Genomic DNA, 57,671 nt, shown 5'->3' on the forward strand with positions numbered 1-57,671 from the left:
GAGGTCGGTCCACCGAGGAATTTGTGACCACTATAAATGACGATGTCGGCACCCTGCTCAAGGAAAGTTTTGAAGTCATACTCGGAGGCTGCATCGACAATAACTGGGATGCCTCGTTGACGGCAAATTTCAGCGAACTGCGGCAGCGGGATCATCCCGTACTGAACCGTGTGATGAGAAATTACATATAGCGCCGCTGCTGTATGTTCATTTATCGCGTTGGCTATATGATAATCATGCGTACTGCTGACGGTACCAGCTTGGATGACTTTTCCCCCGCTCATCCGTATCAATTGTTCGACGTTTCCGCCAAAACTGACTAGATGACCTTGTTGAACGATGACTTCGGTCTTTTTCAAACGGCCATTATCCGGTAATGCCTCAACAGCGAGCAGGTCATCACCAGTTATCGCACCAGCTATTGCCAATGCCATCCCACTCGCGCAGCACGCAGTGATGAAACCAGCCTCTCCCCCGGTCGATCTGGCTATGATGGCACTCGCTTTTCGTTGAAGATCATCCATCTCCACAAATTCTGGCGCAATCTCCTGCATTGCCCGGATTGCCTCTGGAACAACGATCGAAGCGCCGAGAGCTGTCATGGTACCGGATACGTTGATGATTGGACGAAGGCCCAGTCTTTCCCTGATTGGCAAATTGGAGCGCATATTTCTCAGATCCAGTTCAGTCATGGACACCCTCACCCTCGTAAATTTCGATAATTGCTTCTATTTCCACGGTAATATTATTCGGAAGCGATCCAACCCCAATCGACGAGCGCGCATGGACACCACGTTCTCCCAGAATTTCCACGAGCAGATCTGAACATCCGTTGATTACTTCCGGGTGCCTTTCGAAGTCAGAAACTGCGTTCACAAATCCAACGATTTTGACCACTCTTTTCACACGATCGAGGCTTCCGATCGAAAACTGGAGTACCGAAAGAAGATTAATCGCGACTAACCGCGCATGCTCATAAGCCGTTTCAACATCGACGTTAGACCCGACTTTCCCTTTTTGCAGTTGCCCATGAGCATCAACGGGCCCCTGTCCTGAGATAAAAATGAGATTTCCTGTTGTGCCGAAGTTAGAAAAATTGCCGATAGGGGTCTGAGGTGAAGAAAGCTCGATACCGAGATTCTTCAACCGAACTGCAGCCGTCATCGATTGTCTCCGCTCTAGAACAGGGGCTTTGCATTAAAGCGCGCGAGGAAGTTTCGGAGCCGCTCGCTATCTGCCATCATCGAGGGCAAATCACTCGGCGGGCCTTCGGCAGCGACTACGCCTTCTGCCATAAAGACAATCCGGTCACTCGCATCGCGGGCGAATGCAATTTCATGGGTGACCATCAACATAGTCATGCCTTCCTCAGCAAGCTGATGAACCACGTCAAGCACTTCATTTACAAGTTGGGGATCGAGTGCCGAAGTAATTTCATCAAGTAGAAGGATCTTCGGATCCATTGCGACCGCTCGTGCTATCCCAACACGTTGTTGTTGCCCTCCGGACAATTCGCCAGGCAAGTTATCGATTCTATGTCCCAATCCCACCCGCTTTAACCAATGCTCTGCTTTAGCACGAGCATCGTTCTTCGACATACCACGCACTTTGATAAGGCCGAGCATAACGTTCTGCACAGCCGTCAGATGTGGAAATAAATTAAAGCTCTGAAACACCATACCGGTCTCTGCGCGGATGCGTGCTAGATCCGTTTCAGTTCGTCTTTGGCGATTATTCCCATCGCGGAAGCCAACTTCCTGCCCGTCGATCTGGATAGAGCCTTTTTCGTAGCTTTCCAAGAAATTGACACATCGTAAGAGCGTGGTCTTTCCACTCCCGGAGGGGCCGATCACGGAGACGACCTCACCTTTTCTCACGTTAAGATCGACAGAATTCAGCACATTTACTGATCCAAATGATTTCCCAAGGCTTCTAATTTGAAGAAGTGATTTGTCCGATGTTTCGACCATGTTCCTAATCCCGGATGAACGAATAGCGACGCTCAACTGCCTTACTGAGTGAAGACAGACTGAAATTGATCGCGAAATACATGAATGCTCCAAGGATATAGAGCGGCATTGCCTCGTAAGTACGCCCTATTACCTCGTTGATGGACTGCATCAGGTCGACCACCCCGAGCAACGAAATGAGGGCGCTCCCCTTGACGGCGTCGGTAACACCGTTGATCCAAGGCGGCAGAAATCGACGAAGCGCTTGAGGAAAAATGACGTAGGCGAGCCGTTGAGGAAACGTCAGGCCGATCGCTTTGCCCGCCTCCATCTGGCCTTTCGGTATAGATCCGATAGCACCACGCACGTACTCAATAACTTGAGCAGTTTTGAATAGCGTGAGAGCCAACACGCCGGCCCAGAAAGCATTAAGATCGAGCCCCAGCGGAGGCAGGCCGTAATACACTGCAAAGATGAGCACCAGTATCGGTATGCCCCGAACGCAATCGCTAAACAGGCGCACCACCCATCGCACAGGTTTTGGGCCGTAGACGATGCCGACACCCAAAACCAAACCCAATGCAAGCGAAAATGCGACAACCAGTAAAGAAACCCAGAGCGTAATCAGGAGGCCCTTTCCAAGAAATGGAAGAGCGTAAAATATTGTGGCCATACTAACGTTCCACCTTAAATCTTCGCTCAAGGGCGCGCAGACCGAACAAAATTGTGTACCCTGTTACGAGATACATCGCCGTAACAACCAGGTAGACCTCAACAATCCGAAATGTATTAAAGTTGATCCACTGGGCGCCGTAGGCAAGTTCCGGTACTGAGATTACTGACGCAACTGATGTGTCCTTGAACAGTGAAATAAAGGTATTTGATAAAGCAGGCAGCGTTATGCGTGTCATCGTAGGAAGGCGGACGTAGAGCAACCGCTGTATCGGCGTGAGTCCGATCGCTTTGCCTGCATCAATATGCCCGCGTGGAACAGCTTCAAGCCCGGAGCGGAAAACCTCGACGAGATACGCTCCTGAATAAAGCGACAGGGTGATAACGAACGAGATTGTTGGGCTGTATGCGATGTTAACAACTGTGGGCAGGCCATAAAATACCAGATAGACCAGTAGAATAAGAGGAACGTTACGAATGAATTCGACGTATGCTGATATTGCAGTGCGGACGGTCCTGCCCCCTGAAACGTACCAGATGGCCAGACCAAGTCCGATGACCGAGCCAATCGCAATAGACACCACCGCAAGTTCTAGACTTAGAACAAGTCCTTCCCACAAGCGTTCGAAATGTCGCCAAATCAAATTAAAATTGAGATGATAGTTCACAATACTGTCTCGCTCATTACGCGAACCGCAGAAGCGCCACGGGTCTTCCCACGGCGCTTTATGGTATCAGATCATCGGGAAACCGGGCTTTCGTGCTGGAGCATCCAGCCCAAAAAACTCTTTGAACCCAGCATCATAGAGAGCGGTTTGATGCCCGAACATCGCGACAGTGAATGTGGCATTGACGAAAGTAAGCCAGTCGAGATCGCTCTGACGAACTGCGGCACCATAAAGCATGCTGTTCCATTGCTTGCCTGCGTCGAAATATTTATCCGGGTTCTTGGAGGCCAGCCAGCGAACAGTCGATAGATCTACCGCTGCTGCGTCAACGCGCTTCGCTTCCAAAGCCTGAAGAACGTTAGCCTGCGTGTCGATCTGCATGACCTGCGCGTCCGGCAGTGCGGCGTGTACCGTTTGCTCCGCATCCACATTCTGGAGAATAGAGACCCGGGTGGAGTTTCCATTGGATAGAAGCTGATCAAAGGTCTTTAACGCTGAATCCGGCTTCGTTAACAACGCCACGCCCTCTACATAATAAGGGCGCGAGTAATTTATGAGCTGCGCACGTTGCGGCGAAATGGTCATGAACTGGATCGTCGCATCGACCTTACCTGTCATAATGTTCGGGATACGTTGCTGTGCGTCCTGCTTTACAAACTCAACCTTGGTTTCATCATCGAAAAGCCCTTTCGCAAGAATTCGGCCCATCGTGATATCCATGCCTACGAGTTCGCCTTTATCATTCTCAAAATGCCAAGGAGCATTGGTGCTACCGGTGCCGATGATTAAGTGCCCGCGATCGATAACCGTTCGCAAAACACTGTCACTACTTGCTTGCGCGGCAGCCTCTTCGCCGCTCGCAAGGGTTGCACCCAATGCCGTTCCGACCGCAACGCCACCAAGTCCAAGTTTTAGAAAATTACGTCGCTGCGAAATATCGCCCATTATGTCCTCCAATGATATATCATTCGCCCTCGAAAGCTACTTATGTAGTCTTGTATATAAGACATTTATCTTATATTTGATACGATAGGCCATATGGCCAAGTTTGGCAAGGCCATCATACAGCTGGAGATTTGAACTAAGTGGATCCTGAAGTTAAACCGACCAAACCTAAGACAAGACAGGCTCAAGCTCCTCGGGAGCGCGGCCTAGACAGGGTCATTAAACTGTTTTCATACTTACACAGTATGCGCCGGCCAGTTAGACTCGCGGAAATCCCTAAAGGCATCGACGCGCCTCGCTCAACTATTTATAGTTTGGTTGGAATTCTCGCTGAGGCAGGCATTCTTGAGGTGAATGGCGACGATAATAGAGTTAGCTTCGGCAAGCTCATGTACATCTATGGCTCTAGCTACCTTCGGGAGAATAGCACACTTGAGCGGGGCAAAAACGCCGTCGATAGGCTCGCGGAACAGACAGGGGAAACATGCGAGCTTTGCGTTCGCCACAACAACCGCCAGCTGATTGTTCATACAGCACTCGGATCGCGTCCGCTACGGATCAGTTCAGAGGCTGGATCGGAAATTCCTCTGCCATGGACAGCCTCAGGTCGGGTGCTGCTTTCATCCTGGTCAGAACGCGAGATTAAAGAGCTGTTTGAAGCCAATGATTACATCCTCCCAAATCAGAGGGCTATCGATCCTGACTCATTTGTGACTGAATGTCACTCTGCTAAATCGATGAGTACTTTCACGACCGTTGGACTGATTAACAGTTTCTCACAATGCATAGCAGCACCCGTGACAGATGCCTCTGGAAACATTGAAGCAACGATTTGTTTCGTGCTTCCCTTAGATATACCTTCAAGCCGTAAATCGGAACTAGAGGACGAGCTGATAGCAACAGCCCACAAGATATCGATTTAGTAGATCAAATATCAAAAAGCCTTGCCCCGAAGGAGATGTGGCTCGACAACCATTGTACCCGAACCGATGTCAGTACAGGAAAAGCCGTCCAATAGCGGACGGCTTTCTTTTTGCAAGAGATGCTGACTAGCAGCATTCCATGTCAGACAAGGTGAATAACCGATTGCTACTCGCGGGTGGCTTGTGACGGGCGGACGGTACCGCTCGGGCTCCCATCACCGCCCAACGTGGTTCGAATATTTTTTTCAGCGTTAAACTTGAGCCGGTCGAATCCGTAACCACCTCATTACCATCAACCAAATCGAAGACAGTCAAGTTGGCAACGCTGCCGACTTTGAGAAAATCGTCCGACTTCTGCCCGATTGCTCTTAGCGGCGCTAGCGTGGAGCCCACAACAACATCTTGCAGGGTCATGCCAAGATTCAGCATCTTTGACATTGTCGTCGCCATATCCCGTACTGCCCCATTCACATTGCGGGCATGTATATCGGTGGATATCGAATATGGCTTTAACCCTTTGTCCAACGCGAACTTGAATACATCGAAGGAGAAGGATGCAGCGCCATGGCCGATATCCAGGTAGACTCCACGAGCGGCTGCTTCCTGTAAAGCCTTCAGCAAATGCGGGTCTTCTTTTAATGATCCGCCGACTTTGCCGTTATACGTGTGAGTGATGATGTCGCCCTTCTCCAGCAGATCAGCCACTTCATCAACGGTTGGCGGCGCTTCACCAACGTGACACATGAGAGGAAGGCCAACTATCCTACTGATCTTTTTCGCGTCCTTGACCGGCGTCACTCCCCAAGAGTTAAGGATGACACCGCTCGCCCGCAATTTGATGCCGACAATGACGTCCTTGTTATTCTGAATAACTTCGACCATACGGTCTGGGTCGATTGAGCGAGCATCAATCAATTCAGTAACGTGTTTCGAAGCAACAAGCCCTGGCGATCCAAGATTGAGTAATGCGAAGACAATCTGGTTCTGTTGTTGATTGGGTTTCCAGATAAACTCCCGGAAGCCGTGAAAATTGGCTTCTCCGGCAGATCCAGCGTCAACGACCGTTGTCACTCCTCTTGCAGCTCCCGCCTGGTTCATCATTACGCCCAGATCAGTACCTCCGTACCAAACATGGGCGTGCAGGTCCGTCCAACCAGGCGATAGATAGGCTCCTTTGCCATCAACTACAGTTGCACCTGCCGGCGGTTGACCATTCGTTGCTGAGATTTTTCCGTCGTCCCCTATTAAAACGGAGGTAACGGATGAATCAGAAGAACCAAAACCAATAGGTTTTATATTGGATATATATTTGGGCCACGCAATATTCTCCTCAGTCTGATTTTGGTAATTCTGGTAGAGGAATTGACATTTGATGGTGGAATATGTTGTTAGGGTCCCAAAGCCCCTTCGCCTTGATCAGGTCCTTGTAGATTCCTGGATAATAGAGTTCCATCCAGTTGTATTTTGGTGCGTTTGGCTGTTGCCCCTTGATCATGTCGACGTCTGGATAGTTGATATAACAACCTTCATAACGACTGCTAACGTCTGGATATGGCGTTCCGTTTACACCGTCCTTTGCGTGAACAGCGTAGAACAGCTCGCGCATCCATTCGGTATGGACTTTGTCATCACTTTGCTCGCTCCAGTAGGTCTGATACCGAAGCTTCAGAATAGAGTTTCGCTGTGGTGTCGACGTATTGTTTTTTAGGGATCAAAGCCATTGTTTGTATCGCATTTGTTATTGATAGCGCCACCATAAGAATCTATAGCAATGCGGGTATCGGAAAAAGAAGGGCTTTGCGCGCGGTCGTCCTGAATTAAGTATTTAAAAAACGCGTTAGCTTCGTCTGGCGTAAATAGCTTTTTCGGTATTGTCACGTTAACTGGGCTGCATTTGCCTGCCTGACGGGTTGGTGTAAATTTTGGCGATGCAGACATCAGATATCAGCTTCAAGCGTCACCGTTTTCCGCCACAGATCGTTGCTCATGCGGTGTGGCTTTATCTGCGGTTCAACCTTAGTCTGCGTGAAGTTGAGGAAATGCTGCTTGAGCGTGGGATCGACGTGTCATACGAGACAGTTCGTCGTTGGATCGCCAAGTTCGGACCCCAGATCGCACGCAACTTGCGGCGGCGTCAGGCGCGCCCCGGCGATATTTGGTATCTGGACGAAGTGGTCGTCAAATGCGCTGGAGAGAAATTTTGGTTCTGGCGTGCGGTGGATCAAAACGGCACCGTTCTCGAAGAAATCTTGCAGAAGCAGCGTGATAAAGGGGCGGCAAAGCGACTGCTCGTGGCGTTAATGAAGCGCTATGGCTTTGCTCCCAAACGGATCATCACCGATAAGCTCCGCTCGTACGGTGCCCCAAAGGCAGATGTGACACCCGGCCTTGACCATTGGTCGCACAAGGGCCTCAATAATCGGGCCGAGAATAGCCATCTGCCGTTTCGAAAACGGGAACGAACCATGCAAGGCCACCGATCACCAGGCATGTTGCAACGGTTCGTCTCTATGCACTCAGCTACCCGCAATTGCTTTTCAGTTCCGTCCAGCCGCCGAGCCGCACAAACAATTCGATACCATCGCCTCGAAGCTTTCGATGCATGGAAAATTGCGGCCGGTGTCGCCTGAATATCTACGAGCCGCTGACCTTTCCGGCCAGAGAAGCTTAACGTGACAACACCCTGCAAAGTCACCTTATGGCCGAGGGGATTATTATGCTGAAAGCCAAAACCGTACTTGTCAGGATGGAAAATCGCGCCTAAGACCGAAAATGCAGAGCCCGAATTTGAGTGCACGAAATATTCAAGCACTGGCGCATCTGCGACAATCGCATCAACTTCTCCATTATCAATAGCGTCTTGTGTCGCCGCGAAGCTTCTAACATCAAGCCGTAATCCACGGCCATAAATCTCCGCTACGCTTTCACCAAGCACACCAACTGTTCATCCGGGTAGATCTGCAATGGAGTTGATCTGGTGCGCGAGCGAAAGAGCCGTCATCACACTGGTAGCGGACGATGTTACGTAGGCATTGACCGCCACCCCACACACCAACCAATGATCACCTGAAATACGATCTAGCCAGCCAGGCACATTTGGCCGGCCTTTTCAAGGTCGCTGATCATCTGCCAAAAACCACCGCTCTTCTCATTGGCGACGATTAGCATTGATCACGATGTCCGGTGCGCATCGGCGCTGCCTAGTATCGATAACAATATGAATAAATGACAACCAGAGTTTTATGTAAAATAACCGTCTTTATTCATTCTTACCATATAAATTCGGTTTCTAGGAAATAGAGTTGCAGACTGCTTCTCATTTAGAGCAAGATCGTCAGAAATAAACGATTTATGAGGATCGGGTGCAACTTCGTCATCGCAGGACGCTGCAAACTTATATTCTGACCAGCGAACCTAAAGGTGGGCCTGGTTGGGCGATGGCCACGCAGATGTGGTCTATCACCGATGTGCCGTATCGCTTCGTTAGCGGATACTTGCCATTGTGTGCCGCAACTAACTTATTATGCGCGGCGCATTACCCTGCCATACGAGCGTCTGACGTTCAAAAATTGCCGTTTATTGGGGCATCGGAAAATCTGGCAATAATTGAATGCGACGGTGCCTATCCCGGACTCCCTCTCAAGGAATGACGCCGCTATTGCTGAAACTGTTAGGCTATTAGTGTTTCTAACCGATGTTCTACGTCGCCTGACTAACGGAGATCGAGCAAATCAAACCGTCTACGGCCAAACCTCATCGCAAAAGCGGAGTAAACGGTCGAGTGCTTTTGAAATACAGTTGATTAAATCGTCACACTATTCGAGCTACCGGAACACACTAACTACATGAAATCGGACTAATACGACTCGAGTAAAGTGCCTCGCTTTTTTCCCGTTCTGCGCGCTACACTGCAGAACATAAATGATGATCGATGCCCTCGCGCGATTTTCTCCAAAATTGTATTATGATCGTGGACAAAGGAGTTAATGTGTCGAAATGCTCAAGATATATATACGATACAAGTCGAGAAAATAAACTTAGATATACGGCTGCTATTGCTTGTTCTTATGCTATATACAATAGGGTTAACCGATTTGAACTTCCGGCAGTGATTTGTATGATACATGAAGCTTTGGTTTGCATCTCCGATAACAAAGAGACGCCATCTTGAGAGTCCTTTCCACGTTGAACTGAGTGGTTTCAGCCCGTTGGCGGCCTTGATTTCGCTGTGTTTTTGCCCAAGCCTTCGAGGATGGCCCATCACGTTGAACGTCAGGCCATGGCAAATGTCATTCGCCGTTTACCGTTGTGACAAATGCCACCACCAAGGCGAGGCACACGCCGACAGATCGTGTATTGTCGGCACTGCACTTTCACGTTATTTGCGGGCCGTCTTTTGGGTAAGACAATCGGTGTTCTAAACCAACATGTCCCCAGCCATGCGAACGTTCAATCGAATGCTCGTTTGCGCAGGACAGAATTGCGTTCACATCCGAGCACAACCGGACAAAACGCTTAGCAAAGAAAGGAATTCCTGTTCAAGGAGATCACACGTCGAAAACGTCTGGTATGTTACCCAGTGAATTTGCGTATATATCTTTGAAGAAATCGGATAGACACAACGACAAGCGGTGACCCGGCATGATAGTCAGAACATGCGAGAAGCCGACTTCACCTTCTATTGATTATGTGTTGCTGCAGCCTTCCGCATGCTAACTCGGAACTATAAACACTTCTAATCCAACATTCAGCGTTTTCGTATTATGATCCGACTCCTGTTTCTCCTGCTTGGCGCGCGCGCATCAAAACCCATGTGGCGATTGCTTATGGTGGCAGGCGTTGGTTGGATGCTCCTTGGTATAGTTATTCTATTCGACCTCGCGGATGGGAAGCTTTCGGTTTTCCTGGATACACTTGCAATTTTTCTCATAGTCGAAGGCGTGGTTGAGATCATTGCAGCCGCTTCGCTTGGAGTGCGTCGACATTGGATCGACATCCTGCGAGGAATGGCATTCCTTTTTGCAGCTTTTCTGGTTTTCAATATTCCTTGGGACAACAATATAGGAGCCGCAATTATCTTCGGGACTTCTTTCCTTTTAGATGGATTGTTCCGTATTGGGACGGCCTATGTTGTGCACAGTCCTCGCTGGAAGGCGGGCGTTGCGACAGGCCTGATTGAAATTTGTCTCGCACTAATGATACTTTGTGCTTGGCCATTCCCCCATGGGTTGACGGTGCCGTTTTGTTTCGCACTGCTGTTGCTAACTTCTGGTTACGCTCTTTTGCGTTTGGCTTTGCCGTTGCGCCAATTACCGGACAGTGCTTCGATAAGATCGCTTCCGCTTTATGCTGCCAGCAATTGGCAGGGCGGCAAGGCCTTTTCCACGGTTGGAGATGGCACAGTTTCTGATCGTCACAAGATTCTCAACGTTTATGTGTGGACTGCGATCGGCTCAGTAAAGGATCCAGCGCGACGGCTCCTCGTTGATCGATATGTGGCTGCGGTGGATAAGAACGGAGTTATATCCACCGGCCATTCTGCACTGGAAATGCCAACCGATCTATACATCAGCCACTATCCTGCAGAAGATATTGATCACAATCCTGATGATTTTCGGTCTCTGCTATCGGCCGGCCATGAGAACGACGTACCGGGCCGTTTCAATGAATCGATGGAGGCGGAAGCCGCCGCTTGGTGCATGCCTGATCAGAAGATCACCTTCAGACGGTTCAATGAGCAAGCGCTACGAGCCTTCTGGGAAATCTATAGCCAAGATACGACCTATAATCTTACCGCGCGGAATTGTTCCACGACAGTCATTCAGGCCCTTGACGCTGCGGTTGAAGGGGCAGGTTATACAGGGAAGGCGTGGCGCGATCTTTTTCGGATCGTCAGCGATCCGCACTTTTGGTTGTTGCGAGTTATTCGCGGCAGAGCCGAAGCAATGACCTGGACCCCCGGACTTGTCCTGGACTATACACGGTTACTCCATCAAGTCATTGAGCATAGTGAGCGCCGCTGGAGAAACCGGATTTACAAATCCGTTCGCTCTAAGAGGGAGTTAATCAGCAGGGACGAGCGCTCTTAGAACCCCAATGCTAAGAAGGGGTGCATCCAAAGAAAAAACGGCAGTCACGATCCGCGCCGATAGAACCCTTGTCTGGTTCCTGAAACGGCCCATCAGAAGACTGATAGCGGTACGAGCTCAATGTCACGACGATTCCGGCTAACGATCAGCTATGATCTACAATGAGTCTCTCGAAGAGAATCCATAACGCATAATTCTCTATTCCAGTACATTGTTACAATATAACCAAATTTATGAAATCCGCTCAAATTCGGTAGGATTATTAAACAAGTATCTATCAAGTATGATCAAAGTTTATATAATTTTCTGAATAATTAGCTTGATTTCTGTTTCTGCTCGAAGGGTAAACGCTGCAGGGATCTAAATGGGTTGTGCAAGACGAACTTGACTGGACATCACAGCGTTTATAGTTTCTATAAATCCTCTTTAATGGAGAGAATTATATATACGAAAATGATGTTGCGATAATATTTTATTAATACATCCGAACAAAGTTTCTAATTTAGTGGAAAGGTTGTTCCAAATCTGTGCCGAGGGGCTTGTAGCTTAATGGTTCGTCATATCTGTATTTCTGTTGTCACGCGCAATCGACCTATAATGCTTCAGAAGCTTTTCAAGTCATTCCGACATATGCACAGACCTCTTGGTGAACGGATTTCTTTTCTTATTGTCGAAAATGATCCTAAACAAAATCTGAGGGAAGAAATCGAAGATTTCCGAGAGGCAATGCCATCCGATCAGATCATCTATCGAAATGAAACTGTTCTCGGAATATCGTCGGCCCGAAACCATGCATTGGAATATGCCCTCGAACATCGTTTTGATTTTCTGGTTTTCGTCGATGATGATGAATTTGTTGAGTGTGATTGGCTTGTTAATCTGCTTGCTGCCAGAGACCGTCGTGATCTCGATATTGTTGGATCGCCTGTTCGCCCCACGCCGGTTGAAGGCCGACTTACACTGGAACAGCAATTAGTATGGTCAGGAATTCGTCGCGGAGGACTTAAGTCAGAGCAGAAATGCAGGCGCAGATGCGATGCAGGTCGGGGGCACTTGATCAAAGTTGCCACCGGTAGTTGGATTGGGCGGGTCGAGTTTTTTCGCAACACCGGCTTGCGATTTGAAACTGATCTTGGACTTACGGGAGGCGAAGACTGGCACCTGTGGTCTAAGGCGAAAGTTGCAGGAGCAAAAAGTGGATGGGCTGTTGATGCCATTGTTTACGAGACGGTTCCCCACGCGCGTCTGACATTTTCCTACCATTTTAGGCGAAGCCGGGATCACAATATAACCGAATACATGGCTCGTTATAGTTGTAATCCCCGCAGAACTTTGAAAAATCTACCGTGGAGAATCGCCGGCCGTTTTATTAAGTGTGTGGCGGTAACGAGCGTTATTCCTTTGCGGGGGGCCGAGGGTCTTGTATCTTTTGTGTCGGCCCTCGGAGGTGTTGTCGGTTTAGTACAGGGAGCATTTGGCGCGCGTTCTTCTCATTATAGCCAAACTACAGGATTTTAAGCCTTTGTAATGTCCAAAATCTTTAGTTGGTCTTTCTCAGAAGGCTCCGTTTTCTAGTATCAGTGCTATTTTTTAAATTTAAAAGGTGAATTATCGCGGCGTAGAATTCGTGGTGTGGTCGCCTTTACTCTCGCCATTGTCGCAGTCATGTGACTATGATTTGCAAATCCCGTAAGACGAGCGATCTCTCCAAAAGAATAATTTGTCGTGACTATTAAGTGTTCCGCCGCTTCTAGACGTATGGCGAGAATATACTGGTGAGGTGCTTGCCCCGTTGATTGTCTAAATGCGCGTAAAAAGTGACTAGTCGACAGACTGGCAACAGCTGCCAAGTGTTCGAGTGACATTTGTTCAGCAATATTCACCCTGATGTATTCTAGCATATCACGGAGGGTTTTCGGTGCCAGTCCACCACGACGTGTCTCGTAAGTCTTATCTTGAAACCCTGAATAGTTTCGAAGAACGTGAGTTGAGAAGACGGTTAGGAGGGAATCGAGATACAGAGGATTTTGAGCTGAATCCATATTGAATTCATCTCGTATCAGACCCGCCAGCGCAAGTGCCTTTCGATCGACAATCCCCGGAGTCTTGGATTGAAGCTCGAAATATTCGTTCCCAAATTCGAAACCTGCGAGGGCTCTAAGCTTTTCAGGCGATAGCGCTACCAGAACGTTTTCTTTTGACATTTTCCAACGCGCATATAAATCAGCGCCGGCAGGAATAAGTTCCATTGCGCCCACTGGCGCCAAAAACTGAGACTTCCGATCTGAATTAAGAGAAACCTCCCGAGCGGGTTGAGGCGTCAGCATAATTAACGCCATGTGGCACGGCGCTTGGAATCGAATTGAATTTGGCCCGGTCTGTGTCCGACTAAGACCACCACTGGGCCCTAGGAATTTAGGTCCCCATTCATCGGGTATGCATTCTAGGAGCCTACCGACTGAGATATCCATTTTTCACCTTTCGCTCCAGGTTGGTATCGGACCAATCAGTAGTTTCTAAGCTCACAAACTGGAAGCCCGCAGTTCCTACAGTTCGTTTATCATTCGGGACATAAAAGCTCTCTTGATCCGAATCTAGCTGTTTGGTTGCAGAACATCATTGGGATGCGGTTCTGGTCATTGATGAGACGGGCTTCCTCAAGCAGGGCAAGACATCGTGCGGTGTTGCACGTCAATATACAGGTTCGGCTGGCAAGATAACGAACTGCCAGATCGGTGTGTTCGCCACCTATGTCTCCGTTCGCGGTCATGCCTTCATCGATCGAGCGCTGTACTTGCCCAAGAGCTGGACTGGCGATCCGGCAAGGCTTGCAGCAACCCATGTTCCTGAGGATGTAGCCTTCACTACCAAACCAGGGCTGGCTGTCGATATGATACAGCGTGCACTGGCAGCTGATGTACCATTTTCATGGGTGGCTGGCGATGCGGTGTACGGCGTCGGGAAATAGAAGGTTGTCTGCGCCGTGCCTGTAAAGGCTATGTTCTTGGTGTAAAATCCGATCATCACTTCGGATCCTGGTCGGGAAAGCCTCCGGTCGCCGGCACGGCGCTGGAGATCGCCCGTGATCTCGATCCTGAAGCATGACAGCGTCTTTCCGCCGGTGAAGGCACCAAAGGCGCACGGCTTCATGACTGGGCCTATTGCGAACTCGCCGACCTCGATGCCGACGAATACAACGAGACGAAATCGGGGCTTTGGACCCGTGGCCTCCTGATCCGGCGCAACATCAGCGACGGCGATCTGGCATTCTTCACCACATGGTGCCCGGCCGGGACGGGCATCCAGACGCTCGTTTCCGTTGAAGGCCATCGCTGGGCAATCGAAGACAGCTTCGAGACTGCCAAGAACGAGCTCGGACTCGATCACAACGAAACCCGGTCATGGGTATTGTCACGTTAACTGGGCTGCAGTTGCCTGCCTGACGGGTTGGGCGTAAATTTTGGCGATGCAGACATCAGATATCAGCTTCAAGCGTCACCGTTTTCCGCCACAGATCGTTGCTCATGCGGTGTGGCTTTATCTGCGGTTCAACCTTACGCCGTGTGGACGAATTGACTCAGGTATAAGTTTTCCGGTTCCAGACTTTCTCTCGACGTGATTCACATATTGCTGACGTGATTTGGAGGTCAGTAATGTGCACCAAGATGACAGAAAATGACTATGAACTGGCACTTGAGGTTTTTCGGACTTGTCTGCCAGCCGTTGGCGCGAAAGCTAAAAATGACCGCCTATTCCTTGAGGCGTTGCATTATTTCACCCTTCACAACATCTCATGGCGGGCTTTGCCTGAGCGGTTTGGTAACTGGAACAGCGTATGGAAGCGTTTTGACCGTTTAGGTAAAGCAGGTGTTTTCGAGGACTATTTTTCCATTTTGGCTGGGCTTGATGAAAGCGCTCATCTTATCGCTATGTTCGACAGCACCGTCATTCGCGCCCATGTATCTGCAGCAGGCGCTAAAGGGGGCAGGAAGGTCAAGCGCTCGGCCGGTCTCGTGGAGGGTTCGGAACCAAAATCCATCTGAAAACCGACCGAAATGGTCAGCCCCTTGGCTTTGAACTGACCGGAGGCGAAGCCTCCGATAGCAAACAGTTTGAAAGCCTCATGGACACGGGCCCTCAAGTCAGGCACCGCGCTATCATTGCTGACAAAGGCTATGATAGCGACGTTAATCGAGAGATTGCGCGAAAGGCTGGCGCTATCCCTGTGATCCCTTACAGATCAAACAGGCGTAATATTCCGAAGCATTTTGCCACGGCGCTTTATCGAGGTCGCGCACGTATCGAACAAATGATGGGGAAGCTCAAACGGTTCAAACGTGTCGCATTACGCTGCGAGAAAACAGCAAGAAACTTCCGATCCATCGTCGCAATCGCTTCTGCTTTCATCTTAATCAAATCCGTCCACACGGCCTAGTCTGCGTGAAGTTGAGGAAATGCTGCTTGAGCGTGGGATCGACGTGTCATACGAGACAGTTCGTCGTTGGATCGCCAAGTTCGGACCCCAGATCGCACGCAACTTGCGGCGGCGTCAGGCGCGCCCCGGCGATATTTGGTATCTGGACGAAGTGGTCGTCAAATGCGCTGGAGAGAAATTTTGGTTCTGGCGTGCGGTGGATCAAAACGGCACCGTTCTCGAAGAAATCTTGCAGAAGCAGCGTGATAAAGGGGCGGCAAAGCGACTGCTCGTGGCGTTAATGAAGCGCTATGGCTTTGCTCCCAAACGGATCATCACCGATAAGCTCCGCTCGTACGGTGCCCCAAAGGCAGAAGTGACACCCGGCCTTGAACATTGGTCGCACAAGGGCCTCAATAATCGGGCCGAGAATAGCCATCTGCCGTTTCGAAAACGGGAACGAACCATGCAAGGCCACCGATCACCAGGCATGTTGCAACGGTTCGTCTCTATGCACTCAGCTACCCGCAATTGCTTTTCAGTTCCGTCCAGCCGCCGAGCCGCACAAACAATTCGATACCATCGCCTCGAAGCTTTCGATGCATGGAAAATTGCGGCCGGTGTCGCCTGAATATCTACGAGCCGCTGACCTTTCCGGCCAGAGAAGCTTAACGTGACAACACCCAAATTCCAAGTCTCAATGAGTGGAAAGGGAAACTGCTGGGATAATGCTGTGTCAGAAATATTCTTCAAAACACTGAAGGCGGAGCTGATTTGGCGACATGCCTGGCAAACACGTCAACAGCTGACAGATGCGCTTTTCAAATACATCAACGGATTTTACCACATACACAGAAGGCATTCGACCCTCGGAGGAATATCGCCCGCTCAATTCGAACAAGTAACCGCCGAAAAAAGATAAAGAGGCGGAAATAAAACGGGACAAGTCCATCTGCCGGGTGATGCCACCTGCTTCCCGTGGCGGAAGAAGGTTCTCCCTGGGCGAGAGAGCAGGCCGTCATGACGAATGAGGCCTGTTCGCCCCACGCGTCCAATGGCAAGCACTGCTAACGCCTTTATGAGGATTGAACCCACGGCTGGGCTGTGATGTGGACATTAATACAACAGCTAGACTACCAATAAGTGCCGGGAACAAACGTTAGGGACTAAACAGTCCAGTCTTCTACTCGTAAACCAGGAACACGATCAAACTCCCTGCGATTATTCGTAACTATAATCAGGCCACGTGAGCGAGCGTGGCCAGCAATCAACTGATCGTATGGGCCGATAGGAGTTCCATTGCGTGCCAATTCGGCACGTAATTGACCCGTATGGTTTGCCGCCGGTTCATCGTATGATAATACCTCAAGACGAGCTGCGAACCCCTCCACGACGGCAAGGTTCTTTTCCGGATGGTGAGACTTTTCCGCACCGTAAATTAATTCCATCAAACTAACCGAGCTGATGCACAATTGATCGTGCAGGCGGTTGAACGCCTCACGCACTTGCTGCGGTCGATTCTTGATCGTAAAAATACATATATTGGTGTCCAGCATGTACTTCAGCATTAAAACGTCTCGCGTTCCTGCGACGCAGGCTGAACACGATCATTCATGAAGTCGGACGTCACCTCTAAGCCGTCAAACCAGCTATCCCAAACCTCGCCAGCAGGCGCTATAATTCGAGTGCGCCCCACAGCAACGATATCGACACGCTTCACATCAGCAGGCAAAGCTACTGCCTTCGGCAAGCGAATAGCTTGGCTTCGGTTGCTCTGGAATACCGCTCCCTGCTCCATCTGCGTCGCTCCTAGTTGCATCTACGATGATACAACGTAAATAGTGCATCCATCGGGATATGTCAATGGGATATACAAACAAGAGTCCGCCAATGGAATAATCGATTTGACCATAGAAACTTAAGGCTACTGGCCATGAGAAACGGCGCAGGCACATACAGTCAAATCCGTGTCCAAATTGTCAGTCAAGGTTCTTGGTTTTTGTCCCTCACCATCAACAAAATGGACATGTAGTTGCGCATGGAAAGAAGCCTTAAACGAGGCAACGGTGAGTATGATATCGAAAGACGCCCAAGAGATGCTCTATCAAATTCTGTTAAACGGATATGAAGGGTTGTGTCGCAAATTTTTCAGTAAGTTAAAAGCGGCGTTAACTCTGGACGCAATTATGCTGCGAGTTCCGCAAAGACCTGAAATGGCGATTGATTGTCGTTGGTGAATTGGTTCTTACGGATCATGTGAGTCACTTCGATGCCTGCGATGGTGGCTGAAGCGGAATGGAATGCTTTAAAGCCCATCATTGGCTTGGTGATCCGTTTGATAAAGCGGTGGTCTTGCTCAAGGATATTGTTCAAGTATTTGACCTGCCGGATTTCAATCGTGTCGCCTGCGCCTGTGAATTTCAGGATGGTGTTGACGGCGTGCAGTCCGGCCAGATTGGCTCCACTTTTGTCAATGACAACCTTCTCAGGAGTACCGTTGGTTGTGATCGCCTTCTTGAAGAAACGCCGCGCTGCAGCCAGATCCCGACGTTCAGACAAAAGAAAATCAAGGGTTTGGCCATTGCGGTCAACGGCCCGATACAAATAGGTCCATTTGCCACGAACCTTGATATAGGTCTCGTCAACACGCCAGGAACTGGCCGTGGGCCGCTTGCGCATCTGAGCCTGAGTGGCGATTTGAGGCGAGTAGCGAACAATCCATCTGTTCAATGTTGCATGATCGACGCATACGCCACGTTCGGCCAGAATTTCCTGAAGGTCACGATAGGAGACGGGGTAGCGCACGTAAAAGAAGACCGCGTGCAGAATGACACTTTTAGGGAAATGAGTTCCCTTGAAATCGACTGTCATTCGCAGCCACCTCGCTCATTTATTCACAATGACCGGCTTATAGATCTATAAACATGAAAAATTTGCGACACTACCAGCGCAGTTGCGCTTCGCATGCGGCCATGGTTGAGCAGATAGGTGTAATCACCACATTCAAACGCCAACTGCACATTTTGCTCAACCGGCAGGATGGAAATGCCTGACTGAGACAAATCAAGAATAATCCGGAAAATCTGATGGATGATTTTTGGAGCAAGCCCCTATGATGGTTCATCCAGCATCAGCAATCTAGGCTCCGACATCAGCACACGCCCAATGGCCAGCATCTGCTGTTGCTCACCCGACATACGGCTTCCCATCCCATTGCTGCGCTCTTTGAGGACTGGAAACAGACCGAAAACCTCTTCACGAAGAGCGTCAAAACTCTTCCCCATGCGACCGACATGTGCGGCAACCAGATTTCCTTCCACCGTAAGACGCTTGAAGATTTGGCGGCCTTCACAGGGATTGGTACGGCACTCCCGAATGCCCCATATTTCGGCAAGGCACACCATCTTCGACAGAACGTCGAGTGTCCGGTGCCTGATAGGCGGACCATGCGCAGTAATTGGCACAATAGTATATGTCGAAGGGCATTAGTGCCCCCTGCGGTAGGCTCGCTAAGTATTGAAAAAGTGCGCGGCCTATGGGATGAGAGCAGGAAGGGCCCCTTGAATGCTCGCATCATCGCCCATAACGCTCTGCACATCGCTATAGAGCGACCATTGCATACAGGTTCCTGATGAGTCCTCGTCTTGTTTGCGTTTTAACTGTCCACACCCCAAAGTTCCGGATTACGTTTGAAGTACTCGGCCAGTATTTCGGTGAGAACCCGCACTTTTCGGGTGGGATGCTGACTCGGTGGGCGTACGACATAGACGGCCCCTGGCGGGACCGGATAGCGCGTCATGATCGACACCAATGCGCCGGACGCCACATACGGGTATGTGATACAATCAGGGAGCCAAGCGATGCCAAGCCCGGCCGCCGCTGCGGCGGCTAGTGGCGCTGCACTGTCCGCCTTGAACCTGCCTTGAGGCTGGACCGTGACGATCTTGTCGCCATCCATGAACTGCCAGGCTTCCGTGCCCTGCATCAGGGCCTGATGGGTGATGACTTCTTCAGGGGTCTGAGGCGATCCGTGTACCTTGATATAATCCGGGCTGGCAACAAGCTTTCCATGAATCGGCCCGACGCGTTTCGCGATCAGGGCGGAGTCCTGGAGGTAGGCACCACGGATCGCGCAATCGAATCCCTCCGCGATGAGATCGACGAAGCGGTCGCTGTAGGAGGTGTGGATGTGAAGTTTTGGGTGCAGACGCGCCATTTCCGCGAGTACGGGAGCGAAATGGGTCGCCCCGAAGGTAAGCGGCATTGCGACCCTCAGACGACCGCGCAACTCGCCGGTTGGCAGGATCGCTTCTCTGGCGGTATCGATCTCGGCGGTGGCTCTGGCCGCATGATCCCTGAACGTTGTTCCGGCCTCCGTGAGCGCTGCGCCGCGGGTTGTCCGTGCAAGAAGCTGAACGCCAAGCTCCGCTTCGATCCTAAAAAGTCGCCGGCTGACGTTTGATTTGGAAACGCCAAGCCGCCGCGCAGCAGCCGATATCCCCCCGGTATCGGCCACGGCGACGAATGTCTGTAAATCTTCGATGTCCATTTCAGCGTTCTCCGTTTTGCGACACAGCTTGTCTGACTTTGACACTATTGCGGTATCGAAAGGAACGGCAAATTACGTTCCGGCAACGTCGCCCGCTGACGCGTGTCTCTCGTGAATTCATCACCGCCATGGCGGCAGAGAAAGGAAGTCTTAATGACCATTCGTAACGGCCTCGATTCTCTTCTTCGTCCCGAAGATTCGGTCCTCGTTCTGATCGACCATCAGCCCTACCAGCTCGCAAATCTCAACAGCCACGATCCTCAAGTTGTGGTCAACAATACGACCGCGCTAGCGAAGCTGGCAAAAGCCTTCAATGTTCCGACTATTCTCACCAGCGTGATTGCCGCGCGCGGCGGACTTCTCTTCAAGCAGATCACGGACGTCTTTCCGGAGCAGGAAGTCATCGACCGCACCTGGGTGAATACCTGGCAGGATGAGAACGTGGTGAATGTCGTTAAAGCGACCGGTCGCAAGCAACTGATCATCGCCGGGCTTTGGACAGAGGTCTGCGTCGCAATGCCCGTGATTCAGGCCGCAGGCGAAGGCTGGGACGTAACTGTGATCACCGACGCGTCGGGCGGGATTTCGAAGGAGTCTCACGAAGTTGCCGTTCAGCGAATGATCGCAGCCGGCGCAAACCCGATGACCGTGATGGCGCTCGCTGGCGAATGGCAACGCGATTGGGCCCGCACCGAGCATGTCGAGGAGTTGACCGAGATACTCATCCAGCACTTCCCCGGAAGCGGCATCGCATATCTTTGGGAACAGCAGCTTCTCAACACCCCTGTAGCTGGCTGATCCGGGCCGGGATGGCGGACGTTTGATAAAGTGGTCGCATCGATCCTTTTCCGCTCTTCGCCATCCCCACTTTAGAGCAGACCGGGATGGTCACGGGCGTTTGGAACAAGCCGCTGAAGATTACGGCATCGATGATCGCGCCGTCGACGCCTTTGCCATTTACGGACGCGCTGGATCTGAAGAACGCGATTCATATCGGTCATTGCGCGGCTGGCGGTGAAGTCACACGCATGGCGCGATATGGCGGAACTGCGGAGTGGGTGACGATGCGTTCAATTCTTCTTCCAAGTCACTGATGGAGCATCAGGAAAACCATGAAAGCAGCTGTCTACGATCACTCAGGCACGCCGGATGTCCTTCATTACGCGGATGTTCCAGATCCGGTTTGCCCAAAGGACGGCGTCCTTATCCGCATTGAAGCGGCTGCCATCGAAGGCGGCGACCTGATCAATCGCGCGTCGGCACCTCCGCCTCACCCTGGCTTCATCGGCGGCTATGCAGCCGCTGGAGAAGTTATCGAGGTCGGTGAAAAAGTGAAGTCTCGTCATGTGGGCCAGAAGGTCACGAGCTTCGATCTGGGCGGATCGCATGCCGAGTTGCGCGCGGTTCCCGCCAGCCGGACCTGGCCGGTGCCGGAAGGACTTGATATGTACGCCGCCGCCGCGCTGCCCATTTCATTCGGAACCGCCCATCACTGCCTGTTCGCGCGTGGCGGCTTGAAACGGGGCGAAACCGTCCTCATTCAGGCTGGTGCCGGCGGCGTTGGGCTCGCCGCCATTCAGCTAGCGCATCATGCAGGTGCGACTGTGTTGGCAACAGTATCCGGGGGCGAGAGAGCCGAACGTCTTACCGGGCTCGGGCTGGATCATGCGATCGATCATCGCTTGGTCGATGTCGTCGAGACGGTCATGCGTCTGACGGAAGGGCGCGGTGTCAATCTGGTCGTGGATCCTGTGGGAGCGACCCTGCAAGATTCTCTTGCGGTGCTGCGCCCCGAGGGACGTCTGGTCTTCGTCGGCAACGCCGGCGGTTCGCAGCCTAGTATCGATCTTTGGTCGGTGCTGCAGGCGAACCAATCGCTTTACGGCGTCTTCATGGGAACCCAATTCGAAAAACCCGATGTTTATGCCACGGTTTCCCAGATGCTGGGTTGGGCGGCCGCCGGGGATATCAAAGTGGTCGTGGATAGGACATTTCCGCTCTCGGCGGCGGCTGAGGCCCACGCCTATGCCGAAAGCAATTCCATCCTCGGACGCGTTGTCATCGTGCCGGCAGGTCGTTGAAAAATCCCTTCACTCCCTGTGCAAGGCTCCGTGGCCGATGTCCGTCAGCTCATACTCGACTCGTGGCGGCACGTCAGGGAAACCTGTCGCTCTTTCTCAGCATGGATGGCCGTTTCCATCTTCGTCGCCTCGATGGATACCAACACATCACCAGCTTTAGCCGCCTGGCCCGGCGAGACGAAGACAAGGGAAACGACACCAGGCATTGGAGATCCCACCTGTGTATCATTGCCCGGCTCCGCCTTGCGGTGGGCAGCAGCACCAGTCGCGCCGTGGGCGTGATCCGGCACCCTGATGCGGCGCGACTGGCCGTTGAGTTCGAAAAAACCGTGACCATGCCTTGACTGTCGGTCTGGTTCATCGCCTGACTGACAATGACGAGCGTCTTACCCTTTTCGATGTCGGCAAACAGCTCCCCGCCGTCGCGTAGGCCGTAGAAATAGGCCGGGGTTGGCAATGCCCGAAACCGGGCGGGTGGGCGCGGGCGTCATCAAGAGGTCGGTCAGCAGCACGCGCGCATCTCAAATCGAACGGCAATAGCTTCTGCGCGTAGAGTTATCCTATGCTCTCCCACCAATCTTTGAGCCGCTGCGCCTTTCTGGCAGCATCTTCCCGTTCAGCTTGAGCCAAACGCGGGCATGTGAGCGAATTTATCCGACAATCGGTAAAAGGATTCTGAATTATTTGCGCTGACCCATGGAGGGATCAACAGAGCAATCCGCCTGAATCAGGCAGGCGAAGGGAATGGTCGTGGACTGGAAACTGGTATCGAAATCGACATAAACGACAGTGAGTTCGCAGGTCTTGTACCGCTCAATATCCGGATTCCTTTCCGCGTTCGCCAAACCCGGTGCGACGATGGTTCCCGTCATGTACTGCTGCTCACCCTAAAATTTCACTTTGAATTCGTTAGTCTTTCCGGGTTCGATCACTGAGAATATGCTAGCGGTTTGGAGCGTGTCTTCGAACTATGCAATTCCTTTGCAGGAGCCTTCTGCAAACTTTCCTTTGACCGATCCTTGCATGATCGTTGCGGCGCGGTTTCCGGTGTTTGACAAAGAGAAATACACACCAGTTTGATCCACCTGAGCAACGGCCCCGATCAGCGACGCTTGCTTGGCCTCAATCCATGACCAGGCTGTTCCGCCGGCAAGTGTGCATAGCGAGATGACGGAAAGCGCCGCCCCGCCAGCCAGGCCGATCGAAGACCACGTAAAACGTTCTTGCTCGGATCCGCAATGGGGACATTTTGAGGCGTCTTTCTGAATAGGCTCCTTGCAAGCATGACATGCTTGTTTGGGCTCGCGTGAAATCTCCATGGCCAACGTCTCCAAGCGGGGCTCAAATTCAGGCTCGTGGGATAGAACACAAGCCCTCGACAATCCATCACCGGCACATCATTCCGGTGTCAAGCTAATGGGCCACGCTCAGCAGTTCAGAATTCCCATGGGTTGACCAGATCCAAGCCAGTTGTGGTGAAATCGTTCAAATTGCGAGTGGCGAGACGGCCACCATTGACGCGAGCGATTGCTGCTATCATGCCGTCAGGAGCGGACATTCCACGCCCCTGACGAGCAGCAGCGCCCATGATCTCCCCGTAGGCCAGTGCTGCTTCCTCTGTTAGACCAAAAATCCGGTCAGCAAAACGACGTCGCCAGTCCGCAAGACCCGTTTCCAGGCGTTCAGCGCGCTGATCAGGCCGTATTTTCTGGATGCCAAAGGCAATTTCAGCGATCGTCACAGTCGGTAGGGCAATCTCGGCGTCGTGCCGGACAAGCCAAGCTAGCACCGCTTCGTTGGGAGCTTTTTTCAAAGTCTCGGAAATCACATTGGTGTCAAGAAAGATCAAAGTTCGACACCCTGATGAGAACGACGGTGTTCGCGGATGACGGCTTCGAGATCGATCTCTGTGCCAGATTGCGACGCCAGTCGCATGTAGAACGCCGATGCCGGCTCGCGACCTGCTTCGCGAACCTCGTAGGATTCGAGTGCGCGCTCGACAATATCGGCGATCGAACGATTTTCACGCCGGGCTAGCCGATGAGCAAGATCACGCGCTTTGGAGCTTCGGACAGAGAGTTGTGGTTCGGCCATAGTCATCTCCTTTTATTACCAATATAGATCCTATGCCTCATGCCATCAAGATGGCTTATCGTGGCTTGGTAATCCCCCGGCAATTAACCTATCTGATGCACACATCTCTGAACAACTAGCATTTCTTGTAAAAGACTGATTCACTGAGTGCTGATTTGCTCAGGAGGTTGAGATGGGCATCAACGGTATTGAATTGAAGCGGTTTTCAGTCGGCAGATTTGGCGATCTGCGGCTAGAAAAAAGGGGACGTGGTGCCATGAGGCGTTGGTGGCTCGGCCAGGCTCATGTATTCATGAGCTTGCTAAAGGCCAGCGGCGCGGCGAGGTTGGCTTTGGGCGATTTTTACGCAACCCCTCGGTGACAGTTGCAGCTTTGAGCGAAGCCGCAGGCAATAGAACTGGGGAGCGTGTCGCGGGCCGCGATATTCTGGCCATCCAGGACACTAGCGAGATTGTGCTGGGCGGGCCGAAGTTGCGGAAGGCGGGTTTTGGGCCAGTCGGTCGTGGTGGCTTTCTGGGCGGAGTTCTGCTGCATCCTGTGCTGGCGGTCGATGCAATGAGTGGTGAGTTGGTGGGTCTCGCCGACATTGCGGTGTGGAACCGCGGTAAACGAAATGACTTGCATCACGCACGCAGGCCCCTGGAGCAAAAGGAATCCCAGAAATGGCTCAATGGCGCAAGGCGGGCCAGCGAGGTTTTGGCCAAGGCTTTGCGCATCACGGTCGTTTCAGACAGGGAAAGCGATCTTTATGAGGATTTTGCACTGAAGCCTGAGAATGTGCAGGTGCTGATCCGAGCCAGTGCCAACCGCAACCTTGTTAACGGCGAGAAGTTGTTTGGATATGCTTCCCGTTTGCCGGAAGCTGAACGCATAAATGTCACGATCCCCGCCAGTCCTGGCAGGCCAATCCGAGAGGTGCGTCTGGCGCTGCGCTTCGGCCCCGTGACGATCAAGAGACCGGAACGCGGCATGCCAAGCCTTGACCTCAAATGCTTGCCTGAGATGGTCAAACTTAATCTGGTTGATATCTGTGAAATTGATCCCCCGAATGGTGCAGAGCCCATCCACTGGCGCTTGCTCACCAGCCATGAGGTTGAAGACTTTTGCATGGCCCATCTGATGCTGGATTTTTACCGCAAGCGCTGGCTTATCGAAGAATATTTCCGCACCCTGAAGTCGGCGGGGTTCAAGATAGAGAATGCCAGGATGAGTGACCCGAAGGTCTTCATGAATTTCGCTGCCCTTGCAGCCATTGCTGCAGTGACGGTCACCCAGATGCTGCGCGCCCGCGACAATCCTTCCGGTCAGGCACTCGTCGATGCCTTTGATCCTGATGACAGGCCTTTGCTTCTCGCAATCTGTAAGGACTACGAAGGCGAGGCTCCAACCGCACGCCAGAAAAATCCTCATCCGCCGGACACGTTGGCTTTTGCCACTTGGATCATCGCAAGGCTTGGAGCTTGGACCGGCTACTACGGCAAGCCTGGCCCCGCAACGCTCTCACGCGGCCTCAGGCGTTACTATGAGATCAAATACGGTGCACGAATATCGGAACTGTTGCAAAATCGTTGAACGACGTACAATTGCGCGCTAGCGACCGCGCGCCGCTTGAAATTTATCCTGCCAAGATGTATATACTCGTGTATATACAAAGGAGACCAATATGCCACAGCTCCGACACTCCGAACCTACACCAGCCCGCGAAGCAAAACTCTTCCGTAACAATAAGAGTCAGGCTGTACGCATTCCAGCTGACTTCGAACTTCCCGGCGACCGGGTGATGATCCATCGCGATGGAGATCGACTTATCATAGAGCCGGTGCGTCGCCTGAACCTGTTGGAAGTGCTTGCCGGATTGGAACCGCTTGGGCCGGAAGATCAGTTCCCTAATATTGACGATACCCTGCTACCGTTGAAAGAAATCGACCTGTGAGCGCGCTCTACATGCTTGACACCAATGTCGTGTCCGAGCTTGCACGAAACCCCAAAGGTGCTGTCGCCAGACGCATCGCCGAGGTTGGACCAGAAGCAGTTTGTGTCAGTATCATCACGGCAGCAGAGTTGCATTATGGATGCGCCAAAAAGGGGTCGCCGAAGCTACTGGCGCACATCGAGGCCATTCTTGGAAGTATGCAAGTGCTCGCACTTGATACGCCTGGTGACGCCGAATATGGGCGAATCCGAGCCGAATTGGAAGCCGTTGGTAGGCCCATCGGTCCAAATGACCTCTTCATCGCTGCCCATGCTTATGCGCTCGGGGTGGTGTTAGTCACGGCCAATACCGGAGAATTCTCACGCGTCCGTGCTCTGAGGGTCGAAAACTGGCTACGCGACTGAGCCGTGCTCTTGTTCGTTCAAAGAGAATCTGACGCTGAATGGACAGATCACTAGAAAGTGCATTTATGATCGGTAGATTGTCCCTTGGTCTGCTCATGCCTCGGATAAAGACTGGTTTTCCGCTGATGTCTGCTATGAATGTAGGCGCCGAATCTGAACAACAAATGATGCCTTGACTGCTGATGATGACCGACCCGCCCCATATTCTCAAAACCATCTATGGATACGATGCTTTCCGTGGGCGGCAAGCAGAGATCGTGTCGCATGCGATAGCAGGCAATAATGCATTCGTCCTCATGCCAACGGGCGGCGGCAAATCGCTATGCTATCAGATTCCCGCCCTTGCCCGGCCGGGCATGGGGATCGTGGTTTCACCGCTTCTGGCGCTGATGGCCGATCAGGTCTCCGCACTCCGGCAGGCAGGTGTGAAGGCTGCGGCGCTCAATTCCGACCTTGCTGGCGATGACAGGCTGGCCTTGTGGCGTGATATCCATGCTGGGGCGCTTGATCTGCTCTATGTCGCGCCTGAAACCCTGCTCAGACCGGATACATTGCAACGTCTGAGCGACGTGTCTCTCTCGCTGATCGCTATCGACGAAGCACATTGTCTGTCGCAATGGGGGCATGATTTCAGACCATCCTATCGGCAGCTCGATGTGTTGACGACGCAGTTTCCCGACACGCCACGCATGGCATTGACCGCAACCGCCGACGAGCCGACACGTGCGGAAATCCTGTCGCATCTGCAGATTGACAAGCGCGATGCCTTCATTGCCGGTTTCGACCGTCCCAATATTCGCTACACGATCATGGAGAAGGACAATCCCCGCGCGCAATTAAAACGTTTTCTGCAGGATCATCAGGGCGAAAGCGGCATCGTTTACTGTCTTTCGAAACGGAAGACGGAAGAAACGGCCGAATGGTTGCGCAGCCTGGGCTACGATGCCCTCTCCTATCACGGCGGCATGGAAAAGTCCGCGCGCGAGGCGAACCAGGCACGATTCCAACATGACGAGGCGGTCATCATGGTGGCGACGATTGCCTTTGGGATGGGCATAGACAAGCCGGATGTACGCTTCGTCGCCCATATCGATCTGCCGGGAAGCATCGAAGCCTATTATCAGGAGACAGGGCGTGCAGGGCGCGACGGACTACCAGCCGAGGCGATGATGCTCTACGGTTATGACGATATCGTCCTGCGCAGCCGCTTCATCGAGGAATCAGACGCCCCCGATCAGCGCAAGCGGATGGAGCGGCAGAAACTCGACACGCTTCTTGGGCTCGCCGAAACGGCGAACTGTCGCAGACAGGTGCTACTGTCTTATTTCGGTGATCGATGCGAACCATGCGGCAATTGCGATACCTGCGCCGAACCACCAACCCTCTTCGATGGGACAATAGCCGCGCAGAAAATATTGTCCTGCATTCACAGAACCGGGCAGCGGTTCGGGCAAGCCTATATTGTCGATGTCCTTCTTGGCGTCGATGATGAGCGTATCAGCCGCTTTGGCCACGACCAGATTTCGACTTTCGGAATCGGCCGCGAGCATGACAATCACACCTGGCGTGGGATCATACGGCAGTTGGTCGCGCAGTGGCTGATCGATGTCGACTTTGCCGGACATGGTGGTCTATTGATCTCGGAGACAGGCAGGCAGTTTTTGCGCGCAAAGCAGACGCTGATGTTGCGTGTCCCGCCGAAATCGAAGCCATCGCGTGGGGCTGTTTCGCGTGGAAAATCGGTAACATCCGCCCTTTCGGAGCGTGATGAGGCGCTGTTTCAGGCGCTGCGCGAGAAGCGGTTAGAAATCGCGCGCACGCAAAATGTGCCACCTTATGTGATCTTCCACGATCGCACACTGATCGAACTGGCCATTGCCAGGCCAGCCTCACGCGCCCAAATGGCCGACGTGCCCGGTGTCGGCGAAACAAAGCTCGAACGCTACGGCCCGGCCTTTTTGGCCGTCATCAATGCACACGGGTAAATCCGCCGCAGCCTTTGGAATTCAACAATACCGACCTTAGAGTCTGTCAGCGCTACTCGGGATCGCCATGAGATTCGCTCGGGTTTGATTTTGCGATTCAAGATCATTGCTGGATCGAAGGCCAGCGATGATGACGCAGCCTCTTTCACTGACGTGCCCCTGTTAAAATGGTTCGGCTTTAATGTTAGTCTTCCCGCCTCGCTTCTTCCATAATAAGGCCTTCCTAATTATCATTAAGCCATTGTTTTTTTATCTTATTAACTCGCGCACCATGGCGCTCATTGCCCCTATGGGTATTGCCAAGTTGTTTGACCTTTGCATTTCGGTTATCAACACGGGATGAAATTACCGAGCAGCTTTCCCCGGTTGAAGGGTTTTCGTTTTCCACGTGATATTGTTGCCTACGCGGTCTGGACCTATTATCGATTTGCGTTGAGCACGGCCGATGTGGAAGATCTTCTTGCAGAGCGGGGCGTACTTGTGAGCCGCGAAACTGTTCGCCTCTGGATCAATCGCTTTGGCCGCCATTTTGCCGACAGTACCCGCAAGGGCCGGCCAAGGCCAAATGATAAGTGGCACCTTGATGAGGCCGTCATCACGATCGGTGGAAAGAAGCTCTGGCTCTGGCGGGCAATTGACGCAGACGGCGATGTCCTTGATATTCTGGTTCAAGCACGCCGCAACACCAAAGCCGCTAAGCGTTTCTTCTCAAAACTGGTTAGGCAATTCGGTCAGCCACGCGTCGTCGTGACGGACAAGCTGCGCAGTTACATCAAGCCGATACAAAACCTTGCGCCAAATGCCGATCATAGGGCCCATAGAGGCCTGAACAACAGAATTGAAAATTCACATCGCCTGAGCCGAAAACGGGAGAAAATCATGGGGTGGTTTAAATCACCGCGTCAGGCGCAACGGTTTTTGTCTAACCACGATCAAATCAACACGATCTTCCGTCCTCGCCGCTACAATCTCACCGCTATCTCCTACCGCCATGCACGCACCGATGCATTTGCATTATGGCGTGACTACACTGCTGAAATGACGGCTTGAAAAACACAGGGCAAACGGCTCGAAGCCTTAATTAAACAACTTGGCAATGCCCATTGAAGTTCACCAGTATCTTCAATGATGACAAGCCGATGATCCGGCGTGACTTCAGCCATATGGTTGATAATGGCATTAGTCAGCGTCGTCTTACCGCTCTGTGTGCCACCGACCACAAGAATATTCTCGCGATCTGCGACGGACTGTTTGATGGCATCGCAGTAACGCTGTGAGATGATTGAGGCCTGAACATAGTCATCGAGCGTGAAAATCTTTACCGCCCTCTTGCGGATCGTAAACACTGGAGCACTGACAACAGGTGGAACGAGCGCCTCAAAACGAGAGCCATCCAATGGCAGTTCACATTCGAGGATTGGATCTTGCTTTGTAATCGTTGTATTTAGAAAGGAAGCAACGGTGCCAATCGCAGAGATTGCAGCGGCTCCAAGAATCTCTCCTCCCTGCTCCATCCCTTTCCCAACTCGGTCAACCCAAAGGGAACCGTCTTCATTCAATATGATTTCGATAACTTCAGGATCATCCAGCCAAGAACAAACAGTCGTTCCAAGCTCTCGGCGGAGCTTTTCCTGATTTCGGCGGCTGGCTTCGTCGGTTACACTTAAAATGCGCGTGCTTTGCGTCTCTGTTTTAGTCGTTTGCATATATTGTCTCTATTATCAAAAATAAAATTAACCGGCATTTGACGATGCAATATCAATATTATTTAGAGCATAAAGGTGTTTTCTAATAAAGGATACTCTCAATTAAGCGCTTACTCTCAATTGCTCATAGACAATTGTTAGTTAACTCAGTACCGGTATTTGTATACGTATCTGGCTCGAATGAAGATCACTGCGTAGCGGGGCATTCCCCAACTCTGATTGCTTTTGATCCGTCTCGGCTCGTAGATGTGCTGCCTTTTACTTCTGCGTACCAGATGGTCATTTCGGAGACTAGTGCCCTCGACGGACTGGGCGCTGAATTGATCCAAATTCGGTGTCGCCTATTCGACATTCTAAGTGAACTGCCAGTTGACTACTTTGGACAACGGGCGACTTTCTGCTTATCAACAAGCGGGCGTTGAAGCGCCTAAGGTTCGCTTAGTGGCATCGGAAATTAAGAAAGCCTCGTTTAAATTTATGACACCGAAATGGAGGGCGAGACATTGAATTCAGAAGAAAATGGCCAAGTTATTGAGATTAAGAGTCTGCAAGATTTTCTCGGTGGCCTCAAGATTTTGCTAGCTGACACTTCGTTTCCGCGGGAGAATATTAGTACATTCGATTTTGTGGAAGCTATGCATGCATGGCTTGTAGATGTTGACGGGCAGAACAGCTTCTTTGAGGAGCCGAATGATAAGTACATCACTTGGTCTGATCTTTTCATATTAATCCAAGCTGCAGCGGTATACGAATAGCTCATTAATAAAAATGAAGCTATTCAAACCGCAAAGTCCTATTGTCAATCACTTCCAATCGTTCGTCCAAGTTCAATACGTTAAAGTCAAGGTAATTTCCGCGTTTTCAGAGAGGTTCGTCAGTAGAATTCACGCAGCTAATATTTTGACGGTTTAAATCCGGAGCGGACAGAGGGCGAATTGAATTGTCGTTTCTTCCCGATCATCATGTGCATACCGTTCGTCCCACTTCTTTTAAGTAAGGGAATTTAAATGAATTCCAAGTTTCCGACGTTAGCTACTCTTGAAATAGAGAGTGATCAATTAGTCATCTATAGCTGGGATTACCTCTCAGAGGATTCGAACCCGCCCATTGGCTGCAATGTTCAGATGCTTGACGGCGAAGGAAATGTAATCTGGACTGTGAACGGTATGTCTTCTGACAATTATTGGCGTCAGGGGGTGGATGTATTCGTCGGGTTCCGGAGGTTAAACGGCGCCATTCAGCTAACCTCATTTAGTGGCAACTCATATGATCTGGATTTGAGAACTGGAAAGATAACTTTTTTCGAGTTTCAAAAGTAAGTTATATGGAGTCTGTTCTCACCCCAATCCTATAGAATACGTATGACCTGATGGGGTGACGGCGCTCCTTTATGTGACTTTCGCCAGCCGCACTTTGGCAGCCACCGTAACCTTAACTTTGATGTAAGTCTCAGCGGTGGATAAGAGAGCATGCACGACCGTCGCTCCTCGCTTTACCACCGCCATCGCTTTCCACCTGAGATTATTGCCGAAGCAGTGTGGCTGTATTTCCGGTTTCCGCTAAGCTTTCGCATGGTCGAAGACATGCTGGCATACCGAGGGATCATCGTTACCCACAAGACAGTGCGCGAGTGGGCTGAGAAGTTCGGACGAGACTATGCCAATACAATCCGTCGCCGCACACCGCGCCTTGGCGACAAATGGCACCTTGATGAGGCTGTCGTGACAATCAACGGAGAACGGCACTTTCTGTGGCGCGCTGTTGATCAAGATGGCTTTGTACTTGAAGTGCTGGTCCAGAAACGCCGCGATACCAGAGCCGCCAGACGCTTTATCCGCAAACTCTTGTCACGTCAGGGCGCAGTTCCCCGTGTCATGGTCACGGACAAGCTTGGCTCTTATGGCGCCGCCATTCGTGAGATCGGTCTCACGGTCTGTGATCATCGCCAGCACAAGGGTTTGAATAATCGGGCCGAAAATTCACATCAACCGATAAGACGGCGAGAGCGCGGCATGAAGCGCTTCAAGTCAGCTCGGCACTTGCAACGTTTCGCATCCATTCACGACCCGATTTATAACCTTCATCATTTTCCCCGCCACCGCTTCACCTCTGCCATTCACCGAGAATTACGCCAAACCGCCAATACTATCTGGCGCGATATCGCTGGCCTGTAATCCGCTTGAAACAGCATCAAAGTCCGGGATATGTCCGTAGGCAGGTTAACGTAACGGTGCCTCAGCACTACCTTGTCCGCTCCGGGAAGGATCTGGACAATCGTCAGCGTAGCGGAAACAAGTGAACGGAAAACATTGAGCACGGGCAAATCATCGGGAGGATTGCGATTCCCACCTTATGACCGCATTCGCCAGATATGTGAATCCTGCTTCCTGCACCAAATGTGCGCAAGAACCCGGAATTGCTGTCCGCGTTCACTGAAATACGCAAAAAGCAAGCGAGCCCATTTCGGTAACTCTCAGAGCATCACAGATTGTCTGCTCTTGAGCGACGATCTCCACAGGATGCGACACGTTAAAAGCAGCATACAGGCGTGGATAATATCCGCGAGGTGCCAAAATTAATCCGCTAATTATTCTTTAGGGCGATGGGGATCATCGTTAGGCAAAATATCGCGAATATAGTCTCGGGTTTTCCATTCCGGCGCAGGAGGTGTCGGATGTTCCTTGCGTGGCACGTGAGGAGACTTTCCATTATCGACCATCTGCGGGAGATAGCGTGGACAGTTGGGATAAATTTCACATTCGACCCGTACGACTACTTTAGCTCCAAAATGCCGGTCGAGCACCGCTGGGTCAGTGGTCGCGATGGCTTTGCCATTGATCCTTATACGGCGGCTTTTACCGTCGAAGACGACAAAGAGCATACCAATATTTGGGTTCTTCACAATGTTGCCCAGTGTTCTATACATCGAGTTTCCATCATATTCAGGATATTCAAGCGCATTTGGCCCGACAACTTGAACAAAGCCAGGATCGCCTGACTTGACGTTGCAGTCCACATATCCATCGTAAGCGGATGCGATAAAGAAGAATCTAGCCTGACTTATGATATCTATCTCGTCATCCCAAAACTGATAGTGTTTTCGACGACGCTCAATAGCTTCGGCGGTTCTGCGGCCATCAAATTTGTCTTGCCACTCTCTCATACCTTTATGAAAGAAGGCTCTGTTTTTGAATTCCAACCTATACCCCTTCCTTGCGAACACTTGCACAATAACTGAAGGATTCCATATCCGGAACTATATTCCGTATATAGAATACTAATCGAGGGCTTTGCAAGGTTCTTCCGACGCTCAACAACCCGGATTTGCATCTGAATATGGAAAAACTTGACACAACGATATCCGCCGCACCATTTACCGAGTAATTCAATATACTGAAACGGCCCCTCTATGGAGAATAGCATGACGAAGAAAAGCGGCGCCCCTGCACTTGTGCGTGGTCTACGAGTTCTCGAGTTGATAGCTGGTTCCATGGAGCGACAAAATTTGACGACGATCGCTACAAACCTAGGTATCGCTATGAGTTCTGCACATTCGATCTGCACCACGCTGATGAACGAAGGCTATCTTTCGCGACGTAGCGATGCGACCTTCGACTTGACACTGCGTATCCTTGACTTGGCCAGTTCCAAGATTAACCGCTATGAAATCGTTGAACATTTTCATTCGGCCTGCGACGAGATCCAAATTATCCGAGAGAACGGCGCAACGCTTTCGGTACTTGAGGGACCTGACGTGTACTTTATCGCGACGCGTAACAGCCCACAGCCATTGGGTGTAACGTTCAAAGCTGGCACTAGGCTACCGGCCTGTTGCATGGCAAGCGGGCGCGCCTTGCTGGCGTCTTTAAGCGATGATGAGGTTAAAGCGCTCTATCCAGACGATGAGTTGCCACAGCTGACGAAGGATAATCCCAAGTACCGGGGCGAACTTCTGGCGATTTTACGACAGACACGCGAACAAGGCTATTCTGAAGAAATCAAAGGGACACGTCCGCATATGTGCTCGTATGGAGCCGTCGTGTCAGGGGGAGCGAACAAGGCAATCGCCGGCGTCGCAATTACGATGTATGAGGGTGATCTCACGCCCAAAGTGGAGCTTCAGGCTATTGAGGCTATTCAACTCCTAGCCAGGAAGCTTTCGCGATTCGGCGGCCTTATTCACTAGGCTATTTGCGTCCAAAAAGCTCATTTTCGACGACGTTTGTACAAATCCAACTCAAACGGGCTTGACCGTGAATGGACAACCCGCTAACGCTTATTTATTCCATATGCTGAATTATCTTCAGCCAGTCGAAGTATGTGATGGAGGAGGATACTATGACCTCATTTAGGGCGGCAGCGCTTCAAGCCACACCTGTGGTGGGTGATACGAAGGCAACAGTGGACAAAGTCGTCGATCTTATAGGAAGACTAGCCAACCAGGACGTCAACGTAGCCGTTTTCCCTGAAGCCTTTGTAGGCGGATACCCGAAAGGTGCAAATTTCGGCGTCACAATCGGTTCCAGAACCGCTGAAGGACGAAGCGAGTTCGCCTTCTATCACTCTCAGGCAATTAATGTTCCTGGCCCTGAAACGGCACTCATTGCGGAAGCGGTTCAAGCAGCAGAGATATTTCTTACTATTGGTGTCATCGAACGAGATGGCGGGACTTTATATTGTACTGCACTTTACTTCACGCCTGATGGGCTTGCCGGGAAACATCGCAAGCTGATGCCCACAGCTTCTGAAAAACTTATTTGGGGCTTCGGTGATGGCTCTACGCTGAAAACCGTGGAGACCCCATGGGGGGCGATGGGGGCCGTAATTTGCTGGGAAAACTATATGCCGTTGATGAGGATGGCGATGTTTGGTCAGAACATAAAAATTTACTGCGCTCCTACGGCAGACGATCGAGATACCTGGGTCGCGACGATGCGCCATATCGCATTAGAAGGCCGTTGCTTCGTGATCTCATCGTGCCAATACCTGACGACAGAGGATTCCCCAAGCGCGATTGTTAACCACCTCCCACAAAGCGGTTCGAACGTTCTCATGCGCGGAGGGGCACTTATCGTCAGCCCGTTAGGCCACATCGTTGCAGGTCCTGATTATTCAGGAGAAACAATCCTAATCGCGGATCTAGATACTGACGACATTACCCGAGCGCAGCTGGATTTCGATGTAGTTGGTCATTATGCGCGCCCAGACATATTCCGTTTGGACGTAAACGATGCGCCGCAACAGGTCGTCACGTTCAATAAATAGTGGTTCGAGTCCGGACATCCGTTATGCGTATCTATTGGCAACCCGGACCTTCAAAATCCCGTTCCGCAACTCTCGCTGTCGCTAACTGCGAGTCTATTCACTTATCATTGTAAGGGAGTGTTGTATGGTCTTTCACATCAAGTACGATAGAACGATAGCACCACGCAAACCCGACTGCCACAATCCTGCGGCGCCGCGTTATGCATTGCGCTGGGAACAACCTGTATCCGCGATTATCTCCGACTATTTTGCCATGCAACAAAATGGACTGCCGTTAGGGCGCGAGACGGATTTTTTCAATTTTGCACGCGAAAGCTTTGCGGATGAAGATGGCCCGGATACGTACGAAGTAATGCGGGCGACCGATGAACTCGGTGATACGAATGCGGTCATCGTCGGATATTGGGTGGATGCTGTGCGCCACGCTAGGTTCTGTCTTCGATCCGAACTTACCGCCTGGTTTAAAAGCGACGCTCGTCTGGCTGAAACAAGCGGCGTGTGGCGTGAAACGATTTCGGTACCTTATGACCGGCACGAAACGATCTACTCAGAGAATTGGTATCGCATTGGAATTGGCCGCACCGCGGGTAGTACAATTGTCCCGATAACCACAAATGGCTATTTTGGAGCAGCTCGAGATCGTATACCGTTGTCAGCAATTGATCCATTGAACACACCTTGTAGCGCCCCTCTCCAACAGCCGAAAGAAACTGAGTCAAAGGGGAAGCGAATCCAGATTCGCGCTCCGCTTAATATGGTGACTCTTCGGTCAGGCCAGTACTGGGCCCATGCGCACCAGGAACAGCTTGAAGACTACACCCAGAATATGCGACCGCGACTGATGACAGGGATGAGCTACCTGCTGGATAATAAGCAAAAAACGGGAACGCTCGCGCTTCGCATTCTCACTAATTTAAACGAGGATGGAAGCGAGAAACGTGAGACCTCTGTCCTCGCACACTTCATATCAATGGAGCATCTCGAAAGTTGGGCCGCATCGCATAAGACGCATCTTGATATTTACAAGCATGCCATTGCGATGAACCGTAAATTCAAGCAAGAGCGCGAATTCGTGTCATGGCACGAGTTGTTCGTAAATCAATCTGCAAGCTTCGAGTACGTAAACTGTAATCCCACTACAGGTTTGCTCCCCTTTGCGAGCCTGGAAGGTTTCGACGGAACGGTTGCGACTCCACTCACCAAAGCTGTAGGATAACGGAAATGCTTTCTGAATCTAGTAAGTATTTGACAGTTGTTCCTAGAATGGCCGGGGGTTGCTTGAACACGGCGTTACAGATGTATCAGCAGTTGTTTGCGCTATAAGCTTGACAGACCAATAAAAAATTTTACTATTCACCATCCTGAAACCTCTTCTATATATGGAATATCCTTGATGCCGGTAATCCGTCCTGATTTGAAAGAGCTGAAGGCGACCGCTGAAAGTCTGTCTCTTGACTTATCTTCCGCCGATCTCGATTTCTTTATGGAGGAGATGCAATCGACACTCGACCTTTATGACCTTGTCGAGGCAGAGCCTGATTACCTGCCGGATGTTAAGTATCCTCGCACCTCAGGCATACGGCCAGCCCTCGCAGACAATCCCTTGAATGCTTGGTACGTAAAAACTGATATCAAGGGTGCGGCTCAAGGCAAGCTGTCTGGTAAATCTGTTGTTATCAAAGACAATATTGCTGTTGCAGGTGTCCCGATGATGAATGGAGCGTCAACGTTAGAGGGATATGTGCCGGATATAGACGCAACAGTCGTAACACGTTTGTTGGATGCAGGGGCTACCATAGTAGGAAAAGCGCACTGTGAGTATCTTTGTCTTTCAGGAGGTTCTCATACTGGCGCACTGGGTCCGGTCAGAAATCCTCATCGTTCAGACTATTCGGCTGCTGGATCATCATCGGGATGCGCGGTTCTTATCGCGACTGGCGAAGCCGATATGGCAGTCGGCGGGGATCAAGGCGGTTCTATTCGTACGCCCGCTTCTTACTGCGGTATCGTAGGCATGAAACCAACATGGGGCCTCGTCCCATACACGGGTGCTATGCCCATAGAGCTTACCATCGACCATCTGGGGCCGATGACGCGCACTGTTGCTGATAATGCGTTGATGCTTGAGGTACTCGCGGGATACGATGGATTTGATCCGCGACAATCAGCTTCTATCCAACCCCAACAATACACCGATGCACTCGGAAAATCTGTGGCCGGCTTAAAAATTGCCATCTTAAAGGAAGGCTTTGCACACGCCGAATCCGAAAACGATGTTGACGAAACCGTGCGTGCCGCCGCAGCGAAGTTCAGGCAACTTGGTGCGACTGTCGAGGAAATTTCTATACCCATGCATCGATTGGGTTCGGCCCTTTGGGTTGTCGTCGCATTCGAAGGCGCAACGGAACAGCTGATGAAAGGCAACGGTCACGGATTCAACTGGAAAGGCCTCTATGCCACCAGCATGATCGACGCCCACGCTAAGTGGCGTGAGCGAGCAAATGAGCTCCCGGACTCCGTCAAGAAAACAATGCTGGTCGGAGAAAGTATGATACGAGCAGGCAGCGGTCGATACTATGCGAAGGCGCAAAACCTAACCCGCAAACTCCGAGCTGAATATGACGCTGCACTGGCTCGACACGACCTTTTGTTAATGCCAACTACGCCCATGAAGGCGACACGTTTGCCTGACAACACCGCTTCACGTACGCTCGCCTTGCGTCGTGCCACAGAAAATATGGCCAATACTTTTCCATTTGATCTAACGAGTCATCCGGCGATCAGTATACCTTGCGGATCAATCGACGGTCTGCCTATCGGAATGATGCTCGTCGGAAAGCACTATGACGAAATGACGATTTACCGCGCTGCTCACGCATTTGAACAACTCGAGAGCTAACGGAAATCTTAGCGAACATACCGAAATAAAAAAGGGGAACATGCAATGACTTCAAGACGCGAGTTTCTAAAAAAGGCAGCTTTGTCTTCGGCTGTCCTAGCCGTTGGCCCGGCACTTCTGAATTCAAAAGCATTTGCTGCCGACGACATCCTGGTAGGAGGCATCCACGATCTTTCAGGGGGGCTCGACCTTTACGGAAAACCGATGGCTGATGCGCTTATTCTAGCAGCCGAGGAAATCAATGAGTCTGGCGGACTCCTAGGCAGACAGATACGTCTAATCACCCAAGACCCACAGTCCAACATGCAGCAGTATACTCAAATTGCACAGAAGATGGCCCTTGCGGATAGAGTTGCTGTTGTACACGGTGGTATGACGTCCGCCTCGCGCGAGGTCATCCGACCGGTAATGCGACGAGCTAAAACGCTTTATTTTTATAACACACAATATGAAGGCGGCGTTTGCGACCGTAACACTTTCTGCACCGGTGCAACGCCTGCCCAAAATTTAGCGTCAGCTGTGCCTGAATCGATCAGCCGGTTCGGTAAATCCATTTATATCGTCGCAGCCGACTACAATTACGGACAAATCATCTCCGACTGGGTCAAAAAACTAGCCGCGGAAAACGGCGGTCAGGTGGTCGCAGTTGAGTTCTTTCCTCTCGATGTTTCCGATTTCGGCCCAACGATCCAGAAAATTCAATCGGTCGGCCCCGATATGGTGTTCTCAGCGCTCGTCGGAGGTCCACACGTTTCGTTCTACCGCCAGTGGGCCGCAGCTGGCCTCAATTCGAAAATGCCGATAGTTTCGAGTACTTTCAGTCATGGGCAGGAACAAAAAGTTCTCTCCCCTGCAGAAGGCGACGGAATTGTGACGTTTGCAAGCTATTTTGAAACGATCGATTCCCCCGTCAACAAAGCGTTTCTTGAACGCTGGCATAAAAAGTTCGGCGACAACTATCCCGTCGTTACCGAATTTGCATCGAACACCTATCAAGGTATGCATTTGTGGGCCAAGGCGGTAACTGCCGCAAACAGCATTGATCGCCAGAAGGTCATCGAGGCCTTGGAAGCTGGTATATCAATTGACGGTCCAAGTGGCTTGGTAACTATTGATCCGCAGACTCACCATGTCAAAGTCGATGCACGTATGGCGGAAACAAAGAACCAAACCTTTGAAATCCTGAAGCAATGGGATCAACAAGCCTCCGTCGATACGCAAGCGGTCTGCAATCTCGAGCGTGATCCGGATTCAAACGAGCAGTTCGTCATTACACCGTAAAAGCACTCGAAGTGCCGTATTTTGCCACTATACGCGGGACCGCGTGTAGTGACGCCATCAGCGAAGAACCTTGCCAGTTTGGTGCATAACAGAACGAGCAAGGTTGCCTTCATGGGAGGAAGCCGTGACTTTCGTATTAATTGCTGGGCTGGAGATTCTGTCCAGTGTGGCCAGTCTTATCCTCATTGCAATTGGCCTTGCCATCGTGTTTGGGATGATGCGAGTGATCAATCTCGCTCATGGTGAGTTTCTAATGCTTGGCGCGTATACGGCTATAACGGCCGTCAGTCTCGGTGTGAATTTCTACATCGCAGTCTTAGTTGTAGCACCAATTGTTGTAGGTATCCTCGGCCTAATTGTTGAACGCCTCGTCATCCGTCATCTTTATGGACGCATCATCGATACAATGCTTGCGACTTGGGGGCTATCCTTATTGTTTGTGGGCTTGATAACGACTGTCTTCGGTAATACCACCACCGGCATTTCGTCTCCAATTTCAGCTGTGACGATCGGCTCCGCCAATGTCAGCGGGTACAAGTTCTTTATCATTGGGGTAGCCGTCCTCGTTGTGGGGGCGCTTGTGCTTCTTTTAAAGAAAACTGAGTTCGGTTTGATTGCGCGAGCTACGATGCAAAACCCGGACATGGCGTCGGCAGTCGGCATCGATCCTAAGCGCACCTATGCCCTAACATTCGGGCTCGGCGCGGCTCTGGCAGGCTTGGCTGGCGGAATAATGGCGCCCATAACGGGCGTGATGCCCAGCATCGGGGCAAGTTTTGTTGCGAAAGCATTCATTACTGTCATTGGCGGCGGAGCATCCGTAGTAGCTGGGACGCTCAGCGCATCCACCTTATTTGGCACGGTCAATCAGGTTACTAGTTTCCTGACAACACCCGTTCTCGGCGAGGTCGCCATGCTGCTTGCCGCCGTTGTACTTGTCCGCCTTATGCCACAGGGTATAACCGGTCGAATTTTCCGGAGTAGCATATGATGAGCATCGAATGGAAAAAATACGGGCCTGCGTTTGCAGCTATCGTCTTGGCGATGTCCGCCATCATTTGCGTACCAAAACTTTTCAACGAATATGAAGTCATGCAAATGACCGTCTACGTCATTCTGGCAATTCTTGCCCTCTCCCTTGCCTTTATTTGGGGCTTTGGTGGGATTCTATCCTTTGGTCACGCGATGTTTTTCGGACTGGGCTCATACGCTTATGCAATCGCTGCAATTAATTTCGGTGAGACAACATCGGCGTTTATCGTTGCGATAATCGTTCCTTGTCTTTTTGCAGCACTACTAGGCTACTTTATGTTCTACGGCCGTATCAGTGATGTTTACCTTGGTGCCATCACGTTGACGGTTTCGTTGATTTTTTTCAAGGTCGCAAATTCGACTTCCGGTTCGGCCTACAAGATCGGTGTGGCTCCCCTTGGAGGTTTTAACGGAATTCCGTCGGTACCTAGATTGACCGTACCAGGTTTTCCCACCTGGGAGCTTAACACTATCGAACTCTTCGCTGTCTGCGTTGGTTTTCTAGCCCTTACGTACATCGGATTACGGTTTTTGATCGCAAGTGACTTCGGCCGGATTGTGATATCGGTTAAAGAAAACGAGAAACGTTCCGTATTGCTTGGATACGACGTCCGCCTCTACAAACTGGTTACGTTCATAATCGGGGCCGCAATCGCAGGCGCTGCGGGTAGTCTATATGCGAACTGGGGCAGTTATACCGACCCTACAGTCTTTGCTTTATCGCAATCGGTACAAATCATCATCTGGGTGGTCGTCGGAGGTGTCGGCACACTGATTGGCCCCATCCTCGGCTGCTTCTTCATTCAGTGGTTGACCACATGGCTGACGACGGTTGACAGTGTCAATAAGGACGTCATCCTTGGCGGCATATTAACACTCATGGTCCTTTTGTTACGGCAAGGTTTCGTACCCTCAGTTCGACAGTTCTTTTGTCAGATCAGGTCTAAAACGCCTCCCCCTCGTCATGAAGAGAAAATCGCATGAGCGCTATGTCAAACCTTGTAGAAACCAAAAACCTTGGCATTCATTTCGGCGGGCTCAAAGCGATCCAAAATGTGGACTTTTCTCTCGCTGACGGTGAGCTGCGATGCCTCATTGGTCCAAACGGCGCGGGGAAAACAACTTTTTTCCGCCTGCTCACTGGTGTCCATAGACCCTCAACTGGTAGTGTCACTATCAATGGGACACCAACCAGAGGCCTTCAAACGCATCAAATTGCTAAACTTGGCGTCGGGATAAAGACTCAAATACCAAGTCTTTTCGACAATTTAAGCGTTCGAGAAAACCTCTGGCTTGCTGCACGCAAAACCAATCCTCGTGTCGTCGCTGACGCTATCGCCGACGAGGTGCTCCATACCATCAGACTCAATCACGTTGCTTCGGCTGACGTTGTAAAACTCTCCCACGGCCAACGGCAGTGGGTCGAACTTGGAGTCGTCATTGCCACCCGCCCAAAACTAATTTTGCTTGACGAACCCGCGGCTGGCATGACTGGGAAAGAGCGTGAGCGAACTGCGGAGTTAATTTTGGACATTAACCGGGAATGCTCGATCATCGTGGTTGAGCATGACATGGAATTCATCAAAATGATCGCAAAGAAAGTGACCGTCTTCAACCGAGGTGAGGTTCTCATGGAAGATACGATCGAACGTGTTTTAGCGGACCAACGTGTCAAAGACGTGTATCTTGGGAAGCAGACCGGAGGCGTGACGCTATGATCCTTTCCGTTTCCAATCTTGCATCCGGCTATGGCAACATTCCGATTCTCCATGGCATAAGCTTCGGTGTCGCACAGGGCGAAGCGATCGGAATATGGGGGCACAACGGGATGGGAAAAACGACATTGCTTACGACATTGTTGGGCTTTCGCACAGCGACACAAGGTCAGATTAACTTTGCAGGACATGATATTACGCACTACTCGCCGCATCAGCGCGCGCGAATGGGCTTAGGCCTCGTACCGCAAGGGCGCCAGATATTCCCAGCGCTGACCGTTGCTGAAAACCTGCGTGCAGGAAGTGCTGTTTCAGGAGGACACAAAAAAGGGGTGACGGAGGATGTTCTAGAACTATTTCCACGTTTAAAACCCCTTTTGTCTCGAGCCGGTGGTCTACTTTCTGGTGGCGAGCAGCAGCTTCTCGCGCTTGCTCGGTGCTTGTGTGGTGAGCCCAAAGTGATTATGCTTGACGAGCCCACCGAAGGTATCCAACCGTCGATCAACGAAGAAATCGTCGAGACTTTAATCGCATTGCGTAAGAGCAGAGGCTTGACTTTGATCGTTGTTGAGCAACGCCGGGATTTTATTGCTGCGTTGGCAGACCGCGTCCTAATCTTGCAGAAGGGTTTGATATCAGAGGAAATATCTCCACAAAGTCTTTTGGAAGTTGAAGAGATAAACTGAACCCATCCCGAGTGCATTTATAAGCAGGTACAAACCGATGCAGTGGCATTAAAAATTTCACATAGCTAGTGAAAAGAATGTTGAAAGAGCGCTAGACACAACTACGTCACGTTGTTCCTAGCCTAGCGATATGGAACCCCCATTTGGCTATTCACTCTCAGATTTCAAATCTCCATGTGTTTACGTCCATTATGGACATACGGCAACCAAGGTGCGAGGGATGACTGTCGCTCCGGCTGCCCCGAGCCGTATTTTCTGATTTTATCGAACTCAGAAATATCGGCAATGGTCCCTCGACAAAATAGAAGTGCGGGCCGCGCGAAGACGCCTTTGAATTAGCAACGCTGTTGACTGGTCTTCCCCCAATTAATTGCTGGCGTGGGGCTGCACTGTCGTAACCTTAACTTTGATGTAAGTCTCAGCGGTGGATAAGAGAGCATGCACGACCGTCGCTCCTCGCTTTACCACCGCCATCGCTTTCCACCTGAGATTATTGCCGAAGCAGTGTGGCTGTATTTCCGGTTTCCGCTAAGCTTTCGCATGGTCGAAGACATGCTGGCATACCGAGGGATCATCGTTACCCACAAGACAGTGCGCGAGTGGGCTGAGAAGTTCGGACGAGACTATGCCAATACAATCCGTCGCCGCACACCGCGCCTTGGCGACAAATGGCACCTTGATGAGGCTGTCGTGACAATCAACGGAGAACGGCACTTTCTGTGGCGCGCTGTTGATCAAGATGGCTTTGTACTTGAAGTGCTGGTCCAGAAACGCCGCGATACCAGAGCCGCCAGACGCTTTATCCGCAAACTCTTGTCACGTCAGGGCGCAGTTCCCCGTGTCATGGTCACGGACAAGCTTGGCTCTTATGGCGCCGCCATTCGTGAGATCGGTCTCACGGTCTGTGATCATCGCCAGCACAAGGGTTTGAATAATCGGGCCGAAAATTCACATCAACCGATAAGACGGCGAGAGCGCGGCATGAAGCGCTTCAAGTCAGCTCGGCACTTGCAACGTTTCGCATCCATTCACGACCCGATTTATAACCTTCATCATTTTCCCCGCCACCGCTTCACCTCTGCCATTCACCGAGAATTACGCCAAACCGCCAATACTATCTGGCGCGATATCGCTGGCCTGTAATCCGCTTGAAACAGCATCAAAGTCCGGGATATGTCCGTAGGCAGGTTAACGTAACGGTGCCCGGCTGCCACCTGCCTTCATCGCCATACCATCGATGTGCAGGTAGTTCATGGGACGTAGCGGAGCTGACTGCGAAGCTCGCATTGGGCGTAGCATACCTTTATAGCATAACTCATTGCAGAAGCTGACGATTTCTTCAAAACAACGTCGATGCTCGAATAGGTACAAACCCCGGTCTAACTCTGGATACGGGTGGAACTGACAGGCTGATTGCGCAAGTCGCATTGTACTGCCAGTTCGAGATGTTAGACCAACGTTTTCGAGAGCCTGCAAAGCGTCTGGCCCAACACCAGGTGGGAGGAGGCCTGCTTCAATAAGGTTACCGGTATCCACCGCAGCAGTTAGCGACGAAATGGGCTCAATCTGTTGGGTGTCGCCAATCACCAGCGCCCGCTTTGCAAGTGAGAAAGATGGGCCTGCCACCTCTGGCAAAACCTGCCCCGCCTCGTCCACGATGAGCAGATCAATGTGATTAAACAGATACTCCTGACGCCAACTTCCCGAAGAGTTGTCCCGGCAGATCATTTTCTTGGGGAGAGTAGCAAATGTCGATACAGCGCATGGCGTCAGCATCATTCGGCGGAGCCACATGGCTTCAACAATGTTGCGATCTTCCCGACCACGCCAGTCCCGTTGCAACCGTTGTATATCCGGCAGCGCCTTTTCCATCTCCTGGATCCAGCGGCCTTCCCAGTAATGTGTGGCGAGAAGAAAGAGTTGAAATCGAACAGACACGTCGGCGGCACTGTCCACCTCCAACAGACTTACCTCATCTGTGGCGTTTGGAACGTATATCTTGGCCAAATTGCGCCAGTCCTCTTGCCGAACCAGCAGTTCTGCAAGGCTCGTCTCGGCACTATCATAGGCTTTGGCGGCCTTTTCTGCCTTTGCCACGAAGTTATTGGAGTGTTCCTTAACTCCTCTGTCAATTGTGTCGATCCGACTATCTGACAAAAGACTATCAGGAGCCCCCGCTTGCCGGAGAAAAAGACGAGCACGTAAGACACGTTTTTTCTCAACGGGAGGCAGAAAACTGAACAGTGAGAGCAGCATAGGCTCAGCTGCAAGCCAGCTTTCCCATTTGTGCAAAAGTGCAACTGCCTCGACCTTTTGCATATTGCTGAGCTGCAAAGCCTCCCTGATATTGGCAACTGCTGCTTGCGGCTCTTGACCCAAAAGTTGACACGTGGCTTCTTCTGCTGTGCGACATTTTAAATGCGTGTCATCTATATGAGTGAGCTTTGCAGCTTCTTCCGACAATAGTTCATGCAAAGCTTCAATCACGGAGGCCACAGTCACGTGTGTGAGGTGTGGAAACGCGTTACGCGCTGCCACCAAATAAGCTGCTCGCGCTTCACTCAGATATTCTGCTGTTTCGAGCTTTTGGAAGAAGCTTGCTGTCTGATATTTGGCTGAAGCCTCCTTCTCCTTGCTGTCGGCGGGCAGATAAATCCCAAAACTTTTGACATCTGGTAGCCACCGTCCCGCGAAGGGCCCTTCTCCTTGCGCAAAGTCCTTACCAAAAGCATCTATGATATTGGTCACAGCCTGATTGTTGGTGGAGGCCGCCACGATGAGTGGTGGATCAGCGCGCGCCAAAGCGGCACGCACCCATTCCCCCGCAATCGCCGACAGGAGCATAGTCGTCTTACCCGTGCCGGGTGGCCCGTTCACAGCAAGAATGTCCCCCTCTTTGCTTGTCACAAGATGAGCAAGCGCATCGCGCTGACGATCCGCGACGGGGTGCTCATCGTTAGAATGACCAAGACGCTCCGCCAATGGAAACGGTGATTGGCGGGAAGGCTCCGTATCGCGCGGTACCCGTCGTGCGAAATTTGCGAGAAGCGGTGTCCTAGGCATTTTGCTGATCAAAGTGTCGCTCAAGGCCAATATCTGTCGTACCGTCTCCGGTGCTGTTGTGGCAGGTCTTAACAGTCCATAGCCTACGACTTGATATTCGGGGTGCGTGGCAGGCCAGTCAGCACAGACATCCTTCATCAACTTCCGCCAATGGTCCTGATAATGTCCCCAGAGGTTCGGGGTCTCCTCTTTTCCGGTGAACGGATCATTAGTCAGTGCAAAATCGAGATCAGTAACGTTGCCGATCGAGAACGTGCCGCGCGCAAGAGGTTCGAGAACATCACGGGCAACAACGCTGTTTTGGGGTATAATCCGTCCTTCACGCGTCACCTCGGCAGCTGTTATGATCGGTGTGATATCGACAGGAAGATCATCACCGCGAGCACGGGTGTGCCGAAGCTGCCGTCGAACATGAAGTGGCCGATAACTGACCGCTATACGAAGCACATGTTCAGGCACCCTATCAAAGAGAAAATCGAGTGCCTTTTGTTCCAGTATTCCCGTTTCTGCTTCCTCACGGGACAGTTTGTGGAATTCTTCCACTTGCTTGCCAGTCAGGCAGGCATCTCCAATCACACTGTCAGCAACCGATGAACGCCAGTATTTCAAAATAGATAGAAAAGAATTCGTCATAAAATACCTCAGTTGATGCCGAGCATTCTTTTCGCCATTTTTCAACGATGGTCAATGGAGAATGCGGTGTGATTTCCATCAGAAAATCACCTATATCGCCGCCTTATGAAAGCTGCCCGCGACCCTTCAGAATAACGGAGATAGCTCGGTCTGGTCTGACCCTGATTCAGTGGAGAGGTTGTGTCACTGTTTTCTTGTTATAGCTTCAAATATGATTGGCGTTTTAGGGTCGAAAGCTGACCTACATGAATCCTTAGACGAATGACTGAAACGAAGGCGCATAGTCAGTGTCAACAGCTCTGATGACCAAAAAAGCCCCCGCTTCTCTCTCGTCAGCAATGCGGCTCTCGTTTTTCTTGAAGGATTTGCACCGCCGATCCTGCTATTGATATGCGCTGATTGCCAGTCTAAATTCCCACATCATTGTCTATATATTAGAGAGCCAATCTCTTTTTCCGCGTCTGAAACCCTCGGGCAATCATAATGTCAGTTCAGCGGTAATACGTTCGAACGCTTAACCTGGCCCAAGGCGAAACTGGTTTCGATGGATGCTATATTGTCGAGCCGGGTCAGCTTGTCCTTGATGAAACGCTCATAGGCCTCAAGGTCCGCCGCAACGATTCGCATGAGGTAATCGCGCTGGCCTGTCATAAGGTAGCAATCCAGCACTTCCGGCCAGCGTGAAACGGTTTCCTCGAAACGGTCGAGATCTTCCTCACGCTGGCGCTCAAGCTTGATTGATGCAAAAGCGTTGACGGGAAGACCAACCCGCTTCTGGTCAACAACAGCCGCATAGCCTTTGATGATACCAGCCTTTTCCAGCATCCGCACCCGCCGGGCGCAAGGCGAGGGTGAAAGGCCAACCCTCTCCGCCAGATCGCCGATGGAAATCTTGCCATCGGTCTGCAAGCTGATGAGTATCTTGCGGTCAATCATGTCTAATTCGGAATCTGGCATAAAACACCAATTGTTGCGATCATATTGGTTATCAGAGCCAATATACTAGATTTGTAAGGACAAATATAGTCGGTTCTACCTTCCGGAATATTCTAGCATTCCCCGAAGTCAACAGGCACCCGGGAGAGAGAAAGTGGCCGACCTGAACATGCTCGAGGAATTGGAACGCAAGATACTGTGGCTCGCGACATGGATGATCCATAATGCCAATCATCTGCGCGATAACGGTGATGGCCTGAAGGTCGGCGGCCATCAGGCATCGTCCGCCTCGCTGGCGACGATCATGACAGCGCTGTATTTTCATGCGCTGCAGCCAGAAGACCGGGTTGCGGTGAAGCCCCATGCCAGCCCGATTTTCCACGCCATCCAGTATTTGTTCGGCAACCAGACACGCGAGAAAATGAAGAACTTTCGCGGCTACAAGGGCGTGCAATCCTATCCCTCACGCACCAAGGATGTCGATGACGTGGATTTCTCCACCGGCTCGGTCGGTCTCGGCGTGGCACAAACGCTGTTTTCATCGCTTGTGCAGGATTACGTTCAGGCGAAGAATTGGAAAAACGCTGCTCCAGTAGGCAAGATGGTTGCCCTTGTTGGCGACGCCGAAATGGACGAAGGCAACATTTTCGAGGCGCTTCTTGAAGGCTGGAAGCACGGTGTGCGCAACACCTGGTGGGTGGTCGACTACAATCGCCAGAGCCTCGACGCCGTGGTGCGCGAAGGTCTTTGGGAGCGTTTCGAGACGATTTTCCGCAATTTCGGTTGGGATGTCGTTCTAATCAAGTACGGCACGCTGCAACAGGCGGCATTTGCCGAACCTGGCGGAGAAAAGCTGCGCGAGTGGATCGATGCATGTCCGAACCAGGACTATTCGGCCTTGACCTTTCAGGGCGGTGCGGCCTGGCGCAAGCGGCTGATGGACGACCTGGGTGATCAGGGATCGGTGTCGAAACTGATAGAGCGTCACAGTAATGACGAGCTTGCGGCTCTGATGGCCAATCTCGGCGGCCATGACCTGGCAACGCTGCTCGGTGCTTTTGATGAGGCGCGCAAGCACGACCGTCCGGTATGCTTCATTACCTATACGATCAAGGGTTTTGGCCTGCCGCTGGCCGGCCACAAGGACAACCACGCCGGACTAATGACGCCGACCCAGGTGGAAGCGCTGCGCGAGACAATGAATGTGCGCACGGGACATGAATGGGACATGTTCGAGGGAATGAACATTCCGGAACAGGCGGTTCGCGAATTTCTGAAAGCCGTGCCTTTTGTCCAGCGTGGCCGCCGTCGTTTTGACGCTGCCAGAATTGCCGTGCCGAAAAAGCTGGAATTCAACGCACAGTCCGCCATGTCCACCCAGCAGGGTTTCGGTTTCGTCATGCACGAGATCGCCCGCTCCGATACGCTATTCGCTTCGCGCGTCGTTACCACTTCACCCGATGTCACAGTCTCGACCAATCTCGGCGCATGGGTCAACCGACGCGGCCTGTTCTCAAGGGAAACCATGGCCGATCTGTTCAAAACAGAGCGCATTCCCTCTACTTATAACTGGGCCTTTTCGCCTGGCGGGCAGCATATGGAACTGGGTATTGCCGAAATGAACCTTTTCATCATGCTCTCGGCGCTTGGTCTTTCCCATTCGATTTTCGGAGAACAGCTGCTACCTATCGGCACGCTATACGACCCGTTCATCGAACGCGGCCTCGATGCGCTCAACCATGCCTGCTATCAGGATGCCCGCTTCATGCTCGTCGCCACGCCTGCGGGCGTGACGCTTGCGCCGGAAGGCGGGGCGCACCAGTCCATCGCCACGCCGCTGATTGGCATGGCGCAAGATGGTCTCGCCAGTTTCGAGCCTGCCTTTGTGGATGAACTTGCAGTGATAATGCGCTGGGGGTTCGAACACATGCAGCTCTCCGGCGAGGCGGCGGCGGACAATACGACCTGGCTTCGTGACGAAAATGGCGGCTCCACCTATCTGCGCCTGTCGACGCGTACCATCGACCAGCCGAAGCGGCAGATGACACCGCAGCTTGAACAGGACATCGTCAACGGTGCCTACTGGATGCGCAAACCCGGCCCCGCTGTCCAGGTAATTATTGCCTATACGGGTGCGGTAGCGCCCGAGGCGATAGAGGCAACCGGCCTGATGAGCGAGGACCGTCGCGATATCGGGCTTCTGGCCATCACCTCCGCCGACAGGTTGAATGCGGGCTGGACCGCGGCGCAAACGGCGCGTGAGAATGGGCTTTCGCACGCGACCAGCCATATCGAACGCCTGTTGGCCGATGTTCCTTCCCATTGCGGTATCGTTACGGTCATCGATGGTCACCCGGCGACGCTTGGCTGGCTGGGTTCGGTTCACGGGCACCGCACCCGCTCGCTCGGGGTCGACCACTTTGGACAGACTGGTTCTATCGCCGAACTCTACCGCCATTACGGCATCGATGCGCGCGGCATTATTTCCGCCGCCGAGTCGGTCACACCGGGCAAACCGATCAGGCGTTTCGGATTTGTCTGATCGCCGCCTTAAGCAGGGCCCGCCCCGATTATTAGAACAGGCAGTCCTGCCTGTTTTTCAAAAGAAAACTACTGATACCAGCACATTCGCGGCCCTAGCCTCTTTTCCTGAAGCCGACCGGTCGACTATAGTCTTGTGATGAATATCGACCGGCTGAAAACCAAAGCGGCTTCGGAACTGGTTCTTGATGGTGTAGGCGCGCCCTATCAGCAGATCGAGAGAGCCATTCGCAGCAAGATACAGACTGGCGCATGGCCGCCTGGTTACCGGATTCCGCCCGAAGAGGAACTGGCGGTCAGCCTTGGTGTGTCAAGGGCTCCGCTCAACAAGGTGCTTAACAACCTTGCCAACGCAAAGATTATCGTGCGGCGGCGGCGGCTTGGCACTTTCGTCAGCGAACGGACAGATAATCATGCCGTGATCGGCATTATCGATATTCGCAACAAGATCGAGCAATCCGGCAAGGAATACAGTTTTGAGCTCCTGAAACACGAGATCGTCAGTGCCGAAGACGCCTATGGTTGGCAAGAAGCCGTTCGCAACGAGCAGCTTTTGCGGCTGGAACTTGTTCACAAGGCAAATGGCGTGAATGAGGTTTTCGAGGAACGCTTCATACGCATTTCTGTCATTCCAGAAGTCGAATTCCAGAAGTTCGATGCGGTGCTGCCCAACGAATGGCTGCTGGCGCGACTGCCCTGTACCCGGCTGGTCAATACGATCCGGGCCGCAAGCCCCGACCGCCGGATTGCAAAGGTGCTCGGTCTTACGCTGAACGAGCCGGTGCTGGTATCCGAGCGGCGCACCTGGGCGCATAATGATGCGCTGACGTGGGTCAAGCTGTCTTTTCCCGGCTATCGCAACGAGTTCGTCGGCGAATTCAGCCCTCTTGAACCCCTCGCAAATCTGGGCTGAAGGTACATTACATGGTGAATGACATGGATGGAATTGCGGGCATGAGCGCGCTCTCGCGGGACCTTCGGGAGAAGTTTTTTCTTGAAGCGCCGCAAGAAGTGACGCTTGTCATATCCTCCGACCCGCTGAACAAGGCCTATCTGTCCGGCTATGTCAGCATGACGCATGACCTTGCGCCCGCCTACAGGTCGGCAGTTCTTGCCTCGCGCGATAATGTCTCGCTGGTGGTAAGTGCCGCCGATGCCGGTCCGGCTCGTAATTTTTTTGCGGATGCCAGCCACCTTTACCGTTATGGAGAGTTCTACTTCGAAACAACCGATGATGCATTTTCGGAATTCCGCAAGGATACCCATGCCGGTTTTCAGGAAGCGTTTGCCCATGCCATTAGAGCACATCGATCTGCGGACGGCCTTGTAGGCGTGGATCGCTCAAATGACGATGTGGCCTGGGCGCTGTGCCGCGAAATTCTCGGAGAAAACAGGGTGCGGGATATCACACCGGATCTTGCTCGGACGCGCGCCACCAAGATTGAAGGCGAGGTGGTGCGCCTTCGCAGGGCAAGCCAGCTTGTCGAGGAGGGTTTTCGCCAAGTGGCGGAAATTGCCCGCCCCGGATTGACCGAACGCGATCTTGCTGCCGTAGTCACCCGTTCTATGGTCGCGGGGGGTGGTGTGCCGCGCTTCGTATCCGTAACCTCGGGCATCAGATCGGCGCTTGCCGATGCCTATCCGACTGACCGGAAAATGCTGGCTGGCGATATCCTGCGCATCGATGCCGGCTGCACGGTCGACGGATACTGGTCGGATATAGGGCGGACATTCGTGTTTGGCGAACCCGATGCCCGACAGAGCAGGATTTACGAGGCGCTTCATGTCGGGCTCGAAGCGGAACTGGCGGCTGTTCGTGCCGGTATACAGGCCGATGCTCTGTTTGCAATCGCTATGGAAAGCGTTCGTTCGAGCGGCATTCCCCATTACCGGCGGCAGCATTGCGGGCATGGCATAGGGTTAAAATCTTATGACAATCCGACAATCAGAACTGGCGACACGACCTTGCTTCGGGAAGGAATGTGTCTGTGTCTCGAAACTCCCTATTACGAGATCGGCGTCGATGGAATGATGGTAGAGGACATGATCCGGGTTACGACCACGGGCTATGAGCCGCTGACGACGATTTCACGCGAACTAGTCGTCATTTCCTGAACGCGACTCACTGTTCCACAGGCGCGCACAGGCCGTATAAAGCGTCTCCGGCGGCGCTCAATGTCGGAAACCTGCGATAGACAACGATGCCATCGGCTGCGAAGCGAAGCTCCGTCGGCTCGTTGAACGGCAACCCAATGGGATGCAGAAACCCCGCCAGGTCACCCTTGCGCACAGTCGATCCAACCTGTTGCAACGGCTCGAAAAGACCATCCGATAGTGCATAGATTGATGTTTCGGGCGGCAGCATCCTGAGCATGCGGGTTGGCAGCTTTTCCGGCGCCAGAAGCTCGGGGACGACACCGAAGTCCCGCAGAACACGGCGTATTCCCGCTTCAGCCAGCGTTATGCCGCCTTGCGACAATCCGGGCCCACCGCCAAGCTCCGTGGTCAGGGCGGCAAGCCCATGCGCGGCAGCCGATGCGTAGAGCGTCGTTGCGCCGCCGCCGCCCCGGCCATCGGTGAGAATGGTGTTGGGCGCGGAGAAGCTGTCGAGCAATGCGGCAATGCGCTTTTCCTGCTTCGGCATACGCCCCCGATGTGCAAAGGCAACCGGCATATAATCCAGAGAGCTTCCGCCGGAGTGAAGATCCAGCACATAATCAGCCAGCGGAAAAAGAGCTGTGGTTACATAGTGGGCAATCATGCTTGTGGGCCCGCCATTTGCGATGCCTGGAAACAGCCGGTTGAGATTGCCGGAATCAAGCGGGGAATTTCTGCACCCAGCAATAACTGCGGGGCGGTTCAGTTCAGGCAGTATGATGACGCGGCCCCTGACCTTCGTATCGCACAATGCGGCAGCAATTCTGCGGAGGGCAATCTGTCCCTCATATTCATCGCCATGAGTGCCCGCCGTGAGCAGAACCGTAGGACCTTCGCCGCCATTGATGCAGACCATGGGCACTGGAATCCAGCCATAGGCCGACGTATCGGATGAAAAAGGCACCCGGGCATAATCGCTCTGCACACCGCGCTGTTCGAAGTCAATTGTCGTCCAGACCTGGCTTTTCATCTTGCCTGTCATGCTGGCTCCCTTGTTTCTGCTTAATCAGTTCATCAGGTAAAAATATCCGGCTCACACATGTTTCATACGAAATTCCGGGGCTGTCGGCACTGCGGCCGCAAAACATGCCGCCAGAACACAGATAACGGCCGTGGCGACAAGAACCGTCGTCATCCCCACCCCTTGCGACAAGGGCGCGATAGCTGAAAGCCCGAGCGGCGCAAGGCCATAGGATACGATAAAATCCAGCGATGAAACGCGGGCCAGCTTGCGGCGCTCCATTTCGCCCTGGATAGCGGTAAACCAGATGACGTTGAAAAGCTCCATCCCGAAACCGGCAATCACATAGGCCGCCATCGGTATCCAGAAAATTTCCGGCACAAGAAGGCTGAGCGGCACTGCGCTATAGGCACCCAAACCGGCAAGCGCCCACCAGCCTCTTTTGACGGGTTTCCAGTAAGAGATTGCAATGCCGCCCAGAAGTGCACCGGACATATAGGCCGTAACGCTACCGGCCAGCAGGCTCGCATTATTGTAAACGGTCGTGCTGATCAGCGGCACGAGAACGCCGGTGACGGAATAGCCGGTGGCGATCACCGCCGACAGCGCGGCTAGCGCTGCAAAGAACCACGGATGGCGGCGCGCTTCATGATAGCCTTCGAGCAAGTCGGCGACGAACCTTACAGCAAGGCCTGTTCCCGCGACAGTCCGCCCGGTTTCACCATGCGGTTCGGCGGGCCATGGCGGAAGTAGCGCGCTGATCATCCACAATAAACCGATGGAAAGAAAAGCCGCTTCCAGCCCAAACATGGTTGCCACGATGGTCGCCGCCGCCGGGCCGACAAGGATCGTTGCCCGCACCGAAAAACTAAGCGCCGCATTGGCAATTTGAAGATCTGCCTCCGGCACAAATACGGGAACGATGGACTGGTAGACCGGCCTGCAAGCGCCCTGCCCCATGCCCGAAAGCACAACGCCTGCTGCGGTGAGAATGGAGAACGGTCGCATATCTCCCGCAAGGTCGATAAATATCAGCGCTGCGCCGCAGGCGGCAATCAGGCTCGACACCAGAATAATCCGACGACTTCCCACCCGATCCGCCATGACGCCTGCAACCGGCACGGCGGCCAGAAAACCCGCCGAGCGCAGCGCGAGAAATATGCCCAGATCAACCGTAGAGAGAACAGCATCCGCAACTGCGAAACCGAGAACAAACGGCAACGCCCAGGTGGCGATACCCGATGCGGTATTGCCCGACCAAAGCCGGAAAAAACTTATGGAACGGACGCTGGACACTGGCTCTAGTTGCCCTGGCCGGGCATATTCATGCTGCTGCGGATTTCCTCGAGAATGCGGACCCAGCTGCGCACGCCCTTGTGAAAACGCCCGACATCATAACGTTCGTCCGGTGCGTGGATGGCATCATCGGGCAGGATGAAGCCAATCACGATACAATCGATGCCCAGCATATCGCGGAACTGCTGCGCAAGCGGAATGGAGCCGCCGGAACCCTTAAGGATGGTTGGTTTTCCCCATTCCTCCTCGAGGCCGCGAGCGGTAGCTTTCACGAACGGATTGTCCTCGGGCATGGCGACGGCGCTGCTTCCGGGAAACCCCTCGAATTCCACCGTGCAACCATCCGGCAGGCGGGAGCGGACATAGGCCTGGAACAGTTCGCGTATCCTAGTTGGATCCTGCCCTTCCACCAGCCGGAAGGAAAGCCTGGCGGTTGCCGATCCGGGAATCACCGAGCGCTCGCCCGGCCCCTGATTGCCGCCGGTGATACCGTTCAGATCGACGGTGGGTCGCCCCCAGATGGCCTCCAGAAGCGAATAGCCATTCTCGATAACGCCGCCGCGCAGATCGACCTTTTCAACAAGGTCGGTCTCTTGCGCCAGTGCCCGCCATTGCTGGCGAAGCTCCGGCGAGATGTCGCTCACACCATCATAGAAACCCTTAATCATCACGCGGCCATTTTCATCGTGAATGCCTGCAAGGATCGCGCTGAGAATACGAACGGGATTGGCCGCGATGGCACCAAAAAACCCTGAATGCAGATCGCCATTCGGCGCGTGCACCGTCACCTTTTCGTGGAGAAGCCCTTTGAGACGAATGCTCAGCGCGGGCTGCGTGGGCGACCACATATCGCTGTCGCAGATGAAGGCAACATCGCAGGCCAGTTCTTCCCGGTGGGCTTCAAGAAAGGCGGGCAGGCTATGCGAGCCGGATTCTTCCTCACCTTCCAACAGGACAATCACCTTGCCTGGAAAATCCCCATGAATGTTTTTCCAGGCGCGCAACCCTTCGATGTATGTCCAGAGCTGACTTTTGCTATCCGATGCGCCACGGCCATAGAACCGGCGACGCCCGTCCTCCTCGATAATCTCGGGTGCGAAGGGCGGGTGCTTCCACGCGTCCGGTTCGCCGACGGGCTGCACATCGTAATGCCCGTAAAAGAGCATTCTCGGGCTGTTTTCGGCAACGGCACCGGCCGAGTGGGCGAGCACCAGCGGATGGCCGTCGGTTTCGACAATGCGCGCGTTGAAGCCAAGCTCGGCAAGCTCGTTCTCAAGCCAGCGCGCCGCCTGTCCGATGCCCTCCGCACCTGAGGGATCGCCCGAAATGGAGGGGATCGCTATCAGATCGAGGAGTTTGGTCAGCCCGGCTTCGAGGTTGCGATCCGCCTCCTGAAGCGTTTTCCCTATGTCAGACATCCGCTGTTTCCCTTGATAGAGCTGCCGGGTGGACTAGCCGCCCGTTTATGCCGGTCAGATTTCGAAACCGAATTCCGTTTTGAGATAATCGCGCAGTGATGCGATATCCGCCTTCACAACGGGCGCCTGCCTGGGCTCCGTCGGCTCTTTCAGTCCTGTCGAGCAACCGATAACCACCACAGGACCATCGTTTTCGAACCCTGCGATATGATCCAACGCCGCAAATGCCGCACTGGAGGAATATTCCTGCCACAGACCCTGACGCGCCATGACGGCATGGGCTGCCCACGCCGCATTATCATCTACCAGCATCGGCAAGCCGTTGCTTTCGCGGATGGCGACAACCGAGCGATAGCCATTGACCGTCGTGGCGGTACCGGATTGAAAGGTCGGCCTCGCCTCGACGGTGATTGCCGGAACCCCGGCCTCAATTGCATGAAAGAGCGGGCCACGGGCGGCTGGCTCGATGGAAACGAGCTGTGGTATGCGGTCGGTATGGCCCAAAAGCTTCGCTTCGTTGAAGCCCTTGTAGATGCCGTAAAGCATCTCGCCATAGCCGGTCGGCACCAGCACGGCAGATGGGGTCTGGCCATCGAGATCTGCAAGGATTTCATAGGCAATAGTCTTGTAGCCTTCAGGCCCCCACGGGTGACCCGTATGGACCGATGTCAGATTGCTGACTGGATAGGTGCCTGGCAGTTCCTGAAGCGTACGCAATGCCGGCCAGCGATCCTCGGCGGGCAGGAATACGGGAAATGCGCCATAGCCAAGGATCATATCGCGAAATGCCGGACTGACTTCCGGCATGGTCAGCACAATGCAATTAAGACCGGCGCGGCTGGCCATTGCAGCGGCCGATACGCCATGATTGCCTGAAGAAGCGACTATGATCGTCGAGGCGCCCTCATAAAGCGCCGCCGAAACCGTGAATGTATTCAGCCGGTCCTTGTGACTCCAGGTCGGGTTGCGGCTCTCGTCCTTGACGAATACGCTCCGGTCACGGAAGGCGGGCGGCGCAACGCTGGAAACATCGACCAGCGGCGTATTCCCAACCGGCATGGTCATTTTTGGGTGAAGTGGCGGCAGGATTTCCTGCCAGTCATTCCATCTCGTCCCCTTCGAAAAACGAACTCGGGATACGGCTGCATAGTCGTAATCCACTTCCAGCGGAAACTGCATGCTTTCATTCGAAGTTTCGGGGCAACCCGAAAGCAGGGCAGGCAGCAGCGGAAAAGCCGGATTTCCCGGACCAAGCGATCTCTGTCCCTTCGCAAGCGAGGGAGTCTCGATATTCAGATCTGTCATCGTGTTACCTTCAAATTACCTGGACAATCTTGGTCCTTCGGAGCGCAAGCTGTAGCTTGCGCTAGTGCAGT

The 57,671-nt window shown here is 52.4% G+C and carries 57 protein-coding genes and 5 pseudogenes (2 of these 62 only partly in view); 33 read left to right on the forward strand and 29 right to left on the reverse strand.

The features are described from left to right. The 6 genes from CES85_RS24290 to CES85_RS24315 all read right to left on the reverse strand — a co-directional run. A protein-coding gene (locus tag CES85_RS24290; protein WP_244923374.1) for an aminotransferase class V-fold PLP-dependent enzyme crosses the window boundary here: on the reverse strand, positions 1-692 show its 5' portion. It extends 520 nt beyond the left edge of the window; 692 of the gene's 1,212 nt are visible here — the first part of the coding sequence; its start codon is at positions 690-692; its stop codon lies off the left edge, out of view. Next, a complete protein-coding gene (locus tag CES85_RS24295; RefSeq protein WP_095448380.1) occupies positions 685-1,164 on the reverse strand; it encodes a RidA family protein in 480 nt (159 codons plus the stop codon). The genes CES85_RS24290 and CES85_RS24295 overlap by 8 nt, the downstream gene beginning before the upstream one ends. A 14-nt stretch (positions 1,165-1,178) precedes the next feature. Further along, a complete protein-coding gene (locus CES85_RS24300) occupies positions 1,179-1,970 on the reverse strand; it encodes an amino acid ABC transporter ATP-binding protein (RefSeq protein WP_095448381.1) in 792 nt (263 codons plus the stop codon). Between the two features lie 4 nt (positions 1,971-1,974). Then, positions 1,975-2,622, reverse strand: a complete 648-nt coding sequence (locus CES85_RS24305) for an amino acid ABC transporter permease (protein WP_095448382.1) — start codon at positions 2,620-2,622, stop codon at positions 1,975-1,977. A gap of 1 nt (position 2,623) precedes the next feature. Then, on the reverse strand, positions 2,624-3,289 hold the full coding sequence (locus tag CES85_RS24310; protein ID WP_095448383.1) for an amino acid ABC transporter permease: 666 nt from the start codon (positions 3,287-3,289) through the stop codon (positions 2,624-2,626). 66 nt (positions 3,290-3,355) lie between these two features. Further along, positions 3,356-4,234, reverse strand: coding sequence for a transporter substrate-binding domain-containing protein (locus tag CES85_RS24315; RefSeq protein WP_095448384.1), 879 nt, complete (start codon positions 4,232-4,234; stop codon positions 3,356-3,358). A 140-nt stretch (positions 4,235-4,374) separates the two neighbouring features. Here CES85_RS24315 and CES85_RS24320 point away from each other — a divergent pair, with 140 nt between their 5' ends. Next, positions 4,375-5,157 (forward strand): IclR family transcriptional regulator, encoded by a 783-nt coding sequence (locus CES85_RS24320; protein WP_095448385.1) that lies wholly within the window; start codon positions 4,375-4,377, stop codon positions 5,155-5,157. 126 nt (positions 5,158-5,283) lie between these two features. Here CES85_RS24320 and CES85_RS24325 read toward each other — a convergent pair whose 3' ends face one another. The 3 genes from CES85_RS24325 to CES85_RS24335 form a co-directional block, all read right to left on the reverse strand. Beyond that, a complete protein-coding gene (locus tag CES85_RS24325) occupies positions 5,284-6,531 on the reverse strand; it encodes an amidohydrolase/deacetylase family metallohydrolase (RefSeq protein ID WP_342352150.1) in 1,248 nt (415 codons plus the stop codon). Then, a complete protein-coding gene (locus tag CES85_RS28265) occupies positions 6,488-6,763 on the reverse strand; it encodes a BBE domain-containing protein (RefSeq protein ID WP_095448387.1) in 276 nt (91 codons plus the stop codon). The genes CES85_RS24325 and CES85_RS28265 overlap by 44 nt, the downstream gene beginning before the upstream one ends. A gap of 98 nt (positions 6,764-6,861) precedes the next feature. Then, complete coding sequence (locus CES85_RS24335) at positions 6,862-7,095, reverse strand: hypothetical protein (protein ID WP_095448388.1); 234 nt, start codon at positions 7,093-7,095, stop codon at positions 6,862-6,864. Between CES85_RS24335 and CES85_RS24340 the strand changes: the two genes are divergently transcribed. From CES85_RS24340 to CES85_RS24350, 3 genes are all read left to right on the forward strand, one after another. Next, the gene (locus CES85_RS24340) at positions 7,086-7,787 is read left to right on the forward strand and encodes an IS6 family transposase (RefSeq protein WP_095448389.1); all 702 of its coding nucleotides are present in this window, start codon (positions 7,086-7,088) and stop codon (positions 7,785-7,787) included. The genes CES85_RS24335 and CES85_RS24340 overlap by 10 nt on opposite strands. A 2,217-nt stretch (positions 7,788-10,004) precedes the next feature. Continuing rightward, positions 10,005-11,246: an HdeD family acid-resistance protein gene (locus CES85_RS24345; protein WP_244923375.1), complete on the forward strand. Its 1,242-nt coding sequence runs from the start codon at positions 10,005-10,007 to the stop codon at positions 11,244-11,246. Positions 11,247-11,795: 549 nt separating this feature from the next. Continuing rightward, entirely contained in the window at positions 11,796-12,764 is a 969-nt protein-coding gene (locus tag CES85_RS24350) for a glycosyltransferase family 2 protein (protein WP_095448391.1), read from the forward strand. Between the two features lie 65 nt (positions 12,765-12,829). Here the strand turns inward: CES85_RS24350 and CES85_RS24355 are convergent, their stop codons facing one another. Continuing rightward, positions 12,830-13,495, reverse strand: a complete 666-nt coding sequence (locus CES85_RS24355; RefSeq protein WP_157743503.1) for a helix-turn-helix domain-containing protein — start codon at positions 13,493-13,495, stop codon at positions 12,830-12,832. 374 nt (positions 13,496-13,869) lie between these two features. Between CES85_RS24355 and CES85_RS24360 the strand changes: the two are divergent. The 6 genes and pseudogenes from CES85_RS24360 to CES85_RS24385 all read left to right on the forward strand — a co-directional run. Continuing rightward, positions 13,870-14,651, forward strand: a pseudogene (locus tag CES85_RS24360) (IS701 family transposase); the annotation flags it as partial. Positions 14,652-14,712: 61 nt separating this feature from the next. Then, positions 14,713-14,805: pseudogene (locus CES85_RS27975) on the forward strand (IS6 family transposase); the annotation flags it as partial. A gap of 94 nt (positions 14,806-14,899) precedes the next feature. Next, positions 14,900-15,289 (forward strand): transposase, encoded by a 390-nt coding sequence (locus CES85_RS24370; RefSeq protein WP_095444932.1) that lies wholly within the window; start codon positions 14,900-14,902, stop codon positions 15,287-15,289. After that, positions 15,286-15,681, forward strand: a complete 396-nt coding sequence (locus CES85_RS24375; protein ID WP_235889509.1) for an IS5 family transposase — start codon at positions 15,286-15,288, stop codon at positions 15,679-15,681. Before CES85_RS24370 ends, CES85_RS24375 begins: the two co-directional genes overlap by 4 nt. Continuing rightward, positions 15,680-16,291 (forward strand): annotated as a pseudogene (locus CES85_RS24380) (IS6 family transposase); the annotation flags it as partial. The gene CES85_RS24375 and the pseudogene CES85_RS24380, both read left to right, overlap by 2 nt. A 57-nt stretch (positions 16,292-16,348) precedes the next feature. Then, positions 16,349-16,582, forward strand: a pseudogene (locus tag CES85_RS24385) (IS3 family transposase); the annotation flags it as partial. Between the two features lie 244 nt (positions 16,583-16,826). Here the strand turns inward: CES85_RS24385 and vapC are convergent. From vapC to CES85_RS24410, 5 genes are all read right to left on the reverse strand, one after another. Then, the gene (gene vapC, locus CES85_RS24390) at positions 16,827-17,228 is read right to left on the reverse strand and encodes a type II toxin-antitoxin system tRNA(fMet)-specific endonuclease VapC (RefSeq protein WP_095448394.1); all 402 of its coding nucleotides are present in this window, start codon (positions 17,226-17,228) and stop codon (positions 16,827-16,829) included. Further along, positions 17,228-17,458, reverse strand: a complete 231-nt coding sequence (vapB, locus tag CES85_RS24395) for a type II toxin-antitoxin system VapB family antitoxin (RefSeq protein WP_095448395.1) — start codon at positions 17,456-17,458, stop codon at positions 17,228-17,230. The genes vapC and vapB overlap by 1 nt, the downstream gene beginning before the upstream one ends. 386 nt (positions 17,459-17,844) lie before the next feature. Continuing rightward, positions 17,845-18,531: an IS6 family transposase gene (locus CES85_RS24400; RefSeq protein ID WP_095448396.1), complete on the reverse strand. Its 687-nt coding sequence runs from the start codon at positions 18,529-18,531 to the stop codon at positions 17,845-17,847. A 239-nt stretch (positions 18,532-18,770) separates the two neighbouring features. Beyond that, positions 18,771-19,124: an ATP-binding cassette domain-containing protein gene (locus CES85_RS24405; protein WP_157743505.1), complete on the reverse strand. Its 354-nt coding sequence runs from the start codon at positions 19,122-19,124 to the stop codon at positions 18,771-18,773. Between the two features lie 191 nt (positions 19,125-19,315). Further along, positions 19,316-20,209 carry a LysR family transcriptional regulator gene (locus tag CES85_RS24410; protein ID WP_095448398.1) on the reverse strand — a complete coding sequence of 298 codons (894 nt, stop codon included), beginning with the start codon at positions 20,207-20,209 and terminating at the stop codon, positions 19,316-19,318. Positions 20,210-20,362: 153 nt separating this feature from the next. On the opposite strand from CES85_RS24410, the gene CES85_RS24415 reads away from it, so the two are divergent. The 3 genes from CES85_RS24415 to CES85_RS24425 all read left to right on the forward strand — a co-directional run bounded on the left by CES85_RS24415 (position 20,363) and on the right by CES85_RS24425 (position 22,290). Next, complete coding sequence (locus tag CES85_RS24415) at positions 20,363-21,007, forward strand: hydrolase (RefSeq protein ID WP_095448399.1); 645 nt, start codon at positions 20,363-20,365, stop codon at positions 21,005-21,007. A gap of 86 nt (positions 21,008-21,093) precedes the next feature. Continuing rightward, positions 21,094-21,303, forward strand: coding sequence for a hypothetical protein (locus tag CES85_RS24420; protein WP_095448400.1), 210 nt, complete (start codon positions 21,094-21,096; stop codon positions 21,301-21,303). A gap of 18 nt (positions 21,304-21,321) precedes the next feature. Further along, on the forward strand, positions 21,322-22,290 hold the full coding sequence (locus CES85_RS24425) for a quinone oxidoreductase family protein (RefSeq protein WP_095448401.1): 969 nt from the start codon (positions 21,322-21,324) through the stop codon (positions 22,288-22,290). Positions 22,291-22,367: 77 nt separating this feature from the next. On the opposite strand, the pseudogene CES85_RS24430 reads toward CES85_RS24425, so the two are convergent. The 5 genes and pseudogenes from CES85_RS24430 to CES85_RS24455 form a co-directional block, all read right to left on the reverse strand. Next, positions 22,368-22,747 (reverse strand): annotated as a pseudogene (locus CES85_RS24430) (biotin/lipoyl-containing protein); the annotation flags it as partial. A gap of 223 nt (positions 22,748-22,970) precedes the next feature. After that, on the reverse strand, positions 22,971-23,162 hold the full coding sequence (locus CES85_RS24440; protein WP_095448402.1) for a hypothetical protein: 192 nt from the start codon (positions 23,160-23,162) through the stop codon (positions 22,971-22,973). 96 nt (positions 23,163-23,258) lie between these two features. Continuing rightward, on the reverse strand, positions 23,259-23,609 hold the full coding sequence (locus CES85_RS24445; RefSeq protein ID WP_095448403.1) for a hypothetical protein: 351 nt from the start codon (positions 23,607-23,609) through the stop codon (positions 23,259-23,261). Positions 23,610-23,725: 116 nt separating this feature from the next. Then, complete coding sequence (locus tag CES85_RS24450) at positions 23,726-24,139, reverse strand: type II toxin-antitoxin system VapC family toxin (RefSeq protein WP_095448404.1); 414 nt, start codon at positions 24,137-24,139, stop codon at positions 23,726-23,728. Beyond that, the gene (locus CES85_RS24455) at positions 24,136-24,384 is read right to left on the reverse strand and encodes a plasmid stabilization protein (RefSeq protein WP_095448405.1); all 249 of its coding nucleotides are present in this window, start codon (positions 24,382-24,384) and stop codon (positions 24,136-24,138) included. The genes CES85_RS24450 and CES85_RS24455 overlap by 4 nt, the downstream gene beginning before the upstream one ends. Before the next feature lie 267 nt (positions 24,385-24,651). Here CES85_RS24455 and CES85_RS24465 point away from each other — a divergent pair, with 267 nt between their 5' ends. The 5 genes from CES85_RS24465 to CES85_RS24485 all read left to right on the forward strand — a co-directional run bounded on the left by CES85_RS24465 (position 24,652) and on the right by CES85_RS24485 (position 29,756). Then, positions 24,652-25,956, forward strand: a complete 1,305-nt coding sequence (locus CES85_RS24465) for an IS4 family transposase (RefSeq protein WP_244923377.1) — start codon at positions 24,652-24,654, stop codon at positions 25,954-25,956. 91 nt (positions 25,957-26,047) lie between these two features. Then, positions 26,048-26,317, forward strand: a complete 270-nt coding sequence (locus CES85_RS24470) for an antitoxin (RefSeq protein ID WP_095448406.1) — start codon at positions 26,048-26,050, stop codon at positions 26,315-26,317. After that, on the forward strand, positions 26,314-26,721 hold the full coding sequence (locus tag CES85_RS24475; protein WP_095448407.1) for a type II toxin-antitoxin system VapC family toxin: 408 nt from the start codon (positions 26,314-26,316) through the stop codon (positions 26,719-26,721). The genes CES85_RS24470 and CES85_RS24475 overlap by 4 nt, the downstream gene beginning before the upstream one ends. Before the next feature lie 182 nt (positions 26,722-26,903). Then, complete coding sequence (gene recQ / locus CES85_RS24480; protein WP_095448408.1) at positions 26,904-28,706, forward strand: DNA helicase RecQ; 1,803 nt, start codon at positions 26,904-26,906, stop codon at positions 28,704-28,706. A gap of 339 nt (positions 28,707-29,045) precedes the next feature. Then, positions 29,046-29,756, forward strand: a complete 711-nt coding sequence (locus tag CES85_RS24485; RefSeq protein ID WP_095448409.1) for an IS6 family transposase — start codon at positions 29,046-29,048, stop codon at positions 29,754-29,756. Here the strand turns inward: CES85_RS24485 and CES85_RS24490 are convergent. Then, positions 29,732-30,412 (reverse strand): ATPase, T2SS/T4P/T4SS family, encoded by a 681-nt coding sequence (locus CES85_RS24490; protein ID WP_095448410.1) that lies wholly within the window; start codon positions 30,410-30,412, stop codon positions 29,732-29,734. The two genes, CES85_RS24485 and CES85_RS24490, sit on opposite strands and share 25 nt — an antisense overlap. Before the next feature lie 503 nt (positions 30,413-30,915). Here CES85_RS24490 and CES85_RS24495 point away from each other — a divergent pair. Beyond that, the gene (locus tag CES85_RS24495) at positions 30,916-31,167 is read left to right on the forward strand and encodes a DUF7660 family protein (RefSeq protein WP_157743506.1); all 252 of its coding nucleotides are present in this window, start codon (positions 30,916-30,918) and stop codon (positions 31,165-31,167) included. Positions 31,168-31,881: 714 nt separating this feature from the next. Continuing rightward, positions 31,882-32,586, forward strand: coding sequence for an IS6 family transposase (locus tag CES85_RS24505; RefSeq protein WP_095448413.1), 705 nt, complete (start codon positions 31,882-31,884; stop codon positions 32,584-32,586). 413 nt (positions 32,587-32,999) lie between these two features. Here CES85_RS24505 and CES85_RS24510 read toward each other — a convergent pair whose 3' ends face one another. Further along, a complete protein-coding gene (locus CES85_RS24510; RefSeq protein WP_157743507.1) occupies positions 33,000-33,611 on the reverse strand; it encodes a pyridoxamine 5'-phosphate oxidase family protein in 612 nt (203 codons plus the stop codon). A 222-nt stretch (positions 33,612-33,833) separates the two neighbouring features. Between CES85_RS24510 and CES85_RS27980 the strand changes: the two genes are divergently transcribed. From CES85_RS27980 to CES85_RS24565, 10 genes are all read left to right on the forward strand, one after another. Then, positions 33,834-34,598: an IclR family transcriptional regulator gene (locus tag CES85_RS27980; RefSeq protein ID WP_244923378.1), complete on the forward strand. Its 765-nt coding sequence runs from the start codon at positions 33,834-33,836 to the stop codon at positions 34,596-34,598. Between the two features lie 152 nt (positions 34,599-34,750). After that, positions 34,751-35,677: a carbon-nitrogen hydrolase family protein gene (locus CES85_RS24525; protein WP_095448415.1), complete on the forward strand. Its 927-nt coding sequence runs from the start codon at positions 34,751-34,753 to the stop codon at positions 35,675-35,677. A gap of 124 nt (positions 35,678-35,801) precedes the next feature. Further along, positions 35,802-36,893: a phenylacetaldoxime dehydratase family protein gene (locus tag CES85_RS24530; RefSeq protein WP_095448416.1), complete on the forward strand. Its 1,092-nt coding sequence runs from the start codon at positions 35,802-35,804 to the stop codon at positions 36,891-36,893. Between the two features lie 177 nt (positions 36,894-37,070). After that, a complete protein-coding gene (locus CES85_RS24535) occupies positions 37,071-38,576 on the forward strand; it encodes an amidase (protein ID WP_095448417.1) in 1,506 nt (501 codons plus the stop codon). A 45-nt stretch (positions 38,577-38,621) separates the two neighbouring features. Next, a complete protein-coding gene (locus CES85_RS24540) occupies positions 38,622-39,857 on the forward strand; it encodes an urea ABC transporter substrate-binding protein (RefSeq protein ID WP_095448418.1) in 1,236 nt (411 codons plus the stop codon). 124 nt (positions 39,858-39,981) lie between these two features. Next, positions 39,982-40,848, forward strand: a complete 867-nt coding sequence (locus tag CES85_RS24545) for an ABC transporter permease subunit (protein ID WP_095448419.1) — start codon at positions 39,982-39,984, stop codon at positions 40,846-40,848. Next, on the forward strand, positions 40,845-41,873 hold the full coding sequence (locus CES85_RS24550) for an ABC transporter permease subunit (protein ID WP_244923379.1): 1,029 nt from the start codon (positions 40,845-40,847) through the stop codon (positions 41,871-41,873). Before CES85_RS24545 ends, CES85_RS24550 begins: the two co-directional genes overlap by 4 nt. Beyond that, a complete protein-coding gene (locus CES85_RS24555) occupies positions 41,870-42,607 on the forward strand; it encodes an ATP-binding cassette domain-containing protein (RefSeq protein WP_095448420.1) in 738 nt (245 codons plus the stop codon). Before CES85_RS24550 ends, CES85_RS24555 begins: the two co-directional genes overlap by 4 nt. Beyond that, positions 42,604-43,290 carry an ABC transporter ATP-binding protein gene (locus CES85_RS24560; protein ID WP_095448421.1) on the forward strand — a complete coding sequence of 229 codons (687 nt, stop codon included), beginning with the start codon at positions 42,604-42,606 and terminating at the stop codon, positions 43,288-43,290. The genes CES85_RS24555 and CES85_RS24560 overlap by 4 nt, the downstream gene beginning before the upstream one ends. A gap of 438 nt (positions 43,291-43,728) precedes the next feature. After that, on the forward strand, positions 43,729-44,433 hold the full coding sequence (locus CES85_RS24565) for an IS6 family transposase (protein ID WP_095448413.1): 705 nt from the start codon (positions 43,729-43,731) through the stop codon (positions 44,431-44,433). 45 nt (positions 44,434-44,478) lie between these two features. Here the strand turns inward: CES85_RS24565 and CES85_RS24570 are convergent, their stop codons facing one another. Together CES85_RS24570 and CES85_RS24575 are read right to left on the reverse strand one after the other, a co-directional pair. After that, positions 44,479-47,031 (reverse strand): AAA domain-containing protein, encoded by a 2,553-nt coding sequence (locus tag CES85_RS24570; protein WP_157743508.1) that lies wholly within the window; start codon positions 47,029-47,031, stop codon positions 44,479-44,481. Positions 47,032-47,472: 441 nt separating this feature from the next. After that, positions 47,473-47,943 carry an Lrp/AsnC family transcriptional regulator gene (locus tag CES85_RS24575; RefSeq protein ID WP_095448423.1) on the reverse strand — a complete coding sequence of 157 codons (471 nt, stop codon included), beginning with the start codon at positions 47,941-47,943 and terminating at the stop codon, positions 47,473-47,475. A gap of 148 nt (positions 47,944-48,091) precedes the next feature. Here CES85_RS24575 and CES85_RS24580 point away from each other — a divergent pair, with 148 nt between their 5' ends. The 3 genes from CES85_RS24580 (at position 48,092) to CES85_RS24590 (ending at position 52,578) form a co-directional block, all read left to right on the forward strand. Continuing rightward, the gene (locus CES85_RS24580) at positions 48,092-50,464 is read left to right on the forward strand and encodes a thiamine pyrophosphate-binding protein (protein WP_095448846.1); all 2,373 of its coding nucleotides are present in this window, start codon (positions 48,092-48,094) and stop codon (positions 50,462-50,464) included. 138 nt (positions 50,465-50,602) lie between these two features. After that, positions 50,603-51,376 carry a GntR family transcriptional regulator gene (locus tag CES85_RS24585; protein WP_095448424.1) on the forward strand — a complete coding sequence of 258 codons (774 nt, stop codon included), beginning with the start codon at positions 50,603-50,605 and terminating at the stop codon, positions 51,374-51,376. Between the two features lie 23 nt (positions 51,377-51,399). Further along, a complete protein-coding gene (locus CES85_RS24590; RefSeq protein ID WP_157743510.1) occupies positions 51,400-52,578 on the forward strand; it encodes a M24 family metallopeptidase in 1,179 nt (392 codons plus the stop codon). Positions 52,579-52,585: 7 nt separating this feature from the next. On the opposite strand, the gene CES85_RS24595 is transcribed toward CES85_RS24590, so the two are convergent. The 5 genes from CES85_RS24595 to CES85_RS24615 form a co-directional block, all read right to left on the reverse strand. Further along, positions 52,586-53,602, reverse strand: coding sequence for a M14 family metallopeptidase (locus CES85_RS24595; RefSeq protein ID WP_244923380.1), 1,017 nt, complete (start codon positions 53,600-53,602; stop codon positions 52,586-52,588). A 51-nt stretch (positions 53,603-53,653) separates the two neighbouring features. Beyond that, positions 53,654-54,877, reverse strand: a complete 1,224-nt coding sequence (locus CES85_RS24600) for an MFS transporter (protein WP_095448426.1) — start codon at positions 54,875-54,877, stop codon at positions 53,654-53,656. Between the two features lie 5 nt (positions 54,878-54,882). Continuing rightward, positions 54,883-56,295 (reverse strand): M20/M25/M40 family metallo-hydrolase, encoded by a 1,413-nt coding sequence (locus CES85_RS24605; RefSeq protein ID WP_095448427.1) that lies wholly within the window; start codon positions 56,293-56,295, stop codon positions 54,883-54,885. A 54-nt stretch (positions 56,296-56,349) separates the two neighbouring features. Next, positions 56,350-57,600 carry a threonine synthase gene (locus CES85_RS24610; RefSeq protein ID WP_095448428.1) on the reverse strand — a complete coding sequence of 417 codons (1,251 nt, stop codon included), beginning with the start codon at positions 57,598-57,600 and terminating at the stop codon, positions 56,350-56,352. 61 nt (positions 57,601-57,661) lie between these two features. Then, positions 57,662-57,671, reverse strand: the 3' end of a protein-coding gene (locus CES85_RS24615; protein WP_095448429.1) for an amino acid ABC transporter ATP-binding protein. Its footprint extends 740 nt past the window's final position; the window shows 10 of its 750 coding nt (coding positions 741-750); its start codon lies off the right edge, out of view — the gene reads right to left on this strand; it ends in the stop codon at positions 57,662-57,664.

Origin of the sequence: Ochrobactrum quorumnocens, from assembly GCF_002278035.1 — a bacterium.
GTDB lineage: Bacteria > Pseudomonadota > Alphaproteobacteria > Rhizobiales > Rhizobiaceae > Brucella > Brucella quorumnocens.

Bases quoted from the DNA above. Each gene is read 5' to 3' on its own strand.
- CES85_RS24295 (WP_095448380.1), bottom strand. From the start codon at position 1,164: ATGACGGCTGCAGTTCGGTTGAAGAATCTCGGTATCGAGCTTTCTTCA.
- CES85_RS24300 (WP_095448381.1), bottom strand. From the start codon at position 1,970: ATGGTCGAAACATCGGACAAATCACTTCTTCAAATTAGAAGCCTTGGG.
- CES85_RS24305 (WP_095448382.1), bottom strand. From the start codon at position 2,622: ATGGCCACAATATTTTACGCTCTTCCATTTCTTGGAAAGGGCCTCCTG.
- CES85_RS24315 (WP_095448384.1), bottom strand. From the start codon at position 4,234: ATGGGCGATATTTCGCAGCGACGTAATTTTCTAAAACTTGGACTTGGT.
- CES85_RS28265 (WP_095448387.1), bottom strand. From the start codon at position 6,763: ATGCGCGAGCTGTTCTACGCTGTTCACGCAAAGGACGGTGTAAACGGA.
- CES85_RS24340 (WP_095448389.1), top strand. From the start codon at position 7,086: ATGCAGACATCAGATATCAGCTTCAAGCGTCACCGTTTTCCGCCACAG.
- CES85_RS24335 (WP_095448388.1), bottom strand. From the start codon at position 7,095: ATGTCTGCATCGCCAAAATTTACACCAACCCGTCAGGCAGGCAAATGC.
- CES85_RS24345 (WP_244923375.1), top strand. From the start codon at position 10,005: ATGCTCCTTGGTATAGTTATTCTATTCGACCTCGCGGATGGGAAGCTT.
- CES85_RS24350 (WP_095448391.1), top strand. From the start codon at position 11,796: ATGGTTCGTCATATCTGTATTTCTGTTGTCACGCGCAATCGACCTATA.
- CES85_RS24355 (WP_157743503.1), bottom strand. From the start codon at position 13,495: ATGGAACTTATTCCTGCCGGCGCTGATTTATATGCGCGTTGGAAAATG.
- CES85_RS24370 (WP_095444932.1), top strand. From the start codon at position 14,900: ATGTGCACCAAGATGACAGAAAATGACTATGAACTGGCACTTGAGGTT.
- vapC (WP_095448394.1), bottom strand. From the start codon at position 17,228: ATGCTGAAGTACATGCTGGACACCAATATATGTATTTTTACGATCAAG.
- vapB (WP_095448395.1), bottom strand. From the start codon at position 17,458: ATGGAGCAGGGAGCGGTATTCCAGAGCAACCGAAGCCAAGCTATTCGC.
- CES85_RS24400 (WP_095448396.1), bottom strand. From the start codon at position 18,531: ATGACAGTCGATTTCAAGGGAACTCATTTCCCTAAAAGTGTCATTCTG.
- CES85_RS24410 (WP_095448398.1), bottom strand. From the start codon at position 20,209: ATGGACATCGAAGATTTACAGACATTCGTCGCCGTGGCCGATACCGGG.
- CES85_RS24415 (WP_095448399.1), top strand. From the start codon at position 20,363: ATGACCATTCGTAACGGCCTCGATTCTCTTCTTCGTCCCGAAGATTCG.
- CES85_RS24420 (WP_095448400.1), top strand. From the start codon at position 21,094: ATGGTCACGGGCGTTTGGAACAAGCCGCTGAAGATTACGGCATCGATG.
- CES85_RS24425 (WP_095448401.1), top strand. From the start codon at position 21,322: ATGAAAGCAGCTGTCTACGATCACTCAGGCACGCCGGATGTCCTTCAT.
- CES85_RS24440 (WP_095448402.1), bottom strand. From the start codon at position 23,162: ATGACGGGAACCATCGTCGCACCGGGTTTGGCGAACGCGGAAAGGAAT.
- CES85_RS24445 (WP_095448403.1), bottom strand. From the start codon at position 23,609: ATGGAGATTTCACGCGAGCCCAAACAAGCATGTCATGCTTGCAAGGAG.
- CES85_RS24455 (WP_095448405.1), bottom strand. From the start codon at position 24,384: ATGGCCGAACCACAACTCTCTGTCCGAAGCTCCAAAGCGCGTGATCTT.
- CES85_RS24470 (WP_095448406.1), top strand. From the start codon at position 26,048: ATGCCACAGCTCCGACACTCCGAACCTACACCAGCCCGCGAAGCAAAA.
- recQ (WP_095448408.1), top strand. From the start codon at position 26,904: ATGATGACCGACCCGCCCCATATTCTCAAAACCATCTATGGATACGAT.
- CES85_RS24485 (WP_095448409.1), top strand. From the start codon at position 29,046: ATGAAATTACCGAGCAGCTTTCCCCGGTTGAAGGGTTTTCGTTTTCCA.
- CES85_RS24490 (WP_095448410.1), bottom strand. From the start codon at position 30,412: ATGCAAACGACTAAAACAGAGACGCAAAGCACGCGCATTTTAAGTGTA.
- CES85_RS24505 (WP_095448413.1), top strand. From the start codon at position 31,882: ATGCACGACCGTCGCTCCTCGCTTTACCACCGCCATCGCTTTCCACCT.
- CES85_RS27980 (WP_244923378.1), top strand. From the start codon at position 33,834: ATGACGAAGAAAAGCGGCGCCCCTGCACTTGTGCGTGGTCTACGAGTT.
- CES85_RS24525 (WP_095448415.1), top strand. From the start codon at position 34,751: ATGACCTCATTTAGGGCGGCAGCGCTTCAAGCCACACCTGTGGTGGGT.
- CES85_RS24530 (WP_095448416.1), top strand. From the start codon at position 35,802: ATGGTCTTTCACATCAAGTACGATAGAACGATAGCACCACGCAAACCC.
- CES85_RS24535 (WP_095448417.1), top strand. From the start codon at position 37,071: ATGCCGGTAATCCGTCCTGATTTGAAAGAGCTGAAGGCGACCGCTGAA.
- CES85_RS24540 (WP_095448418.1), top strand. From the start codon at position 38,622: ATGACTTCAAGACGCGAGTTTCTAAAAAAGGCAGCTTTGTCTTCGGCT.
- CES85_RS24550 (WP_244923379.1), top strand. From the start codon at position 40,845: ATGATGAGCATCGAATGGAAAAAATACGGGCCTGCGTTTGCAGCTATC.
- CES85_RS24555 (WP_095448420.1), top strand. From the start codon at position 41,870: ATGAGCGCTATGTCAAACCTTGTAGAAACCAAAAACCTTGGCATTCAT.
- CES85_RS24560 (WP_095448421.1), top strand. From the start codon at position 42,604: ATGATCCTTTCCGTTTCCAATCTTGCATCCGGCTATGGCAACATTCCG.
- CES85_RS24565 (WP_095448413.1), top strand. From the start codon at position 43,729: ATGCACGACCGTCGCTCCTCGCTTTACCACCGCCATCGCTTTCCACCT.
- CES85_RS24575 (WP_095448423.1), bottom strand. From the start codon at position 47,943: ATGCCAGATTCCGAATTAGACATGATTGACCGCAAGATACTCATCAGC.
- CES85_RS24580 (WP_095448846.1), top strand. From the start codon at position 48,092: ATGCTCGAGGAATTGGAACGCAAGATACTGTGGCTCGCGACATGGATG.
- CES85_RS24585 (WP_095448424.1), top strand. From the start codon at position 50,603: ATGAATATCGACCGGCTGAAAACCAAAGCGGCTTCGGAACTGGTTCTT.
- CES85_RS24590 (WP_157743510.1), top strand. From the start codon at position 51,400: ATGGATGGAATTGCGGGCATGAGCGCGCTCTCGCGGGACCTTCGGGAG.
- CES85_RS24595 (WP_244923380.1), bottom strand. From the start codon at position 53,602: ATGACAGGCAAGATGAAAAGCCAGGTCTGGACGACAATTGACTTCGAA.
- CES85_RS24605 (WP_095448427.1), bottom strand. From the start codon at position 56,295: ATGTCTGACATAGGGAAAACGCTTCAGGAGGCGGATCGCAACCTCGAA.
- CES85_RS24610 (WP_095448428.1), bottom strand. From the start codon at position 57,600: ATGACAGATCTGAATATCGAGACTCCCTCGCTTGCGAAGGGACAGAGA.